The following is a 49682-nucleotide window of genomic DNA, read 5'->3' on the forward strand; positions in this document are numbered from 1 at the left end:
ACAGGACTGCAAGACCGCCATCCATGGCGAAATAACCGCGCGTCACCCTATCGCCGATACCAGAAAGCGGTCTTGAACGCTTTCTACACGTGCGATTGCCCTAGCAGGTGACGTTAACCCATAAAGGGCGATAGACTAAATGACTACTCTAGCTATTAAGCATAGTTAGATATTAAAGGCGCGAGTGGCACCCAGCTCGCGCTGTTCGATCGCCAGATAAAAGGACTGTCGTCATGACCTCGGAGTGTAGCCCACGTTTTTTAGCCAGTGATAACACCTCCGGTATCTGTCCGGAGGCGATGGAATACCTGCTTGAAGCCAATCGTTGCGATGATTTGGCCTACGGTAACGATACTTGGACGGCTCGCGCCGCAGACCGCTTCCGCGAGATGTTTGACTACGACTGCGACGTTTTCTTTGTTTTCAACGGCACCGCCGCTAACTCATTGGCGCTCTCCGCCATGGGCCGCAGCTACCACAGTGTGATTTGCCACGAGTTGGCGCATATCGAAACTGACGAGTGCGGCGGCCCTGAGTTCTTTTCTAACGGCGCCAAGCTGCTGACGTCACCTGGCGCTGATGGCAAGCTGACGCCGGAAGGCATAGAGGCGCTGGTAACCAAGCGCAGTGACATTCACTACCCCAAACCCAAAGTGGTATCGCTCACTCAAGCCACCGAAGTAGGTACGCTCTATTCTCGCGAAGAGCTCATGGCCATTCGCGCTATTGCCGATAAGCACGACTTGCGCCTGCACATGGACGGCGCTCGCTTTGCCAACGCCTGTGCCAGCCTGGATGCAACACCCGCCGAATTAACCTGGCAGGTGGGCGTCGACGCGCTGTGTTTTTCGGGGACCAAAAACGGCTTAGCCTTTGGCGAAGCAATTTTATTTTTTAATCGTGAACTAGCCGAAGATTTCTCCTACCGCTGCAAGCAGGCGGGTCAGCTCGCTTCCAAAATGCGCTTTGTGTCGGCACCTTGGTTAGGGTTATTAGAGAGTGGCGCCTGGTTGACGAATGCCCAGCATGCCAACGCGATGGCGCGCTATTTATCAGAAGGATTGCAGGCCCTACCCGGCGTATCGCTGATGTTTCCTACCCAAGCGAACAGCGTTTTCGTTGAATTACCCCTCCCAGCCATTGAAGCGTTGAAAGCGAAAGGCTGGACCTTCTATACTTTTATTGGCGCCGGTGGTGCCCGTTTCGTATGCGCTTGGAACACCACCGTTGAGCTGTTGGACGCACTGTTAGCTGATATTCGCTCGGTACTTGCGCGCTAGACGCGCCTATTGACCATCTCTTGCTGCTGTTTGACACTTTTCTACTCGGTCCTGCCGCTGTTCCCGGCGGTGGGTCTGCTTCAGTGCTTTGCGTGCTTGTCTGTTGAGCGGTTCAACGCAACTTATCTTGCGAATAATTCTCCTAATAATATCGCTGCTGCGTTGAAGGTTTAGCCATCACTTTTTGCTAATGCTGACTACGCTGAAAAAAGCGACACCTCGTTTGGCACACCGCTGCGACACATTTGGCTTGGCGGTGACTGCCTGGGGATGGGCCACAGGAGAGTTCCATGAGCATCTTTGATCACGTTCAAGACCGTTTTTCCCGCGTTCAGCAAGAAGACATGAGCCTGGAAGAGTATCTGGCGTTATGTCGCCGTGAGCCAAAAGTGTATGCCAGTGCCGCCGAGCGTATGCTGGAGGCCATTGGCGAGCCCGAGGTTATCGACACGGCAAAAGACCCACGGCTATCGCGTATTTTTTCCAATAAAGTGATCCGCCGTTATCCCGCCTTTGCCGAGTTCCACGGTATGGAAGAAGCCATTGAGCAAATCGTGTCTTACTTCCGTCACGCCTCTCAAGGACTCGAAGAGCGCAAGCAGATCCTTTATTTGCTGGGCCCCGTGGGGGGCGGTAAGTCGTCGCTAGCGGAGCGCCTTAAGCTGTTGATGGAGCGTATCCCGTTTTATGCCATTAAAGGCTCGCCGGTTTACGAGTCACCGCTGGGGCTGTTCTCGCCCGAAGAAGATGGTGAGCTGCTGGAAAAAGAGTACGGCATTCCCCAGCGCTACCTGAAAAGCGTGATGTCGCCCTGGGCCGCTAAACGGCTAAAAGAGTATGGCGGCGATATCTCTCAATTTCGGGTGGTGCGTCTGTATCCCTCTCGGCTCAACCAAATCGCTATCTCGAAAACCGAGCCGGGGGATGAGAATAACCAGGACATCTCGTCACTGGTGGGTAAAGTGGATATTCGCCAGTTAGAGCTTTACTCGCAAGACGACCCCGACGCTTATAGCTTTTCCGGTGGCTTGTGCCGCGCCAACCAGGGGCTAATGGAGTTTGTGGAGATGTTTAAAGCGCCGATTAAGGTGCTGCATCCGCTGCTTACTGCCACCCAGGAGGGCAACTACAACCCCACTGAAGGCATGGGGGCGATCCCCTTTGACGGCATTATCTTGGCCCACTCCAACGAGTCGGAGTGGCAGGCATTCCGTAATAACCGTAACAATGAAGCGTTTCTTGATCGGGTCTATATCGTCAAGGTGCCTTACTGCCTGCGCGTGTCAGAAGAGATAAAAATCTACCAGAAGCTGCTTGAGGAATCGTCCCTCAACGCAGCGCCTTGCGCACCCGACACGCTGCGCATGCTGGCTCAGTTCTCCGTGCTTTCCCGCTTGAAGGTGCCGGAAAACTCCAACGTCTACTCTAAAATGCGCGTTTATGACGGGGAGAATTTGAAAGATACCGACCCCCGCGCCAAGTCGATTCAAGAGTACCGCGACGCCGCAGGCGTAGACGAGGGGATGGAGGGGCTCTCGACGCGCTTTGCTTTTAAGATTCTCTCCAAGGTATTTAACTTTGATAACACGGAAGTCGCCGCCAACCCGGTGCATTTGCTTTACGTGTTGGAACAGGCGTTGGAGCGCGAGCAGCTACCGCCAGAAGTGTTCGAGCGCTACTTAGGCTTTATCAAGGAGTACATGGCCCCTCGCTACGTGGACTTTATTGGTAAAGAGATTCAAACCGCTTACCTAGAATCCTATAGCGAGTATGGGCAGAACATCTTCGACCGCTATGTTACCTACGCTGATTTCTGGATTCAGGATCAAGAGTACCGTGACCACGAAACCGGCGAGTTGCTGAACCGTCAAGCGCTCAACGAAGAACTGGAGAAAATCGAGAAACCGGCTGGGATTTCCAATCCTAAAGACTTCCGCCATGAAGTGGTTAACTTTGTGTTGCGGGCGCGGGCGCAGAATAACGGCATGAACCCGAGCTGGCAGTCCTACGAAAAGCTCAAAGGTGTTATCGAGCACAAGATGTTTGCCAATACCGAAGAGCTGCTGCCGGTGATTTCGTTTAATGCCAAGGCGTCTAAATCGGATCACAAAAAGCACCAAGACTTCGTTGCGCGGATGGTGGAGCGTGGCTACACCGAGAAACAGGTTCGGCTGCTTTCCGAGTGGTATTTGCGTGTGCGTAAGTCGCAGTAGCGCTCAGCTGAACGTAGCGCTCAAAAGAGTAGGGTTTGTGCGAAAAATCACCGAGTAATCGTTATTTTCGTTCAAAGCCGGGGTTTTTTACGGAGGTCGTATGACCTACTTCATCGATCGCAGGCCTAACGCTAAACACAAAAGCGCAGTGAATCGTCAGCGCTTTTTGGAGCGCTACCGAAAGCATATCAAGCGCTCGGTGGAAGAGGCTGTGAACCGTCGCTCGATTACCGATATGGAGCGAGGGGAAAAAGTCTCTATCCCCGTCAAGGATATTTCAGAGCCGGTATTTCAACACGGCCCAGGCGGCGCGCGTGACATTGTGGCACCCGGCAACAAGGAATTTATCGCCGGTGATAAAATTCGCCGCCCCAGCGGCCAAGGAGGCGGAGATGGGGCCGGAGAAGGGGGCGCTTCCAACCAGGGCGAAGGGGTGGATGAGTTTGCTTTCACTCTCAGCCGTGAGGAGTTTCTAGAGTTTGTTTTTGAAGGCCTGGAGCTGCCTCATTTGCAGCGCAAGTCGCTCAAGTCGTTGGAAGAAATCAAGATGGTGCGGGCCGGCCTTGCCCGCGAAGGGGTGCCCTCCCGGATTAGCATTACCCGGTCAATGCGTGAAGCCTACGCAAGGCGTATTGCCATGCGCGCGCCGATCAAGCGGGCGCTGAAAGAAGCCGTTGAGGCACTCGAAGTCGAAGAGCACAAAGACCCGGTTTTGCGTAACCCTAAGCGTATCAGCGAACTCAAAGCCGAGATTGAACGCCTGGAGAAACGTATTGCGGGCGTACCTTTTATCGATACCTACGACTTGCGCTACCACCAGCTCAGCCCGCAGCCGCAGCCATCCAATCAGGCAGTGATGTTTTGCGTGATGGATGTCTCCGGGTCGATGACCCAAAACCACAAAGACATCGCTAAGCGCTTTTTCCTTCTGCTGTATATGTTTTTGGAAAAGCACTACGAGAAGGTCGAGCTAGTGTTTGTGCGCCACCATACCGCGGCGCGTGAGGTGGGCGAAGAGGAATTCTTCTACTCGCGAGAAACCGGCGGCACGATTGTTTCCAGTGCGCTGAACCTGGTCAATAAGATCATCGAAAAGCGCTACCCTGTGGGCCAGTGGAATCTGTATGTGGCCCAGGCGTCGGATGGTGACAACTGGGATGATGACTCGAATATCTGCCGCGATTTGCTGGTCAAAGAGTTGATGCCGCAGTTGCAGTATTACGCCTATGTAGAGATTACACCTCACGACCATCAGTCGCTATGGCATGAATATGAAAGTGTAGTGAAGCAGTTTCCCGAACGCTTTGCGATGCAACAGATCGTCGAGGCGGGCGATATTTATCCGGTCTTTCGCGAATTGTTTAAGCGCCGCTTAAACCAGTCCTAACGACCGCGTACGGAGGAAGGGGCCATGAATGCGACCCGTAAGCCGATTGCGACCGGCTCTGATTGGAACTTTAACGTGCTGGAGCGTTTCGATGCCGAACTAGCCAGGCTCGCCGATATCTACCGCCTGGATACCTATCCCAACCAAATCGAAGTCATCACCACAGAACAGATGATGGATGCCTATGCGAGCGTTGGCATGCCGGTGGGCTACCATCACTGGTCGTTTGGCAAACAATTCTTAGCCGTTGAGCAGGCCTATAAGCGCGGCCAAATGGGCTTGGCCTATGAACTGGTGATTAATTCAGACCCCTGCATCGCCTACCTGATGGAGGAAAATACGCTGATGATGCAGGTGCTGGTGATGGCCCACGCCTGCTACGGGCACAACTCCTTTTTCAAAGGCAATTACCTGTTCCGCACCTGGACCGACGCTTCTTCCATCGTTGATTACCTGGTGTTTGCGCGACAGTATATCGCCAAGTGCGAAGAGCGCCACGGCGTGCAGGCTGTTGAGCAATTGCTAGATGCGTGCCACGCGTTGCAAAACTATGGTGTCGACCGTTACAAGCGGCCCTCGCCGATCTCAGCGGAGGAAGAGGCCAAGCGCCAGGATGAGCGTGAAACCTATTTGCAAGCCCAGGTTAATACGCTGTGGCGGACTATCCCCGAGGCGCCGACGGGGGAACCCCCGCTGCCGGGCAGCCTGCATAGTGGCGGTGATGATGACCCACTCGGCTTGCACAGCGGCGGTCGTTACCCCCCAGAGCCTCAGGAAAACCTGCTTTACTTTATTGAGAAAAACGCCCCGTTGCTGGCGCCGTGGCAGCGTGAGATCGTGCGCATTGTGCGCAAGCTGGCACAGTATTTTTATCCTCAGCGGCAAACCCAGGTGATGAATGAAGGCTGGGCGTGCTTCTGGCATTACACCTTGATGAACCGTCTCTATGACGACGGCAACGTCGATGAAGGGCTGATGCTGGAGTTTTTACAGTCGCATGCCGCGGTGATTAACCAGCCGCCGTTCGATAGCCCTCACTACAGCGGTATTAACCCCTATGCCTTGGGCTTCGCGATCTTTATGGACATTAAGCGCATCTGTGAAGCGCCTACCGACGAGGATCGCCAGTGGTTTCCGGATATGGCGGGCTCACCTTGGCGGGATACGCTTGAGTTTGCGATGCGTAACTTTAAGGATGAATCGTTTATTCAGCAGTTTCTATCCCCCAAGGTGATGCGTGATCATAAGCTGTTTTTAGTGGTGGACGACGATCAGGCTGAGAACCTAGAAGTGGCGGCGATTCATAACGAACAGGGCTACCGTCGGGTCCGCGAAGCGCTCGCTACCCAGTATGCGCTGTCTGTTCGTGAACCTAATATCCAGGTGGTGGAAGCGGCTATCCGCGGGGATCGTTCATTGACGCTCCACCACGTGCAGGATAGTCGCCGTCCGCTAGGGCGCAGCGTTTATCCGGTCATTCGCCACTTGCAACAACTCTGGGGGTTTCCCGTTCATTTGGTCTCGATGGAAGAAGGGCACGTCACTCGTCGCTTTCATTGGCCAATAGAGGACGAAAACACGACGGCGTAGAAACGCTTTTATAAAAGCAGCTTTTTTATAAACCAGCGTTTGATAAATATAACTGGCCTATATAACTCCCTCGCCCAATGGGCGGGGGAGTTTCGTAAGCGCTGGCACTTCTTTCAAGCACTTCTTTCAAGCACTTCTTTCAAGCGCTTAGCTTTGGGCGGTCCAGGATTGGCACCAGCCAGCAGGCGCTACGCTGTTTCCTGGAAACAGTTGGCAACCCTGATTATCTGCTTTGTAGAACATGCAGTTACTGCAGACTTCGCCCTCTTCATACGCCGGGTGATCACTGGCTTCACTGGCGTCTTCTACGTAGTTAAGTGCTTGGGCGTTGCTTGCGGAAGGATCAAGACGCGGTAGCTCTTGAGCGAAGGCAGTCTTGGACAGAATGCCCGCGCCAAGCGGTAGGGCAGCAAGCCCTAATAGGCTGTTGCGCATGAAGTCACGACGGCTTTTATTAGCCATGATTTCTCCTTATCGTCACGGTTTGACGTTTTTCACGGTTGTCGGGTGGTTATCCACCTCTTAAAACTCCGAATGAAGCTTGGACGGAGTTCCTCATTCCATGCTAGCGGATGTACAAAGGTTGTGCGAATAACCTGACGTGTATAGCGACAATTAGCCACGCTGACCCAGGGTGGTACGCCCGCCTCTCAGTCGCTGCTATACTCTGCGCGACTTGGGAACTACGTGTTGACCGTGAATTTTTTTAGGGAAGGATGGGCTATGCAAAACGCAGTCATTTTAATCAATACCGATAAAGGCCAAGTGAAGGCGGTCGCCGAGCGTTTGGCAGAACTAGAAGGCATTAGCGAAGTTTATTCTACCTGCGGTCGTTATGACTTGGTGGCAATTGCTCGTACCCGCGATTTTGAGGGCCTGGCCGAGCTGGTGACTGAACGCTTGAACGCCGTTGAAGGTATCAGCGATACAGAAACCCTCAATGCCATGCAGGTTCACTCCCGTCACGATTTAGAAACCATGTTTTCACTGGGTTGGTAACGCACTGACGGTTCGGCAACTTAAAATATTTACACTGAAATGCTACAAAAATCACAAGGCGCTTGAACGCGCTCATTAGGGAGCAAGTGTGTTGGGAACCTCATTTTTGCGCTGGCGCCGACAGGGGAAGCGTCTGGGCATTGCTTTGTTGTTTGTGGTGGTGGGTACCGGGCTGTGGGAATTTCAGGAGCGCCAGCATAAAGATGCCTACACCTGGATGGGCGTTCCTACCTGGGAAACGTTTCGTCCCACGACGATGCACCGAGTGCTGCGTAATGATGGCTATTTAGTCGGCTGGTCCGATGTGCGCGTGAATCCGCTGTGGGTCAGCTACCAGGTGGCAGTGGTTGACGATTCAAGCATTGGCGCGCGGCCTAATTTTCAAACCGATTGGCGCACCCTGTGGCCGGTGGGCACCAACAGTTACGCGGGCAGCGGCTACGATCGAGGTCATCTGGCGCCTAATTACGCCATCGCCGCCGTGCATGGGCGCAGCGCTCAAGTCGATACCTTCTTAATGAGCAACATGACCCCGCAGCGGCCTAACCTCAATCGGCAGCTCTGGCAGCGCTTGGAAGAAGCCGTCATGGATCACTTCGCGCCGCGGTTTGACCGCCTGCAGGTGATTACAGGGCCGGTGTTTCCTGAACACTTTATGGATAACGTGTTTAATCGCGTGGGTTTGGTCGAAGTGCCGGAGGCGTTTTATAAAATTATCGTCGTGCCCCATAGCGAAGGGCCTTTGGCGCTAGCGTTCATCATGCCGCAAGACGTGCGCGGTAATGAGCCGTTAGATGACTATTTAGTCACCATCGATGAAATCGAAGCGCGCACCGGGCTGAACTTCTTTCCAGACCTAACGCCCGCGATGGAAGCCGTACTAGAAGGCGAGCGGCGCACGCAAGGGTGGGCGCTTGAGGAAGTTGCAAAGAAGCCGGGGCGTTTTCAGTAAGGCAGGAACGTCAATAAAGCTACAGAATAGAACAATAACAAGAACGTCGATAAAATAATAAGAAGTGCAAACGAGGGGGGTAACAGTAACGATGCGGACTGGTCCATGTAACTCATGGTGCCCAGGAGAGGACTTGAACCTCCACGTCCATACGGACACTAGCACCTGAAGCTAGCGCGTCTACCAATTCCGCCACCTGGGCGCATCGTTTAAAGCGTAATCGTTTAAAGCTTGGATGAACTGCTTGTCATTTGTGTTCGTATGGTGCCCAGGAGAGGACTTGAACCTCCACGTCCATACAGACACTAGCACCTGAAGCTAGCGCGTCTACCAATTCCGCCACCTGGGCGAACACAAAGTTACTTAACACCACGCTATTTAACACCGCATTGTTATAACCAACATTGTGGCATAAACAACATCGTTACATAAAATAGTATGGTGCCCAGAAGAGGACTTGAACCTCCACGTCCATACGGACACTAGCACCTGAAGCTAGCGCGTCTACCAATTCCGCCATCTGGGCAAGTGGCGCGTATAATACCGGGGTGATGGTTAAATGCAAGGCCTGCGGCGCGGTTTTTATAACGCAAAATGGATAAACAACGGCTAAGACGGTTGGGTGAATGAACGTGCAGCGCTATACTGGGTGTATGACTAAACAAAACATTATTCATTTCAGTCTCTCAAGCGCTGAAATAGCCCGCCCGCAACGCACCGCGTTTGCGCCTTTTTTATGCCGCTCGCAAATGACGCCATCAAGGATGTTGATCGCATGAAGTATTGGACGTTAAGTGATGATCCGCACGCCGAGCGCGAGGCGCATAAATATGGTAATCCAGCGCCGAGCCGGGAGTATCTGCTTGCTGCCTTAGAAAGCTATGGCAAGCCGATCACTCACGAAAATATGAGCCGCATGCTGGGGCTCGAAGACGAAGAGCTTCTTGAGGCAGTCAGACGTCGTTTGGCAGCCATGGAGCGCGACGGTCAAGTGCTGCGCGACCGGCGTGGCGCCTACGCGCTGATCGACAAGCTCGACCTGATTAAAGGCAAAGTGCTGGGGCACCGTGACGGCTTTGGTTTTCTGCTCCGCGATGATGGCAAAAAGCCAGACCTGGTATTGCCGCCGCGCCAAATGCGGCGTGTTTTCCACGGTGACTATGTACTGGTGCGGATCAGCGGACGCGACCGTCGTGGCCGCGATGAAGCCACCATTGCCGATGTGATTGCGCGCAATACCCAGACGATGGTTGGCGTTTACCGCAGCAACACGCCTGAGTTTGGTATTCTGATACCGGAAAATCCACGCATTACGCAGGAAGTGATTATTCCTCACAGCGCCTGCGGTGGCGCAAAAGATGGCCAAGTCATCTCGGCCAAGATCGTCCAGCAGCCTGAGACGCGCGTGCAGCCGGTGGGTGAAGTGGTTGAGGTGCTGGGTGAGCGTATGGACCCCGGCATGGAAATTGATATTGCAATTCGCAGTTACGATATCCCCGCTGAATTCCCACCGGAAGTGCTCGATCAAATTGCCGGTATTTCAGCCGAGGTGCTGGAAGAGGATAAGCAGCACCGCGTCGACCTGCGTGACGTGCCGCTGGTTACCATCGATGACGAGTCAGCCAAGGATTTCGACGATGCGGTGTGCGCGTGGAAAACCAAATCGGGTAGCTGGAAGCTGTTAGTGGCAATTGCCGACGTTTCGCACTACGTTCGGCCTGGCACACCGTTGGACGCTGAAGCCCGGACCCGCGGTAACTCGGTCTATTTTCCTGGCCAAGTAGTGCCCATGCTGCCGGAGCTATTGTCGAACGGCCTTTGCTCGCTCAATCCGCAAGTGGATCGTTTGGTGTTGGTATGCGAGATGAATATCTCTCAAACCGGTGCCATTAGCCGCTACCGCTTCTATGAAGCCGTTATGAACTCCCACGCCCGCCTGACTTATAACAAGGTGGCGGCGATTCTTGATGAAGAGAGCGAAGAGGGCGAGGCGCTTCGAGCGGAGCACAGCGAGCTAGTGAAGCCGCTAAAAAACCTGGAAGAGCTTTACTACCTGCTGCGCGAAGCGCGTGCGGAGCGCGGCGCGATCGATTTTGATACCACCGAAACGGCGATCATTTTTAACGATGAACGCAAAATCGAAAAAATCGTCCCGCGCAGCCGGAACAATGCCCATAAGCTGATTGAGGAGTGCATGCTGGCGGCCAACGTGGCGACCGCGCGCTTCTTGGATAAGCACGACCTGCCGGCGCTATACCGTATCCATGAACGGCCCACGCCGGAGCGGCTGGATAAGCTGCGCCTGTTCTTGAATGAGCTGGGGCTTTCCTTGGGGGGTGGCGATATGCCGACGCCGCAGGATTACCAGGCGCTGCGCGAGACGATTGCCGACCGCCCCGACTTTGATATTATTCAAACGGTGATGCTGCGCTCGATGAACCAAGCGGTCTATTCGCCACAAAATGAAGGCCACTTTGGCCTGGCGTATCAGGCCTACGCCCACTTTACCTCGCCGATACGTCGCTATCCCGACCTGCTGGTGCACCGCGCGATTCGTTCGGTGATTCGCGGCCCGCGCCAGACCAATACGGTGCTGCGCGTAGAGGATGCGCCGGTTGAGCCGCCGAGCAAGTGGTGCCCGTATACCTTCGAGCAGATGCTTGAGCTGGGCGAACACTGTTCCATGACCGAGCGGCGCGCTGACGAAGCCACCCGCGATGTGGAAAGTTGGCTGAAATGCGAATTTATGTCCGACAAGCTCGGTGAGACGTTCGAAGGCACCATTGCGTCGGTCACCCAGTTCGGCCTGTTTGTGCGCCTGGATGAGTTCTATGTGGAAGGTTTGGTGCATGTGACGTCGCTGCCCTCGGACTACTACCATTACGAGGCCGAAAAGCACCGTCTCAAAGGCGAGCGTACCGGCACGACGTATCGTTTGGGCGATGGTCTGACCGTTCAGGTGGCCCGCGTCGATATGGACGACCGTAAGATCGACTTTGGCCTGGGGGATGAAAAGCCCCGCCCGCGTCGCCAGCCGCGTAAGAGTCGCGGTGGGGCAGACGGCGCTGGTGCTAAAACCGGTGGCTCTAAAGCTAAAAGCTCTAAAGCTGATAGTTCTAAAGCTAAAAGCGCTAAAGCTGATAGTTCTCAAGCAAATGGTTCTCAAGCAGATAGTTCTCAAGCAGATAGTTCTAAAGCAGATAGTTCTAAAGCAGATAGCTCTAAAGCAGATAGCTCTAAAGCGACGAGTGACACATCCAGTAGCGAGAAGCCCACTACACGGCGCGGCCCACGGCGGACTCGGAACGGTCCGCGCAAACCATCATCGGATAAAGGGTGAGCATGAAATCGGCGTCTTCCCGGCGTGGCCCCAAGGCGCCTGACGGCTTGGATCAGGTATATGGTATCCATGCGCTGCAGAGCCTGCTCGACAGAGGCGAGTCCCCCCGCGAGCTGTGGATGCAGCAGGGGGCGGGCAGCCGCTTGAAAGAGGTGGTTGCCCAGGCCCAGTCGCGGGGCGCTAAGGTTAAAGAGCAGCCTCGCGATCTGCTGGACCAATTGACCCAAGGCGCTGCCCATCAGGGCGTGGTGGCGTTTTGCCCACCGTTGACGCCGGAGGGCGAAGAGTCACTATGGCTTAAACTGCGGGCTTGGCCGTCGTCTACACCGCCGCTGCTGCTTATTTTGGATGGTGTTACCGATGTGCATAACTTCGGTGCCTGCCTGCGCAGTGCCGATGCCGCCGGCGCCCATGGCGTGATAGTGGCCAAAGATAAAGCCGCGCCGCTCAATGCCACAGTGCGTAAAGTCGCCTGCGGCGCCGCCGAGGTGGTGCCGGTTTATCAAGTCACTAACCTGGCGCGCACCCTGGCCAAGCTAAAAGATGCCGGTGTGTGGATCACCGGAACGGCGGGCGAGGCCGAGGCCAGTGTCTTTGACATTGATATGACTGGGCCCACGGCGTTGATAATGGGCGCAGAGGGTAAGGGCATGCGTCGCTTGACCCGCGAAGCATGCGACAACCTTGCCAAGCTGCCCATGGCCGGGGAGGTGTCTAGTCTGAACGTGTCGGTGGCCACCGGCATTTGCCTGTTTGAGGCTGTTCGTCAACGCCAGCTTGCAAGTTAACCGCTGCGCTACTAAGATACATGCGCCCGTTTGTCTGCAAGCGGGCGTTAGCTGTCGTTAAATAAAATGAAAGTTCTGTTTGATGTTTCAGTGGCCGCCTAACGCGGTGGCTGAGCGCTTCAGTTAACTCCTTGCTTCCCTGTCGTCGTTGGCTGCGTCTCGCATCAACACACAAAGGAAGCTGTCAAACCGCAAGGAGATCCCATGCGTCATTACGAAATCGTGTTTATGGTCCACCCGGACCAAAGCGAGCAGGTGCCAGCGATGGTTGAGCGCTACACCAGCATCGTTACCGAAAACAGCGGCACCGTGCACCGTCTCGAAGATTGGGGCCGTCGTCATTTGGCTTACCCGATCAACAAGATCCACAAAGCCCACTACGTGCTGATGAACGTTGAATGCAGCGGCGAGACGCTCGATGAAATCGAGAACATCTTCCGTTACAACGACGCCATCATCCGCAGCCTGGTTGTACGCTGCAAAGAAGCCGTTACCGAGGCTTCCCCGATGATGAAACCGGCAGAAGAAAAACGTCCGCGTCGCGAAGAAAAACCGCGCGCGGAAGAAGAAGAAACTGCCTGATTTTATTCACTGCACGTTTTAAGGAGCTAGTCCATGGCACGTTTTTTCCGTCGCCGTAAGTTTTGCCGCTTCACCGCTGAAGGCGTCAAGCAGATCGACTACAAAGATCTGGACACGCTAAAAGCCTACGTTACCGAAACCGGCAAGATCGTTCCAAGCCGTATTACCGGCACCAAAGCACGCTATCAGCGTCAGTTGGCGACCGCTATTAAGCGTTCGCGTTACTTGGCACTGTTACCCTACTCCGATAGCCACCAGTAAGCGTTTAACGTGATGCTGGCACTAGCCCGATGGCTGATGCGGGGCACGCCTTACGCAGCTGGCGGGGCGGCCCTGGCAAGCCTAGTGCCTTGGCTGTTCTGGTTAGGGGCTGCCATCGCAGCGTTGATGACGCTACGCAAGGGCTTCGTGCCTGCGCTGCCGGTGATCATTGCTGCCGCAATGCCGGCTGGCTGGTGGTGGGTGCAGGGTGATGTGATTCCGCTTGCTAGCATTCTGCTGGTAACGCTGATGGCCGTTATTCTGCGCGAGAGGATGCGCTGGGGTGAATCGCTAATAGTGGGGACGCTTGTCGCCGCCGTTATGGTCCAGCTGGGCATTTTCAGTCCGCCAGGTGGTACGGAGTTAATGCTTGAGCAGTTGCGGGAAGGTTCGCAAGAAGTTGACCGCATGCTCACGGAATTTGCCAACCAGGGCTACGATACCCAAACCCTTGCCACCCTAGTGGTGGGTGGGGTGACCGGCTTTGTGGTGCTGTTGGCAGCGATCTTGTGTTTGGCGCTCGCGCGTAGCTGGCAAGCTGGGTTGTACAACCCAGGTGGTTTTCGCGAAGAGTTCCACGCACTGCGCTTGACCCCTAAAGAACTGGCCGTATTGGCCGCTATTGGGGTGATCGGCATGCTGCTGGGCGCTCACGCGCTGGCCATGCTCGGCTGGATTCCGCTGTTAGTAGCTGGCGTTGCGTTAGTGCACGGGTTTATTGGAATAAAGGGGATGAACGGGCTGTGGCTGGTAGCATTTTATGTGCTACTGATCACGACCTGGCCCACGATTCTCATTGTGCTGCTGTTGGGGCTGATTGATACATTCGCGAACGTTCGCGCACGCCTTGCCCGCAGCAACTGACAAGAGGTTTACGAGATGGAAGTCATTCTGCTCGACAACATTGGTAAGCTGGGCGGCCTGGGTGACAAGGTCACTGTAAAGCCCGGTTATGGTCGTAACTACTTGGTGCCTTACGGTTTAGCCGTACCGGCCACCAAAGACAACGTTGAAGCATTTGAAGCCCAGCGTGCCGAGCTCGAAGCGCAAGCCGCTGAGCGTAAGGCCGAAGCCAAAGCGCGCGCTGAGCAGCTTAACGATATCGAGCTGTCTTTGGTTTCCAAAGCAGGCGACGAAGGCAAGCTGTTTGGTTCTATTGGTCCGCGTGACCTGGCCGACGCGATTTCCTCTGCTGGCATCGATATTGCCAAGAGCGAAGTACGTATGCCAAATGGTCCGATTCGCCAGACAGGCGAATACGACATCGCTATCCACTTGCATGCTGAAGTGAATGCCGCTGTACGCGTAGTGGTAGTAGCCGAGTAATTGAGAAGGTACTTAAGAAAGTACTTGAGAAGGTAATTAAGTTAGTCACTACGAAAGTGGTCACTAGCTGCAGCTAATACAGCTGCTTCAAAAGGCGCGGGTTCTCTCCCGCGCCTTTTGTTTTTTTCTGGGCATTGCCTAAAGTCACCCCTGCGCCAGCGCAGAGTGTTTTTGGACAACGCCTATATCGTCACTCTTCATGATGCATGAGCGGGCCAGTGGTCGCGCTCTATTGCCCCGGCTAAGATAAGCCTTTTCACTGGCGTCGTGTTTAAAGGAGCTCGCTATGCAGGACCAGCCTACTGCTGATAAAGAAACGGCAGCGCTAAAACTGCCGCCGCATTCGCTGGAAGCGGAGCAGTCGGTATTAGGCGGGCTCATGCTGGACAACCAAGCCTGGGATAATGTCTCAGAGCGCTTAGTCGCTGATGATTTCTATCGCTACGAGCACCGCTTAGTGTTCAACGTGATGATTCATCTAGCCGAATCCGGGCAACCGTTAGATGTGGTCACGATTTCTGAGGCGCTGGAAGCGCGCGACCACTTGGATACCGTAGGCGGACTGGCGTTTCTGGCCGAGCTTGCGCGTAACACGCCCTCTGCCAGCAATATTCGCGCCTACGCCGATATCGTGCGCGAACGCGCGACGCTGCGTAAGCTGATTCGTGCCGCTAACCAAATTGCCGATAGTGCTTTTACCCCCCAGGGCCGCCCGGCGGATGAATTGCTCAACGAAGCCGAGCGGTTAGTGTTCCAGATTGCCGAGGAACGCCCCAAAACCGGTGGCCCTATCGGCATGAGCGATCTGTTGACCAAAGCGGTCGATCGTATTGACGAGCTGTTTAACCTCAAAGGCGAGATGACCGGGCTTTCTACCGGTTTCCGTGACCTGGATGAAATGACCACCGGTTTGCAGCCCTCGGACATGGTGGTGATTGCCGGGCGCCCCTCAATGGGTAAAACCACCTTTGCCATGAACCTGGTCGAGCACGCGGTAATCGCCAGTGACAAACCGGTCATGGTGTTTTCCATGGAGATGCCCGCCGAGTCGCTGATGCTGAGGATGCTGTCGTCGTTGGGCCGGATTGACCAAACCCGCGTACGTACCGGTCAGTTGGAAGATGAGGATTGGCCGCGGCTAACCTCTGCCGTCAATCTGCTTAAAGACAAGCAGCTGTTTATCGACGATACCGCCGCCTTATCGCCGAATGAAATGCGCTCAAGGCTGCGCCGCGTGGTGCGCGAGCACGGCAATATGGCGCTAATCATGATCGACTATCTTCAGCTGATGCAGATCCCTGGCTTTAGCGAAAACCGCACCGGTGAGATTTCCGAGATTTCGCGCTCCTTAAAGGGCTTGGCGAAAGAGTTTAATTGCCCTGTCGTCGCGCTTTCGCAGTTGAACCGCTCGTTGGAGCAGCGCCCTAACAAGCGGCCAGTGATGTCGGATCTGAGGGAATCCGGAGCGATTGAGCAGGATGCGGATGTGATCGCCTTTGTTTATCGCGATGAGGTCTATAATCCGGATAACCCGGATAACCAAGGTATTGCTGAGTTAATTATCGGCAAGCAGCGTAACGGGCCGATTGGCACGGTGCATATGGCGTTTATCGGTAAATATACCCGCTTTGAGGATTTGGCCCCGGATAGTTACGGTCAAGCCTTCGGCGACTAGGTGTGTGATGGCTGGTTTTTAATGACTGGTTTGTGATGAGTCGCTTGAGGATGGGGAGCGGACTCGTATAATGCCCCACCCAGATATGTAAAAACGGGAGAAGCAAATGGCAGGTGGATTTCGGCGCGGTAATCGACCGCGTCTTCCTAAGCTCGAAGGTCGCGGTGAACTAGAGGCGCTTGAGCGTGAAGGGCCTTTCAAAGAGTGGCTAGGGATGCCAGACCTTTATCGTTATCACTTGGTCGTGGAAGGCGAGAAATATAGCTACCAGACCGAAGATGGTGAGCTGCCGGTCAAGGTCGGAGATAAGGTGGTTTTTCGCTATAAAGAAACCAAGGGCGGCAACTGGATTGACCGCAACTCGCTGGGCAAGGCCATTGACCCTTCCGAGTACCAATGAGGCACGCTATTGCTTGATGTTTGGCCAGAAGCAATGGGCTTCGGCCACACGCGCTTTTGTCAGAAGCTTTTTTGATAAGGGCTCTCTAGGTAGGAACTCTCTTGTAATGTTGCCGTCATAATAGCAATTATAAGTTATTGAAGGTTGTCATGGGACTGCAATAACAAGGCAACATAAATGACATAGGGTCCAGTCATGCTGTTCCCTATGGTCTGATTTTTATAACAGGAGGGAACCATGGAGCTGAAAAACCTTAAACAATTTGTCGCCAACCACGACAACTTTGAAATTCGTGTCATCACTCACTCGGGCAGCCGTTTTTATCAAATCGAGCTAGAAGACGTTGAAAGTGAACGCCATATGCTGACGCAGCGCGCTAAGCCGATGCTGTTTCGTTCGCTTGATGACGTTTACATTGAGCTTAAACGTGCCGGTATCCATCGTGCTTATCTGGTGCAGCACGTACCCCACGATGAAGTGATTGGCCGCGATGCGCACTACAGTGAACCGCTCACATCGCGTATGCCGTTAGTCTTCTGATTAACTCATTCACTAATGTTCATCTACTGCGTTTAGCCTGACGTTTTTCCCACCACTGGCCCAGCCGGATCCGGCGACGGGCAAAAAATCGGTAACCGGCGTTCATCAAGCCGCGTACGCCCGGTAAGCAAGACAGCCACATCAGCCGCCGGTAGCCCAACACAGCATAGAGGGCACGGCTGGCATCCATGCCGACATACCATGCCTGCTGACTATCGCGTAAGTGTAACTGACCCATCATGGCAGCAAAGTCCTGATCATACGCTTGGGCATCAAAACGCTCGTCTTGAATATCTACCAGCTGGATATGTTCCCGGTGGCGATGCTTTTCTAGCCAAGCGACTTCTTGACGGCAGAACGGGCAGTGGCCGTCGTGAAATAAAATCACGGGCGGGGCGGCATGTAGCGGTGAAAAGCGGTTCATTATGGCTCCTGTTGGGTGTAGCCAGCGGTATGGCACGCTTGACCATAGCCAGGCGACGTTTCAAGTTGTTGTAAAAACTGTTCAGCCTGCTGGTGCATGGCCTCGCGCTTTTCATCGGACATACGCTTTAGCGAACCGTAAATCAGCTTCATGCGTGGGTTCTTGCTAAGCTGCTCAGCGTTTGTTTCGAGAAAGTGCCAGTAAAGGCTATTGAACGGGCAGGCGTTAGGTCCGGTGACTTGTTTGGGCGAGTAACGGCAGTGCTGGCAGTGATCGGACATTTTGTCGATATACTTGCCTGAAGCGCAGTAGGGCTTGGACCCCATTAAGCCGCCGTCACCGTGAAGCACCATGCCCAGGGTGTTGGGCAGTTCCACCCATTCACTTGCATCGGCATAAACCGCTAAATACCAGTCGCATAGCGCTTCAGGTTTAACCCCGCACAGCAGGGCAAAATTGCCGGTGACCATCAGGCGTTGAATATGGTGGGCATAGCTATTGTCGATGGTCATTTGGATGGCGCGCTGAAGGCAGCGCATATCAGTATCGGCATTCCAATAAAAGGCCGGCAGATCACGTTTAAAGTCGAGCTGGTTGGCACGCTTATAGTCGGGCATCTGGGTCCAGTAAAGCCCGCGCACGTACTCCCGCCAGCCGAGAATTTGGCGGATAAACCCTTCCACAGCGTTAATCGGCGCGTCGCCTGCGTAGTAGCGCTGTTCGGCGGCGGCGCAGACTTCTCGCGGCGATAGCAAGCCGATGTTCATCGCCGCTGAGAGCCGCGAGTGATACAGATAGGGAGCCGAATCGCTGATCGCATCCTGGTAGCGGCCAAAGTGGGGCAGGCCGTGGCGCGTAAAATGCTCGAGATCCACCAACGCCTGACGGCGGGTAACCGGCAGATTAAAGTGTTCCAGGTTACCCATGTGGTCGCTAAAATGGCGCTCGGCATCGGCCAGTGCTGCCTGGGTGAGCGCATCGTGGCGATGCTGAGGCAGCGCCGGGAAGTCGAGCGTCGGATCGATAGAGTGGCGGTTATCATGATCGAAGTTCCATTGCCCACCGGCCGGTTCGTCCCCTTCCATCAAGAAGCCGGTTTGCTTGCGCTGCTGGCGATAAAAGTATTCAAGCCGTAGCTGTTTACGGCCCCTGGCCCATTGGGCAAAGTCATCAGGCGTGGTGAAAAAGCGCTCATCCTCTAAGAGTCGCCAGGGCAGTGAGGCCTTGACGCGCTGGTGCATCGCATTCCATAGCCGCCACTCGCCGGGGCGTGTCACGCGTATCTCATCGCAGTTGTATTGACGGGCGAGCCGTTCGGCTTCGTCGATCAGTGAGTGGGTGTTATCGGCGTCATCCAACGCGCTGTAGTGTACTTGAAAGCCTTTCTCACGCAGCGCCTGGGCAAAGTGACGCATGGCCGCTAAAAAGAGGCCAATTTTGTGTATATGATGAGGCACATAGCGCGCTTCCTCGGCGACTTCGCACAGCACGACCACCGCATTGGCGGGCGCCTCTTGTAGCGTGGCTAGCGAAAAGGATAGCTGATCGCCGAGCACCAAAAGCAAAGGCTTGGACATGAGTTGGCCTGTAGTTATACAAATAGTGCTGATAGTATAACTTTATGCCGACCTTTGGCTAAAAAGTGGTAAGATTTATTCAGTTATTTACGTTTTGAGTGGCTGAAATCTGTGTGATTGATGTGCTGAGTAACTGGATTTCCGAGCAGCTTAGGATTTTTATCAGGAGCAAGAGTAATGACCGAGAATGTCGTCAAGGATCAGCCGGGCGCAGGACGCTTGGCGCATGCACCCAGCGATCATCCGCCGGTGCCACGCGCTAAAGTAGGCGTTGTGCTAGCTAATTTGGGTACCCCGGATGCTACCGACTATTGGTCAATGCGGCGTTACTTAAGCGAATTTCTGTCGGATAAGCGGGTAGTCGACTATGCCGGTTGGAAGTGGCAGCCACTGCTACAGCTGATTATCTTGACCAAGCGGCCGTTCTCATCGGGCAAAGCGTACCGCAGCATTTGGAATAACGAGAAAAACGAAAGCCCGCTATTGACGACCACCCGCGCTCAGACTGAAAAAATGACCGCGCGGCTAAAAGCGCTTTACGGTGATGATGTTGAAGTTGATTTCTGTATGCGCTATGGCAACCCATCGACGAAAAGCGTGCTGACGCGCTTGAAGGCGAAGGGCTGCGAGCGAATCGTGTTTTTTCCGCTGTATCCGCAATACGGTTCGCCGACCACCGCGACGGCGAACGACGAAGCCTTTCGCACCTTGATGAAAATGAAATGGCAGCCCTATATCCGTACGGTGCCGGCTTATTTTGAGCACCCTGCTTACATTCAGGCGCTGGCCAATTCGGTGCAAGAGGCTTACGACGGCCTGTCGACACGGCCCTCCAAGCTGGTCGCTAGTTACCATGGCGTGCCCGAGCGCTATTTGCTTGAAGGCGACCCTTACCACTGCCAATGCCAGAAAACCACGCGATTACTGCGTGAGAAATTGGGCTTTAGCAAAGAAGAAGTGGATACCGCGTTTCAATCGCAGTTCGGCCCTGAGAAGTGGGTGGGCCCGCAAACGGTCAAACACGTCGCTGAGCTGGCTGAGCAGGGGCACAAGCATATCGCGATTATGTCGCCCGCTTTCTCATCCGACTGCGTGGAAACCCTGGAAGAAATCGAAGAGGAAATTCACGATAGCTTTATGGAAGCAGGGGGGGAAACGTTTAGCTATATCCCTTGCCTGAACGATCGTGATGACCACATTGAGGCATTGCTTGCGGTTATTAATAACGAATTAGCCGGGTGGCTAACAACGCCTTAATTTTTAATCCCCCCTGATAGCAGCCACAACGCGATGTTAATCGCTTGTGGCTGCTTGCGTTTAAGCGTTTGACTGGTCAGGCAAAACCGCCTGTTATAAGGTGTAAAGCAAGAAAATCACTACTCTTCAACGCTGGGATGCCAGTGGCAAGGCATGATGCCAATGGCCTTCGCCTTTGATTTAAAGGCACTGTCTTTCGTTTTTAGGAGATTTCGCCAGATGCAACTTGCCGTGTTAATGGGTTTTTTGCTGGCGGCGTCGTCGCCGTTGCTGCACCGTTGGTTCGGCCAGCGCACGAGCCTTGTTCTGGCGCTATTTCCAGCGGGATTGGCGGCGTGGTTGGCACTTCAGGCCCCTGAAGTCATCGAAAACGGCAGCCTGCTGTTAGCGTGGCAGTGGGTGCCCTCGCTGGGTATCAGTCTTACCTTTCTGTTGGATGGTTTATCGCTGCTCTTCGGGCTGTTGATTACCGTCATTGGCGCCTGCGTGCTGGTTTATGCCGGTGGTTATCTGAAAGATCATCCCGATCTTGCCCGCTTTCATATTGCCTTAGTCGCTTTTATGGTCTCGATGCTGGGGCTGGTATTAGCTGATGGGCTGTTTACGCTGTTTATTTTTTGGGAACTGACCAGCATTACCTCCTATCTGCTGATCGGTTTTAATCATAGCGATATTGAGGCGCGCAAGTCAGCGCGGCAGGGCTTATTTGTAACTGTCGCCGGTGGGTTAGCGTTAATGGCGGGACTGGTGCTATTGGGGATTGCTAGCGGCAGCTGGTCGCTGGCTGAAATTCTGAGCGCCGACGCGGATCTACGCGAACACGCGCTCTACACGCCAATGCTTATTTGTTTGCTATTAGCGGCATTTACCAAATCGGCACAGTTCCCGTTTCATTTTTGGTTGCCCAATGCCATGGCGGCGCCCACGCCGGTCTCCGCCTACCTGCACTCTGCCACCATGGTAAAGGCGGGCATTTACCTACTCGCACGCCTGCACCCGGAGCTTGGCGGCACTGCCTTGTGGGTGGGCATTCTTTCCGTGGTCGGTGCGACCACGATGCTGGTCGGGGCTTTTTTAGCGATTCATCATACCAATATCAAAAAGCTGCTCGCCTATTCGACCATTATGACGCTGGGCACGCTGACCATGCTATTGGGCATCGGTAGCGAGTACGCGATGACCGCCTTTGTTACTTTTCTTTTGGCGCACTCGCTATATAAAGGGGCGCTGTTTATGGTGGCTGGGATACTGGATCACGAAACCGGTACCAAAGATGTCACCCAAATGGGCGGGCTAAGACCGGTAATGCCTATCACCGCGACCATCGCTTTGGTTGCGGCACTCTCGTTTGCCGGGGTCCCGCCGCTACTCGGTTTTATCGGTAAAGAGCTGATGCTCGAATCGGTACTAGGCGCTGATCGCTTCCAGATGCTACTGGTGCTGTTTGCCTTTGTCGCCGCTATCTTGACCATTGCGGTCGCCTTTATTGTGGCGCTACGGCCCTTTTATGGTAAGCGCTATCAAACACCGCTTGAGCCTCATGAAGCACCGCTAAGCATGTTAGTGGGCCCGGCGCTGCTCGCCTTGGGGTCGCTCTTGCTAGGCCTAGTGCCTGCCATGCTGGGAGGCGATGCCCTATTAACGTCAGCCGCGACCGCCGTTGCGGGCCACACTACTGAAGTGACGCTGTCACTGTGGTACGGCGTCAACATCGCGCTGATCATGTCGATGGTGAGTCTTGGCTTGGGCTTTTGGCTGTTTAAACGCTGGGATAGCGTCCGCGGCAGGCTGTCTATTTTAAACCCGGTCATGCGTCGTGGCCCCGAGGCGGGCTATGAAAGCATGATGAATGGCATTGTGCATTTATCCGAGTGGCAGACGCGCTTATTGCAAAATGGCTATATGCGTAACTACATCCTGGTGATGTTAATTACCCTTATCGCGCTAATTGGTAATTCAATTCTACTGCGCCACTCGCCGCAATTTGCCTTTGATCTGGATGTCCGCTTCCATGAGGCGGCGGTAGTCGGCTGCATGGCAATGGGGGCGCTGTTTGCGACTATCTCTCGGTCCCGGCTCGGCGCCGTTGTGTCCGTCGGCGTCATGGGCTTCTCCATCGCGCTGATCTTTATTCTCTTTAGTGCGCCAGACCTGGCGATTACCCAACTGCTGGTAGAAACCTTGACGGTGATTTTACTGGTGCTGGTACTGTTCCGCCTGCCGCGCTTTTCTAACCTCTCGACCAGTTTTGAGCGCATACGTGACGGCATCGTGGCCGCCACGATGGGGATTTTAATTTGTATGTTGATCATGACATCGTGGAGTATTCAGCAGTTTGAACCGATCTCGACCTATATGATTGAGAACAGTGTACCGTTGGCTCACGGGCTCAATATCGTCAATGTCATCTTGGTGGACTATCGTGCCCTGGATACGTTGGGGGAGATGTTTGTGCTGGCGCTTGCCGCGATCGGCGTCATCGCCATGCTAAAGCTACGCCATGGAGAAGGGCTCCCTAGCGAGAACGGCGATGGCAAAAATGGCGAGAAACGCAACGCTGCTATTACCAAGGAGCCTTACGATGGTTAAGTCAGGCACGATTATTCTTAATACTGCTGCTCGCTTACTCATGCCTCTGCAACTGCTGTTTTCAGTTTTTTTGCTGCTAAGGGGACACGACGAGCCGGGCGGCGGCTTTATCGCTGGCCTGGTGGCCGCGGGGGCGTTTACGCTTTATCTGTTTGCCTTTGGGGTCAGCGCTACCAAAGAGGTGCTGCGCATGGTCGACCCTCGCGACTTGATTGGGGTTGGTTTACTGCTGGGAATGATCTCGGTATTGCCCGCATGGTTTATGGGCCAACCGTTTTTGACCGCTCAGTGGTGGACGATTCCAATCATCGACTTTAAAGCCTCCACACCGCTGATTTTTGATGTTGGGGTGTATTTTGCGGTGCTGGGTTCCGTCACTGGCATGGTGATGTCGTTAATGGAGGTCGACAAGGATGAACCTTGAGTTACCAGGAGGCCCCACATGGAACCGTTAATGGCGCTAGCGATCGGCCTACTCTACGCGACGGCTATTTTCATGATGCTGCGTCGCTCTATCGTCAAGCTAGTGATTGGTTTGATGCTGCTGTCTAACGCCGCCAATTTACTGATTTTTACCACCGCCGGTATGACACGCGGGGCGCCGCCGTTGATCCCGGAGGGCATGACCCAGCCCTTAGGCGAGGTCGCCGATCCCTTGCCGCAAGCGGTGGTACTGACCGCTATCGTGATTGCCTTTGGGGTGCTCGCGTTCGCGGTGGTGTTGATTCGCCGCGCCTATGAAGTCGTCAAGGCCGATGATCTCGATAAGATGAAGGATACCGATACGTGAGGCCTGAAGTCGCTCTTCCCGTCCTCTTGCCATTGCTCTCAGGGGCTATCTCGTTGCTGTTCTGGCGCTCGCGTGCCATGCAGCGCTTTCTGGTAGTGGCAGGCACTATCGCGCTGTTTATTGTCAGCCTGTGGCTGTTTATATCAACGTTGTCGGAAGGCTACGTCACCATGCAAATGGGCAGTTGGCCAGCGCCCTTCGGGATTACTTTGATTGCCGACTTGCTAAGTGCCGTGATGGTGCTGATGACCGCCATTATCGGCCTAGCCATGGGTATTTACTCGCTGGCGACAACGGGCCGTGGCCATGAGAAGTTTGGTTATTACCCATTGATGCACTTGCTGCTCGCCGGGGTAATGGGGGCATTTTTAACCGGCGATATTTTCAACCTTTATGTATGGTTTGAGGTGATGCTGGTAGCCTCCTTTGCGCTGCTGATTCTGGGGGGCGAGCGTGCCCAGATGGAAGGGGCAATCAAATACGTCACCTTGAACCTGCTGGCCTCGGTTATTTTTCTGACGGCGGTGGGGTTGCTCTACGGCATGGTGGGCACGCTCAATATGGCCGATATCGCGCTGCGGATGGAAGCAGCGGAGCATACGGGCATGGTCGAAGTGCTGGCGATCATGTTTATGGTCGCGTTTGGTATCAAGGCGGCGGCTTTTCCGCTGTTCTTCTGGCTGCCGGCCTCTTATCACACCCCGCCGGTGGCTGTTTCGGCGTTGTTTGCAGGGCTGCTGACCAAGGTGGGCGTTTATGCGCTGTTCCGTGTTTTTACGTTGATGTTTGATCAGACCATGGGCTATCTGCAGGATATTATGCTTTGGGGAGCTGCCTTGACCATGGTCACAGGGGTGCTTGGTGCGGCCGCCCAGTACGAATTCAGGCGTATTTTGTCGTTCCACATCGTCAGCCAAATTGGCTATATGATACTAGGCTTAGCGCTGTATACCCCCTTGGCGATTGCCGGCGGTGTGTTTGCCATCGTGCATAACATGGTGGTGAAGACCAACCTGTTCTTAATTAGCGGTATTACCCACCGTTTGCAGGGCACTTACCAGCTTAAAAAGATGGGCGGACTGTACCGAGAGCGTCCCTGGTTAGCGGTTGGCTTCTTTTTTTCGGCCTTCTCTTTGGCGGGAGTTCCTCCGCTGTCCGGCTTTTTTGCCAAGTTGGTTATTGTGCGGGCGGGCCTGGAGGCCGAAGCCTATGTCGTTACCGGAATAGCGCTAGCCGTGGGGTTTATGACCCTCTACTCCATGGTGAAAATCTGGAATGAGGTGTTTTGGAAGTCGTTACCCGAAGATAACCACGTGCCTGAAACCGCCACGCCGAGCGGTGATGATGGTCGCCTGATCAGGCCCAGCCTGTGGATGATGTATTTGCCGGTTATGTTGCTAGCCATGGGGTCGCTGCTGATTGGGGTCTTTGCAGAACCCATGATGTGGGTAATGACGACCATTAGTGACCAGCTTCTTTCGCCAGCGGGCTACATTGAAGCGGTGCTGGGTGCGTCGGCCAGTATTGAAGGCGCCTTGCTTGAACCATTGCCGACAGGGGCTGAAGAAGCCGTTAGGGAGAAAACACCATGACGGGAGCCATTTGGAACCTACTGTTAGGGCTGGCGTGGGTATTGTTAAGCGGTGACTTCAGCGGCCTGAATCTTCTGGTCGGAATGGTATTTGGCTATATCACACTGATATTGATTGAACCCCAGCTCGATGCCTTGAAAGGCTATCCGGCTCGCGTGCCGCGTTTTATAGGCTTTATTGCCTTTTTTCTTAAAGAGTTGATTCAAGCCAACTTGCGCGTCGCTTTCGATATTATTACGCCGCCTTGGCACATGAAGCCGGGGGTGATTGCGATGCCACTGTCGGCGCGCACGGAAATGGAAATCACCATGGTGGCCAATATGATTTCGTTGACCCCCGGCACGCTAAGCCTGGATGTGTCTGATGACCGTAAGGTGCTGTATATCCATGCGATGTTTTTAGATAACGAAGAAGAGCTACGGCGCAATTTAAAAGAGATGGAGCACCGGGCCTTGGAGCTGTTTCGCTAATGGATACCGTTATACTGATTGGCCAAGTGATTATGAGCGTGGCGTTGATACTCGCTTTTGTGCGTGTCGTTCGCGGCCCTAGCTTGCCTGATCGCGTAGTGGCGTTAGAGCTTTTTTCTACCACCGTGGTCGGGCTGGTCGGGGTGTATGCGATTAAGACAGGCGTTGCCAGTTTTTTAGACGCTGCCATCGTGATTGCGTTGATGGGCTTTTTGGCGGCCATTGGCTTTGCCCGCTTTTTGGAACGAGGAGGCCCGCGGGATGATTGATTTTATAAAGGGCACGTTAATTATTAGTGGCGCGCTGTTTATGCTGCTCGCATCGGTTGGCTTGCTGCGTTTGCCCGATCTGCTAACCCGCATGCACGCCACCACCAAAGCCGCGACCTTGGGGGTTATTTTAGTGATGCTGGCAGCGGCCATGCATTTCGCTGAAGTAGGCATCGTGGCCCGTTCGTTTGCCATCATTGTGTTTATCCTGATGACGGCCCCCGTGGCGGCCCATGTGATGGGAAGAGCGGGCTACTTTGTCGGCTCTAAGCTATGGAGCGGTACCGTCAAAGACGAGTTGCGCCCTAATTACGACCCCTTAACCCATGAACTGAAAAGTGGCTTGGAAACCCAGCAAAACGCCAAGCGACAACCTCGCGAGACTGACCCGGATTAAATTGAACTGCACGATCCAGTGACAATACCCAGCCAGTCATATCGCCTAGCCGGCGGTACCGCCTGATGGTAAAAACACTTAGTTAACCAGCGGGTAACCGCAATTGAGCCACCTCAGGGTGGCTTTTTTGCGTCTGTTGATAGGAAGTCGGTAGACGATGGCGTTTATTTTAACGCAGGCAATATATGTACAATAAAATAATGTACAATAATTGTACTGTATAAGACAATGTGTCCACATTTTAGTCTCTCCCGCATACACGCTGTGACGATGCATCGAAAACAAAACCTGCCGCAAAAAATATGTGCTCAATGCCAGCGCCCATTTACTTGGCGGAAAAAATGGGCGCGCTGCTGGGACGAGGTGCGCTACTGCAGCGAGCGCTGCCGACGTCATGCCAAGTAGCTAAAGCGCTTGGCATCAAATTCTGGGCATCAAAGCACTCCTAGGAGGCACGAGCATGAACAGCACCATTGATATTGTCTGGCTGCAAGACGACCTGCGTATAGCTGATAACCCCCTGTTCCACTCTAGTTCTCCTCCCAGCTACATGCTGTGCCTTTACGTGTTGGATACGCAGTGGTGCGCGCCGTTAATAGAGGGCGAGGCAGCGTCGCGTATAGGCCCTGCGCGGTTACGTTTTCTGTGGCAAAGCCTGATGGAATTGCGTGGCGAGCTGCTAAAGCGCGGCAGTGATCTGCTGGTGCGCATTGGTAGCCCCAGCGACGTGGTGATTGAATTGGCGACATCGCTTAAGGCGCGCCAAGTGCGCGTTGCCGAACACGCCGGGGTTGAGGAAGCAGAGCATATTCAAGCGGTGGCAGATGGGCTGCCTAGCCACACGACGCTCCATTGTTTAGAGAGCGGGCGCTTATTTGACCGTCAAGCGCTGCCTTTTGAGCCCGAGGCGCTACCGGAGAGTTTTTCGGCATTTAGACGCTGTGTAGAAAAAGCATGCACTATCCTCCCTAGCCGACCTGCGCCAGTAACGCTGCCACCTTGGCCTGAAGCGCCGCGCGGTTTTCCACCGCTCAAATCCATATGTGAACAAAGCGCTGCGTGGCAGCCCGACACCCGCCAAGGCTATGCTTATATGGGCGGTGAGTCAGCGGCACACGCGCGGCTGCATGATTATTTATGGCGTCAAAATGGCGCTGAAACCTACAAGAAAACCCGCAACGGTCTGCTGGGGGCTAATTTTTCAACGCGGGTTTCAGCCTGGCTGGCGCGTGGTTGCCTCTCTGCCCGCCAAGTTAATGACGCCGTCAAGGCATGGGAGGCTGAGCATGGCAGCAGCGAGTCAAGTTACTGGATTACCTTTGAGCTACTTTGGCGGGAATACTATATACATGCCGCTCAGCTAGAAGGCGCGAACATGTTTGGCGCGCGCCAGCTGCCCAAGCCAAACGACGCCTTTAACGCATGGCGCAACGCTGAAACCGGCCTGCCGTTTGTGGATGCGGCCATGCTGGAACTAAGCCAAACCGGCTGGATATCCAATCGCGCCCGGCAGAACGTGGCGAGCTTTTTAGTCAAAGACTTACAGGTGGATTGGCGCCTGGGGGCTTTATGGTTTGAACATTGTTTAATTGATTATGACGTTGCCAGTAACTGGGGCAATTGGCGCTACATTGCGGGGGTTGGGCGAGACCCGCGTCAAGACCGTTACTTTAACGTGCTCAAGCAGGCGGGCCACTATGACCCTAAAGGGCTCTATGTCGCTCACTGGTTGCCTCCACTTGAGCAGCTGCCCTATGGTTTGGAGCGTCACCAGCCGTGGCGCGCAGCTCCCACTGTCTTTACAGCGCCCTACGTCGAGCCCGAGCAGTGGCAGCGATGGTTGATTGCCAGTACCGAGTTTCGAGCGATCAACGAATAGCCCGAAACTCGCGGGGTGAACAATGCGTGAGCTCGCTTTAGGGAAGGAGGCGTTATGACGTTGTTGAACAGTGATCGCCGGGTTGCCTGGCTACTTGGGATTGCTGGCCTACTGCCTTTTATTGGCGCCAGTGTGCTGGCATGGTGGGCGCCCGCTGTCTGGCAGGTAACGGCGATTTACGGGTTCACTTACTACAGTGCGGTTATTTTGTCATTCTTGGGTGGGGTGCACTGGGGGAGTGCTCTTCAAGTGCCCCGGCCTGGCAACACACGGCGCTTGCTGTTAGCCATGGTACCGAGTTTAATTGCCTGGCCTGCGCTACTGTTTGACATTGTGACAGGGTTATGGGTGCTGTTGGCTGGGTTTATGCTGATCGGAGGGTATGACCTTAGCCGTGAAGGCCGAGAAGGTTTTCCTAGCTGGTATTTCAAACTGCGGGGGTTGCTTAGCGTGGTGGTGGTGCTGTTGCACTGCGTCGTTTTGCTTCGCTTAAGCGGGTAAGGCTGGTATCCGTCGCGTTTCTGAGCCATCATCGGGTTCATGCCAAGGATTGCCGAGAGATTGATGTTATGTTATTGAAAATTAATGGGTCTTTGAAAGTTAATGGGTCTTTAAAAACAAATAGCTCTTTGAAAGCGAATCGCTCTGTGCAAACGAATAAAGCTTTGCGCATTAATCGATCAGTCGCTGTGCGACCGCTTCTGTCGCTTATAGCTTTAGTGGCAGCGGGGGCGATCGCGCTGAACGCTGAAAGAGTACAGGCAAGCCAGCAGCTGATGACCGAAGTGGATGCGCGTACCGCCACACAAGTGAGCTACGCTAACTTTCAGCAATGGCTTGATGAGTTCCGTCGCTATGCCGCGAGCCAGGGAATTAGCGAAGCAACCCTCAGTGAAGCCTTTGATGGCCTACGCTACCGTGAGCGCGTGATTGAACTCGATAGTTACCAGCCTGAGTTTGTCCGGCCTATTTGGGAGTACCTGGATACCGCCGTTTCCTCCACGCGTATCAATAATGGCCGAGAAAAGTTAGCTGAACATCTCGATACAGCGCTGGAGATGGAACAGCGCTTTGGCGTGCCCGCCGAAATTATTGTCGCCATCTGGGGAATCGAGAGCAACTACGGCAGTAATTTTGGTGACTTTTCGACCTTGGAGTCCCTGGCCACGCTGGCTTACGATGGTCGTCGTCGCGATTTCGCCCGCGGTGAACTGCTCGCAGCGCTGCGTATTATTGACAAAGGCGACATTGACGCCGAGCAAATGAAAGGCTCTTGGGCCGGCGCGATGGGGCATACCCAATTTATCCCTAGCAGCTTTGAAGCCTACGCGGTGGACGGCGATGGCGATGGCCGCCGTGATATTTGGGGGAGTATCCCCGATGTAATGGCATCGACGGCTAACTATCTTGACCAAGCCGGTTGGCAAACGGGTCAACCCTGGGGCGCAGAGGTACGCCTGCCCGAAGGCTTCGATTACGCCCAAACCGAGCGGCGTAGCAGTGCCGAGTGGCGCCGCCAGGGTGTCCAGGCGCTAGCGGGCGAGCTACCTGATTTTGATAGCGCGGCACTGGTTATCCCCGCGGGGGCTGACGGCCCCGCTTTTCTGGTAGGGGCCAATTTTCGCGCGATTCTACGTTACAACAACGCCACCAGCTACGCGCTGGCAGTGGCTAAGCTGGGCGATGCGATCGCCGGGCGCGAAGGCATCCAGCGCGGCTGGCCCCGGGAACAAGCGCCACTAACACGCGATGATGTCCAGGAACTCCAACGGGGGCTTAATCGTGCCGGTTACGCTGTGGGCGGCGCTGATGGCGTGATGGGCCCCAACACACGCCAAGGTGTGCGCAACTTCCAGCGCGATTTAGACCTAATACCCGATGGGTTTGCGACCCAGGAACTGCTTGAACAGTTGCGTCAGCGTTTCGACTAACCAGCGTTCAGTGTCTGTTTTGAATTGCCAAGGATGATGTGATGCAGTTGATGGGAAAACTATTTTTTAACGCGATGCTATTAGGTGTCTTGCTGTCTCCTTTCACGGCAACTGCGGATGATAAGCAGGTATTTGGATGGGTGGAAAAAGCCACCCTGCAACCCTGGGGTATCGAGGTGAAAGCCAAACTCGATAGCGGTGCCTTAACCTCTTCGTTGGATGCCCGTCATATTGAGATGTTCGAGAAGGGTGATGAAGAGTGGGTTCGTTTTCGTTTAAAGCTTGAAGACCAGGCGAGTGGCGAGGACTTCAGTGACCAAATTGAGCGCCCGCTGTATCGCGAGCTAGCTGTGCGGGGTGCAGGCGGCCGTGACGAGCGCCCCGTGGTGCTGCTGGAAGTCTGCATGGGGGGCACTATTTATGAAGAGCAGTTCAGCCTGCGCGATCGCGAAGAGATGAATTACCCGCTGCTGCTGGGCCGTCGTACCATTAGCCACCTTGGCTTGCTGGATGTGCGTGAAACCTTCCTGCAAGAACCCGACTGCGGAGACGATGCAGAACTAGTACCCCATGACTCGGAAGATGAGCAGTCCTGATTTGGCTATTCGTCACCTAATGTGGATTTAAGATTGGTTGGCTATTTTGTATTTCACGGTTCAGATCGCAACCACTAAGCCAGCTATCTGTTGTGGGAGGCCGCTTCAGCGTGGTCCGACACTTCGGTGGTCCGACACTTCGGCGAAGGGTGCCGCACAGGCACCCCTTTGGTTTCATCATGCTAATAGCCCAAACATTCGCGAGCTGAAGCTCCCTCCCACGGGAGCTACCCTCATGCTGGCAGAGTTAATTCCACACTGAGCGACGAAAAGCCCCTGATTTACGCAAAATCAGCTTATTAATACTTATATGGACATTTAGAACAGCCGTGACAGTAGGGCGGTCACGGCTGTTTCAACGCGTAGAATACGCAAGCCGAGATGCATTCCCTCGCAGCCTGCTGTCAACAGTTGCTCTACTTCCCAGTCAATAAACCCACCTTCGGGCCCTACCAAAAGTAAGGTGGGCGTTTTGATATCCCTCGGGCAGGCATTGGGCATGCCGGGATGGGCCACCAGCCCGCGGCGGTCATTCAGTAAGTGAGGTAGTTGCTGCTCCAGAAAAGGGCGAAAGCCTTTACTTAGGGTGACGTTAGGCAACTGGGTATCGCGCGCCTGTTCTAATCCCAAAACTAAGTGCTGGTGAATTTTATCGGCGCGCAACTCTGGCGATTGCCAATAGCTCTTCTCAACTCGTTTAGTATGCAGCAGCGTTATTTCCTTTACCCCCAGGGCAGTGACATGCTCCAGAGTGCGGGCCAACATCCGCGGGCGGGGCAACGCCAACACGAGGTGCACGGGCAGTGGCGGCGGGGGAGGCTGGTCAAGGGTGTCCAGCTTGAATAAAGCGCGCTCAGCGGAGAGCTCTGTTAATAGTGCTTTCCCCATCGGGCCGCCTTGAATGCCGACCGTCAGTAAGTCCCCGGGGGTGGCGCGGTGAACCTCGCGGAGATGTGCCAAGCGGCGCGGGTCGGTGACACAGACGTGGCCATCGTCGGTGAGGTCGTGGGGGCTGAGCAAAATCAAATTCATAATGAGGGTCTATTGGTGACAAAATAAAGGTGCGTCGGCTAGCTAATATACGCAGGTGGCTTGCATGGGCGCGTGGTGCAGGCACAATACCAGTATCGGGGGCAAAAGCCCCTATCGCGTTTAAGGAGATACGCTGTGCGCGTGATTCGTAAATATGCTAACCGCAGGCTGTATGACACACAGCAAAGCCGTTATGTAACCTTGGAAGACCTGCGTTGTTTGATCATTGCAGAAGAGCCGTTTCGGGTTGAAGATGCCAAAAGTGGCGAAGACTTGACGCGCACTATTTTGCTTTCGATCATCATCGAGCAAGAGCAGGCCGACAGCGAAGCCGAAGTGTTCTCTAACGACCTGCTGGCGCAGCTGATTCGTGTCTATGACATGACCTCGCCGCTGCCGCTGTCGCGCTATCTTGAGCAGGGTACTAAGCTGATGTTGGAGCAGCAGAAACGCCTGCAAAGCCAGTGGAAGCAGGCGATACGCAACACGCCGCTGGAGTTTATGCGTGAGCTGACCGAAGAAAATATGCGGTTCTGGCAAAACACCCTGAATCAGTCCGCGCAAAGTGATGAGTCGAGCGATGCCGATCAGCAAGACGTCGATAGCCACGCTGATAATGAAAGCGCTGACGAAACCGCTACGAAACCTAATAAACAGGACAAAACCTCCTAACGCCACTCGGTGCTGCGCTGTGGCATAATGCCGCCTATAAACGCTCTCCCGTTTGAGAAGGAAGAAAATGAAGGTTTTAATGATAGGCGGCGGCGGTCGTGAACATGCCCTGGCTTGGAAATTGGCTCAATCAAACCAGGTTGAGCAAGTCTTTGTTGCCCCCGGTAACGCCGGTACCGCAACGGAAGCCAAGCTAACCAACGTAGCGATTGCCGCAACGGATCTAGACGGTTTGGTGGCGTTTGCCCGTGATGAGCAGGTTGGTTTGACCGTAGTGGGGCCGGAAGCGCCCTTGGTAGAAGGCGTCGTTGACCGTTTTCAAGCGGCTGGCCTAAGCATCTTTGGTCCGACTCAAGCGGCGGCTCAACTTGAGGGCTCTAAGTCTTTCACTAAAGATTTTCTGGCCCGCCATGATATCCCCTCGGCTGACTATCAAACGTTTACCGAGGTAGACCCTGCGCTTGCCTACCTGAGCAAAATGGGCGCGCCGATTGTTATCAAGGCCGATGGCCTTGCGGCGGGCAAAGGCGTCATTGTGGCGTTTAGCGAAGTCGAAGCCGAAGCCGCTATTCGTGACATGCTGGAAGCCAACGCGTTTGGCGGCGCGGGTGCGCGCGTGGTGATTGAAGAGTTTTTGCAAGGCGAAGAGGCGAGCTTTATTGTCATGGTCGATGGTGACAACGTTGTGCCCATGGCCACCAGCCAAGACCATAAACGCGCTTACGATGGCGATACGGGCCCTAATACCGGTGGTATGGGGGCCTACTCCCCGGCCCCGGTGGTCACGCCCGAGGTTGATGCGCGCATTATGCAGCAGGTCATTTTACCCACCGTGCGGGGGATGGCTGCAGAGGGCAATGCTTATACAGGCTTTTTGTACGCAGGTTTGATGATCGATGCGGCGGGTAACCCCAAGGTGATTGAGTACAACTGCCGCTTTGGCGATCCGGAAACTCAGCCGATTATGCTGCGCTTAAGCTCTGACTTGGCTGAACTCTGTTTAGCCGGTGCCGAGGGCAGGCTGGCAGGACACCGCTGTGAATGGGATTCGCGCGCGGCGGTGGGTGTCGTGATGGCCGCAGGTGGTTACCCTGGTGACTATCGCAAGGGGGATGTGATTCACGGCTTGACGGCGGCGGAGCAAGCGGGCTGCAAAGTCTTTCATGCGGGCACCGCCCAGAATGCCGAAGGCGACATTACCACTGCCGGTGGTCGCGTACTCTGCGTTACGGCGCTAGGCACCACGGTTTCAGCGGCGCAGCGGCAAGCCTATCAAGGCGTTAAGGCCATTCAGTGGCAAGGTGTCGAGTATCGGCGCGATATCGCTTTCCGAGCGATTGCGCGCGAAGGCTGAGTACGCGCATCCTCATTTAACATCGACGCCAACACCGACGAGGAAGCAGGCATGGAACGGGTCAAGCTGGATTTTCCCGCTGAAGCGATCATTCATCGTCATCCGTTGACGGTACGCGTCACCGATATGAATTACGGTCGGCACTTGGGCCATGATGCGCTGGTATCGCTGCTACACGAAGCGCGTATACAGGCATTCGCGGCGCTCGACCTGCCTGAATGGGACATGCATGGCTATCCCAGCGTGGTGGCCGACTTAGCGGTGCAGTATTTAAACGAAGCGCGCTGGCCCGAGGCGTTGGTCATAGAAACAGCGGTGCCTGCGCCGCAGGGCAAGGCCTTGACCATTTACCAGCGTATTTACAAAAGTGAATCGCAGCAGTGGGTGGCGACGGCACGCGTCAATCAACTGTTGATCGACCTTGCCACCGGGCGGCCTGTTGACGTGCCGGAACGGGTTAAACAAGTGCTTGCCGAAGCGAGGAGTGACTGATGTCGCGGGAATACCCGATAATTGCCGTCACTGGTTCATCCGGCGCTGGAACCACGACCGTGCGGCGCAGTTTTGAGCGCATGTTCTTACGCGAAGACGTGCACGCGGCGGTGGTCGATGGCGATGCGTTTCACCGCTATACCCGTGATGACCTGCACCGTATCTTCCGTGAAGAGCCAGAGCGCAAAAACGAGCTCTCCCACTTTGCCGTCGAGGCCAATTTGCTGGATCGGCTAGAAGGCCTGTTCAGTGAGTATGGCGAGCATGGCTCTGGCACCTTTCGGCACTATATTCACGCCGAAGATAAGCAGAAAATTGAAGCTGGCTGTCGGGTCGGCACGTTTACCGAGTGGCAGTCGCTCCCCTGCGGTACTGATTTGCTCTTTTACGAAGGCTTGCACGGCGGGCTGGTGACCGAAGAGTATGATATTGCCCGGCATGTGGACCTGCTGGTGGGGGTAGCGCCCACCATGAACCTTGAGTGGATTCAAAAGATTGACCGTGACACTAAGCTGCGCGGCTATTCCCAGGAAGCGGTGATTGACACCATCCTGGGCCGTATGGATGACTACGTGCGCTATATTCAGCCGCAGTTTTCGCGTACGCATATCAATTTTCAGCGTGTACCCACCGTGGATACCTCCAACCCTTTTGAAGTGCAGGATATCCCCACTGACGCCGAGTCATTTGTGGTTATCCGCTTTAGGGACCCCTCCACCGTGGACTTTCCCTGGCTGCTGGCGATGATTAAAGATTCGTTTATGACCCGTCCGCATACCCTGGTGGTTCCCGGTGCGCGTATGTCACTGGCGATGGAGCTGATTCTGGCCCCCTTGGTTAGGCACTTATTATCCCAGCGGCGCTTTCGCTAAAGGGTCGCGAGCTAACGCTTGCTTCCACCGCTGGCATTCTCAGGCTGATAGAGATAGCGCCACCCTTGCGCGATAAGGCACCAATAAAGGAGAGCTATATGGATTGTCTGTTTTGCAAAATCATCAAGCGCGAAATTCCCGCTGATATCGTCTATGAAGATGACCACGTGCTGGCGTTTAATGACGTCAATCCCAAGGCGCCCGTGCATCAGCTGGTTATTCCTAAAAAGCATATCGCCACGCTCAATGATATTGAGGAAACCGATCTTGCCTTGGTGGGGCGGCTTCAATTAACCGCCGCCAAACTTGCCCATGAGCAGGGCTTTGCCGAAGACGGCTACCGAGTGGTGATGAACTGCAACGAAATGGGCGGGCAAACGGTCTATCATATCCATATGCATTTGATGGGCGGGCGTGCATTCACTTGGCCTGCCGGTTAAAGCCATCAAGCGATATCACACCGCGAGGACCGCGAGAGAGGAAACGCTGCCATGGATCGTCAACACAGCTGTTCAGACCGCATGATTCATCAGTTTGATACCATTTTACGTACGCTTGTCCCCCATGCGGCGTCTGCTCAGCGTAGCAATCCCGCCGAAAAAGTCGCCGATGGGCCGTTAGACGGCCAAGAACGTCGGCTTTCATCGGGCGCAATGCGGATTAGCCACACCGGCGAAGTGTGCGTTCAAGCGCTGTATCAGGGCCAGAGTGTCACGGGCTCGCATGGCCAAGCCGGCAAGCAAATGGCGCAGTCGGCGCTCGAGAAGATCGATCATCTAGCATGGTGCGACGAGCGTCTGGCGCAGTTGCAAAGCCGCACTAGCTACTTAAATCCGCTGTTTTATGTTGCTTCGTTTGGCATTGGCGCGGCGACGGGCGCGGTAAGCGATCGCATCAGTTTGGGGGCTATTGCAGCCACCCAAGAGGAGGTAGGCAAACAGCTGGAAACGCAGCAAACAGCATTACCGGCTGGCGATCACCGCTCCCGCGCCATACTACGGAAAATCGCCGTGGATGATGCCCATCATGCTCAGCTTGCTCTAGAAGCCGGTGGCATACGTTTTCCTACACCGGTGAAGTGGGGAATGCGCCTTGCTGCAAAAGTAATGTCCAAAAGTGTCTATAACCTTTAAAACTAAGCCAGCTTTGAAGCTAAGGGCACGCGTTGGCAGCGATCAGTGAGTGAATCCTGGAACCAAAAGGCCCCGCACAGCGGGGCCTTTGACAGTGGAAACGTTGCCTGCTGTTAGGCGTCAATCCGCCTGTACTTCATGCGCTTAGGTGTGTCGTTACCGACCCGCTTTTTATGATCCTCTTCATACTCTGTATAGTTGCCTTCAAATAAGACCACTTCAGAATTGCCCTCAAAGGCCATAATATGCGTGGCGATACGGTCAAGGAACCAGCGGTCGTGAGAAATCACCATGGCGCAACCTGGGAAGGCCAACAGTGCGTCTTCCAGCGCCCGTAGGGTTTCGATGTCCAGGTCGTTTGACGGCTCATCGAGCAGCAATACGTTAGCGCCTTGCTTGAGCGTTTGGGCGAGCTGCAAGCGGCCACGCTCACCGCCGGAAAGCTCCGATAAGCGCTTCTGCTGGTCGTTGCCCTTGAAGTTGAAGCGACCCACATAGGCGCGAGAAGAGGCTTCATAACCGTTAATGTTGAGAATATCCTGCCCGTCAGAAACGGCTTCCCAAACGGTTTGCTTATCGTCTAACGCGTCGCGGAGCTGTTCAACGTAGGCGATATCGACCGTTTCGCCGACCACGACTTCACCAGCGTCCGGCTGTTCTTTACCGGTTATCAATTTAAACAGGGTCGATTTGCCGGCGCCGTTACCGCCGATAATCCCGACAATTGCCCCCGGGGGAATCGTAAAAGACAGGTCTTGATAAAGCAGTTTGTCATCGAAGCGCTTGGCCACATTATGAAATTCGATGACTTTGTCCCCCAGGCGTGGTCCCGGCGGAATGTAAATTTCATTGGTTTCGTTGCGCTTTTGGAAATCGCCTGACTGCATTTCTTCAAAGCGGTTAAGGCGGGCTTTGCTTTTAGCCTGGCGACCTTTAGCGTTACTACGCACCCACTCAAGCTCTTGCCTGATCGCTTTCTGACGCGAGGCTTCTTGCTTGGACTCCTGGTTCAGGCGCTGTTCTTTCTGTTCTAGCCACTGGGAGTAGTTACCCTCAAACGGAATGCCTTGGCCGCGGTCCAGCTCAAGAATCCAGCCTGCTACGTTATCTAGGAAGTAACGATCGTGAGTAATCGCCACCACCGTGCCGCTGTAATCGTGTAAGAAGCGTTCGAGCCAAGCCACTGACTCGGCGTCAAGGTGGTTGGTGGGCTCATCGAGCAGCAGCATGTCGGGGCTAGAAAGCAGCAGGCGACAAAGCGCTACGCGGCGCCGTTCACCACCTGAAAGATTGCCCACTTTGGCATCCCAGGGAGGCAGGCGTAGCGCCTCGGCGGCGACTTCAAGCTTACGCTCAAGGTTATGAGCGTCCGCTGCTTCAATAATATTTTCAAGCCGCGCCTGCTCGCTGGCCAACGCATCAAAGTCGGCGTCGGGCTCAGCGTATGCGGCATAGACGCCATCCAGCTTCTCTTGCGCTTCTTTGATTGCCCCTAGCGCCTCTTCAACAGTGTCGCGGACGTTTTTTTCGTCATCTAGCTGCGGTTCTTGGGGAAGGTAGCCAATATTGATGCCGGGCATCGCACGAGCCTCACCTTCAAACTCTTTATCGACACCGGCCATAATGCGCAGCAGTGTGGATTTACCCGAGCCGTTAAGCCCGAGCACGCCAATTTTGGCGCCTGGGAAAAACGACAGCGAAATATCTTTGAGAATTTGCTTTTTGGGCGGCACTACTTTGCCAACCCGGTTCATGGTGAAAACGTATTGCGCCATGGAAATCCGTTAGGTTGATGGAAAAAACATGCTATTGGCTAGGCTCAGATGATAGTGGTCTGCGCCAGGAAAGGCCAGACAGCAAGGTGTCGACGTTAACCAAGCCTTCTCAGAGGCTGAGAAGGCCGAGCGAAAGGCTGGCGCTTATTCTTCTTCGTCCCAGTCATCCTTAATCACACGCTGCAAACGGCGCTCTTCAAGCCAAGCTTCTACTTGACGCCGTGCGCGCAGGCTGTCCGCCTTACTGGGTTTGCTTTTAGCGTAGGCGTCGTCATTAACGGCGTCCAGGCTTTCAAACTCGTCAGCGTCGAGTGTATCGGTAGTATAAGTTTCACGACTTAAGGGGTCACGGCTCATGGTATGCCCTCCAACCCAGCCGGCGTACCGGCATCTTAACGGCTTTACTTGTTTACTCAATCGGCCTACAAATTCAGTCTACAAGGTAAAGCGCCTGGCGCAGTTTAAACGCCTTGCCGCTGTATACCGCCCGTTGGGATGAAGTTCAAGCCCTGGTCACCTTTTTTTGTGAGAAAGTCAATGTTCAGCTGTTTTTTTGCTGCTTTTGCAATTCCGCCAGTGCCAGCTGCGCCTCTACTCGTTCGGTGACGTCTTTTTGTACCCCGATGTAATACATCAGCTTATCGGCTTCGTCATAGACCGGCGTAATGGACAGTTCATTCCAGAACATGGTGCCGTCTTTGCGATAGTTGCGCAGTACTTCACGCGACGGTCGGCCGTCTTTAAGTGCCACTCTAATGGCGTCTAGGCCATCCTGGTCGCGGTCTTCATTCTGTAAAAAGCGACAATCGCGGTACAGAATTTCGTCCGCACTGTAGCCCGTTAAGCGTTCAAAGCCTTTATTGACGTAGATGAGGATATTTTCATCCCCTTCTTGTTCGGCAACGACAATGCCGTCTTCCGATGCGTCAACAATGCGTTCGAGCAGCTCAGGGCTGATCAAAGGAGATCGTTTCATCAATGGGTTCCTGTTGCAGCTCCAGTCCTTTCCGTAGACCACGCCATGCGCTAGCTCTGTGGTCAAGCGGGATGTCCAATTGCTTATTATAGGCAGCATAGCAAATGCTCCAACCCACAACGGCTATTCTGCTCCATCATGGCGAGCGTTGCTCCGCATTGCAATCTTGACCACTATCTTAATATTAGCTGTCTTGCGTTTCATTCACGATATGCGTGGGGAACTTATTCAACTTCGGGCAACTGTTGCGCACATAGCATCGCGCCTAGGGCGGTGCCCGCCAGGAATAACAGCAATATGGCGCTGCCAAACCACTGGGCAAGGGCACCGATAAAGCCACCGACAAGGAGCATTAAAAGCCCGGTCAGCGTATTAGAAAGGGCAACGTAAAGCGCGCGATTATCTTGGCTCGCCATATCGACCAGGTAAGTTTTGCGGCCTAGGCGAACGCCGTGGTGCACAATAACCAATAGTGCATAAACCCCTGCATACGGCCAGATGCTTTGTGTCCATGCCCCCGGTAGCCATACCAAGCTGGCACCTAGCGAGCAGCAAATGGCCGTTCCCATGGCTGCATCACGCATTGTGCCGCGGCTGGAGTGGTCGGCGCGCTTCCCCCACAGTGGGCTTGCCAGCATGGCGGCGATGCCGGATACCACGATCAAAATACCTAGGCCGCCGAGGTCAGTACCGCTTTGGTTTTGTCCCAATAGGGCTAAGTAGGGCAGGGCGAGTGCACTGGATAGCAGCAGCGCCCGGGCAAGATTGAAGTGCAAAAACGTGCGGTCGTCCTTCAGTAAGGATAGGCCAAGCTTAATGCTATCCCAGCCGTTTTCTCCGCCTTTTATAGCGCCGGGCTCTTCTTCTATACGCGCCGCTGCCATACCATTTAGCAGCCAGCCGGCCGCAGCAATGCTCAGCAGCCCTGCCACCACTAAGTTACCAGGGCGGTCGCCAAGCAGCATTAAAATGGCGCCTGCCACAAGCGTGGCACCGCCAGCGATGCTGCCGCTCCAGCCCATTAACGTTCCGCGGCGTCCTTTCGCAATCGTTTTGCCCAGCACATCCTTGGTGGCGATAGAGGACAAACCACGTGCCAGCGAGAGTAGCACCAGCGTGGCCAATACCAAGGCGCCGCCCAGGCTGCCCCCCGCGACGAGAGCCAGTACAGCAAGCACCAGTGCCGAAAGTGCCTGTATGAGCGCACCGGCCACCCATATCCATTTCCGCTGGGGTTTTACGCGAATGAAACCGGCGACAAAAATTTGCGGTAATAGCGCACCTGATTCTCGAATCGGCACTAGCAAACCCACCATCCATACCGGCGCGCCGATCAGCCCCATCAACCAGGGCAAGACCAGACGTGCGCTAGAAAGCTCGTCAGCCAGCTTATTGCCTAAAGCAGCCAATAAGTGCCGGCTGAAGTTGCGTGGTTCGTGGTGGCAGGCGTCTTCAGGTATGTCGTCGCACATGCGACTATCGTCATCGCCTGTCAGCCACTCATATAATCGCGATTGAGAAACGTCTTGTTCGGCCATGGGCGCTCCTTGGCGGTTATGATTTATCTCGAGTGGCGATGTCCTGTCCTATTGCTTGCCCCGTCTTGGGCTATCTATCCCAATCTATTTCAAGGTGACAGAATGTCCACTTAGGATGCCATATTAACTTGCCAAGGAGATCAACGGTGTCACGTATTCAAATTCGTTATTGCACACAGTGTCAGTGGCTGCTGCGCAGCGCCTGGTACGCCCAAGAACTGCTTTCCACTTTTGGTGAAGGCCTGAGCGAAGTATCGCTAGCCCCTTCCCATGGGGGGACGTTCGAGATTTGGTACGACGACGTGCTGTTATGGGAACGCAAACGCGATGGTGGCTTTCCCGATATCAAGCTTGTTAAGCAACGCGTACGCGATCAGCTAGAGCCTGGTCGGGATTTAGGGCATATCGATCGATGAGCCGGGATCGTCAGGCGATCCTTTATGGGTTAGGGGCCGTGGCGCTATGGTCAACCGTGGCGACTGCTTTCAAAGTGGCCCTTGCTTGGATGAGCCCGCTGGAGCTGATGTGGCTTGCCGCGCTAGTTTCCTGGGCGTTGATGGGGGCGCTGGTCATCAAGCGGGGCGAGATGCTCACGGCACTGAGTGCTGGCTGGAAAACAGCCGCTTGGGCGGGGTTAATGAACCCTGTGGCCTACTACCTGGTGCTGTTTGCCGCCTATGACCGCCTGCCTGGGCAAGAGGCGATGGCGCTGAATTACACCTGGGCGTTAGCTATGGCATTGCTTGCCGTGCCGCTATTGGGGCATCGGCTAACGCGCGCGGATGTGGCCGCTGGGCTGGTCGCCTATGCGGGCGTGTGGGTGATTGCGACCCGCGGCGATGTGTTGAATGTCAACTTTGCCGACCCTTTGGGAGTGGTCTTTGCGCTAGCCTCCACGCTGTTATGGGCGCTTTATTGGCTGCTTAATGCGCGGGACAAACGCCCCCTGTTGGTCGGGCAATGGCAAAATTTTAGCGTTGGCCTCCCCGTGTTGACCCTTCTATTACTGTTTGGCCCCGGTTTTCAGTGGCACGGATGGCCTGCCTTTGGCGCTGGGGTGTATGTAGGGCTGTTTGAAATGGGCGTGGCGTTTATTTTGTGGCAGCTAGCGGTGCACACGGTGTCACGTACGGCCAAAGTCTCTAACCTAATTTTTCTTTCGCCACCGGTGTCACTGTTGCTGCTTTTTGTTGTCGTCGGTGAGTCAGTTTATCCTTCGACGCTTGTTGGTTTGGCGTTGATTTTAACTGGGCTAGGCTGGCAGCAAAGGTGCCAAGCCTAGCGTGAGATAGGTTGGATGATGCAGATTGAAACCTTTTGTTACTATTGCTTACATTAGTTATTCTGATGTAGTATCTAAGCATTAGTCTACATTTAGGTAAAACATAGTTAAGGCATAACTAGTCAAAACGTAAGTAGTCAAAAAATAAGTAGTCAAGACATAGCAGTGGGCTTGAGTTCCTGTAATAAACAACGTTCATACGTCGGGTACTAGAGCTAATCGATACTAAGGTCAATTGCGGTATGGAAGCCGGGAATGGATGCGCCACCTGAACATCGTGAGTGTTAGGTGAGTCCCGCGACAAAAAATAACGTATCAATTGCTATCGGTGATTGCAGTGGTTTTGCTGCATTTGCTGTCTCATATTCCATGAGGGGACCACAGATGAAAAAAATCAGTTGCACCAAAGGGCTTTACCAACAGTTTGACTTGACGCGTACTATGCAGGCAGCCGCTATCGGCACCAGTCTGATACTCCTTCCGCTCAGCCAGGTGGTGGCGCAACCACTACCGTCAGATATGGCCATACCGGGTTCATCCAACCTGCAAGAGACAGTCCAGCAGGCGATCACCCAGAACCCGGAAGTCAATTCGGCATTCCGCGCCTTCAATGCGGCAGGGTATGATAGAGACGAAGCCTGGGGCGGTTATCTGCCAAGCGTGGATGCCACTGCTGGCGTAGGGCGAGAGTCTGTCGGAGGGGATGGTCGGGGTAGCTATGACACCGACTACGTGCAGCTCGAACTAACCCAAATGGTTTACGACGGTTTTGCAACTGCCGGTCGAGTAGAGCAGTTGGACCGGGCAGAACTAGTACGTTACTACGAACTATTAGGTGCCAGTGAAACAGTCGCCCTGGAGGCGACCACGGCCTACGCGGATGTGCTTCGCTATCGTGAACTGATTCGCCTGGCACAGGATAACTACCGCCAGCACATGCGGGTCTACGACCAGATTGAAGAGCGCGCGCTTTCCGGTGCAGGCCGCGGTGTTGATCTGGAGCAGATTACCGGCCGTGTTGCATTAGCCGAATCCAATCTGTTGACAGAAGCCTCCAATCTGCACGATGTCTCTGCCCGCTATAACCGTATTGTTGGTGATCTGCCGGTTGAAAACCTGGCGCCAGCGCCGGAGCTGTCTGAGGAATTACCTAGTTCGGTGCAAGAAGCGGTTAATCTGGCTTTTGAAGGTAACCCGGATTTCCATGCCGCTATTGAAGACATCGCCGCCTCTCGCGCAGAGCAAGACATCGCGCAGGCAGGTTTTCATCCGCGTGTTGATATCGTTGGACGTACCGGCAGTAATAATGATGACTCGGCGGCAGTAGGACGCCGTGACCAGAGCAGCATTGAGCTTGTCGCCAGCATGAACCTATACCGGGGTGGCTCAGACTTGGCCTCATTTCGTGCGGCGAGCGAGCGCATTGAGGAAGCCGTTGATAATCGCGAGCTGGCCTGTCGCAACGTTCGTCAAACCACCCAAATCGCGTACGCGGATACCCATCGGTTGCGTGAGCAGATGCGGTATTTGAATCAGCACCGCCAATCCATTGACCGCGTGCGCGGCGCCTACCAGCAGCAGTTCGACATTGGCGAGCGCACCTTGCTTGACGTGCTGGACAGCGAAAACGAGTTCTTTGAAGCCAGCCGAGCCTACGTTAATGCTCAGTACGACGTGGCCATTGCGGATGCCGAGACGCTAGCGTCAATGGGTCATCTAATGCGTACTCTGAACGTATCGCGCGCTGACATGCCTAACTTATCAGAACTGGACAGCGATGGTGTTGAGCTGGATGCCGACGCTATCTGCCCGACTCAAGCACCTGCCAACTATACTCTTGATGACTTGATTGGCAGTCGATTTACTGGCGATAACGACCTGAATCGTTCTTAGTCCAGCGAACCAATGAGGCTAAATCATCCAGTGGCGAATACTGCCACTGGATGACTGAGCATGTGATGATGTCCTGAAGTGTCCACTATCTTCTAGCCGTAAGAGGCGTATGTGACGCAAGAAAATGACAACTTTGTAACCGAGCCCCGGCAAGAAACGGGCTTGGATGAGCTACTGGAATGCTTGGTCGCTGTTGCATCTATTCATCATCACGATGCCACACGGGAAGCACTAATTGCAGGTCTTCCACTTGAGGACGGAAAGCTAACTCCCGGCGTTCTGGGGCGAGCGGCAGCACGTGCTGACCTAACCGCCAGAATAATTAGATCTCCTCTTTCGCAGCTAAACCCGGCCTTATTTCCGGCTATTGTGTTGCTTGAAGCTGGGCGTGCCTGTGTGCTGCTCAATTTGGATATTAAAAACGGTCAGGCGGAAGTTATTTTCCCTGAACTTGGCGAAGCCAGCTCTATTGTCAGTCTGGCTGGCTTGCAAGACGCCTATAGCGGGCAAGCGGCCTATGTAAGGCCTAAGTTTCGCTTCGATGCGCGTGGGCCCGAGGTTAAAAAGCAGCGCTCCAGGCACTGGTTTTGGGGCGTTATCCGCGAAAACCGCAAGCTATACCGTGATGTGTTGATTGGCTCGGCGGTGATTAACCTGTTTGCCGTTGCGATGCCACTGTTCGTGATGAACGTTTATGACCGGGTGGTTCCCAATGCGGCTACTGAAACCCTCTGGGTGCTTGCGGTGGGCATCTTTATCGTGCTGTGTTTCGATTTGGCGCTGCGCCTGATGCGTAACGCCTTTGTGGACTTGGCGGCCAGCCGTGCCGATGTCAAGTTAACCTCCAGCATCATGTCACGTGTGCTGGGCATGCGTATGGAAGCAAAGCCAGCCTCGACCGGCTCTTTCACAGCCACCCTGCAATCGTTCGAATCCGTGCGGGCCTTTATTGGCTCGGCCACGATTGTGGCGCTCGTCGACCTGCCCTTTGTGGTTCTGTTTGCTGCGATTATTGCGTTGATCGGGGTGCCTCTGGTTATCCCGATTGTCATCGGCGCGGTATTTGTTTTTCTTTATGCACTGGCCGCGCAGAGCAAACTGCACGAACTCTCTGAGACCACCTGGCGCATCGGCGCCCAACGCAATGCCACGCTGGTGGAAGCCGTCGGCAATTTGGAAACCGTCAAGGCGCTGCGCAGTGAAAGCCGGTTGCAAGGCATGTGGGAGCGTGCGTCTGCGTTTCTGTCGCGCACTTCAGCACAGCTGCGTCTGGTCAGCTCCTCTGTCACTAGTGTGGCGCTTTGGACACAGCACACGGTGGCGGTGGCGATTATCATTGTCGGGGTGTATATGATAATCGAAGGCGATTTAACCCAAGGGGGCCTGATCGCCGCTTACTTGCTATCTTCTCGAGCGATGGCGCCGATTAGCCAAGCGGCTGGGCTGATGGCGCAATACCACCAGTCATCCACGGCGCTTCAGTCGCTTAACGACGTCATGGATAAACCCACCGAGCGCATTGAGGGTAAAGCCTATATCAATCGACCGGTAGTCCACGGCGATGTCAAATTTGACAGCGTCAGCCTAAGCTATCCGGAGGCGGAGCGCAGTGCGCTTAACGACGTCAGCTTCCGGCTCAAGCCGGGTGAAAAGGTAGCGCTGATCGGGCGTATCGGTTCGGGTAAATCAACCCTCAGCAAGCTGTTGCTGGCGCTTTACCAGCCCACTGGCGGTGCCATTTTCCTGGATGACGTCGATATACGTCAGTTCGACCCCATGCAACTGCGGCGGCATATCGGCTATGTGCCGCAAGATATTGCGTTATTTTTCGGCACCCTACGCGAGAACATCGTTGCCGGGGCGGGTAGCGAAGGCGTTGATGACGAAGCGCTGCTTGAAGCCGTCAGGCTGAGCGGCCTTGAGTCATTGGTGAAATCACATCCTCACGGGCTTGATCTGCCGGTCGGTGAGGGCGGCAGCATGCTCTCGGGCGGTCAGCGTCAATCGGTGGCTATCGCCCGCGCACTGGTGAATAACCCTAGCGTACTCCTGCTTGACGAACCCACCAGCGCGATGGACCACGCCAGCGAAGAAGTGCTGAAGAAAAACCTTACCCGCTTCAGCCAAGAAAAAACCATGGTGATCGTCACTCACCGTACGTCGCTGCTCTCGCTTGTCGATCGCATCATTGTGATGGACGCAGGCAAAGTCGTTGCAGACGGCCCGCGCGAGCAAGTCGTCGAAGCCTTGCGTAAAGGCCAGGTCGGGAGGGCGAGCTAATGGCAAAACAGCGTAAGCCCGCCGAACAGCAAGGTTTTGAAGCACTGGGCCGGTTCAGCGAGAAAGGCGGCAAACCCTTTCGTCCGTTCATGGACCGGTTGTTCTCCAAGCGCGTCACTTCCGCCCATTTAAATAGAGATTGGGCGAGCGATGCCGATTGGGCTCGCATGCAGCAGGATCCGCTACGCGCACGTGGCTTTCTCTATGGCATCGTACTTGCCATCATCGCGCTGATTGTTTGGGCTTCCTTTGCAGAAATTGACGAAGTCACCCGTGGCCAGGGCCGCGTCATTCCCGCTCAACAGCTGCAACGGGTTCAGTCATTCGACGGTGGCGTGGTTCAAGAAATTCTCGTCCAGGAAGGTCAGATGGTCGAGGCGGGCGAGGTCATCATGCGCATCGACCCTACCCGCTTTGTCTCCGATTTTCGTGAAAACCGGGTGCAGGCCGAGGCGCTAAAAGCCCGCGCTGAGCGGCTGCGTGCCCTGGTGACGGACACTGACTTCTCGCCCAGTGACGAGTTGCTGGCAGAAGCGCCACTCGTCGTTTCGCAAGAGCGCGAAGCTTATCAAAGCAGCCTGTACGAGTTACGCCAGCAGGAAGCTGTTATTCGCGACCGTATCCGGCAACGTGAAGCCGAGTTGCTTGAAGCAAAACTACGGCGTGACACTGCCAATCGTGAGTTGCAGATGGCCCGTGAAGAGCTTCAGCTCACACGGCCCTTGCTGTCCTCCGGTGCCGTATCGGAAGTCGAAGTACTGCGTCTGGAGCGCGAAGTTTCCCGCAACCGTGGGGAGCGCGACCAGGCCAATGCGGCGATCGAGCGGCTCGAAGCCGCCGTTGAGGAAAGTGAATCGCAGTTGCGCGAATTGGGCGCTGAACGGCGTAGCCAATGGCGCAACGACCTGTCCGATACGCTAAGTGAAATAGCGGCGCTGGATGAAGGCAGTTCAGGCTTGCAGAATCGCGTGCAGCTCGCCGATATTCGTTCGCCGGTGAAAGGGGTTGTGCAAACGCTGCACATCACGACCATCGGTGGCGTTGCCCAAGCCGGGCAGGAAGTGGTCGATATTATTCCTACTGATGATCGGCTCTTGGTAGAGGCACGTATCGCCCCCCAGGACATTGCCTTCCTGAGCCCAGGGCAGGATGCAACTGTCAAACTAACGGCATACGACTATTCCCAGTATGGCGGTTTAAAAGCCGAACTTGAAAACATCAGTGCCGACACAATTACCGATGACGATGACAACACCTTTTATCGCGTAAAGGTACGTACCGAACAGGGTGAGATCAATAACGAAGACATGGACATCATTCCCGGCATGACGGCTCAGGTCGATATCATGACCGGCAAGCGCACCGTGATGGAGTTTCTCCTGAAGCCCGTCCTGCGCGCATGGAATAATTCATTAGGGGAACGCTGATGAACCACCTTTTTGTCACTCAGGAACAGGTGTTAATGCCCCGCTGGCAAGCTGCATTTCCTAAGGCTTCTTGTGTGACTTTCGAACAGGCCGAAGCATGGGCGGATGCCGACACCTTGGTGTGGGTGGCAAAGGAAGAGCGTGCCGCTGATGGGCCTTCTTTTGTAGCCCGCTTGGCGCAGCGCGCCACCGTTGTAGTGCTCTCGATGATGCCGGAGAAAAGCGCGGCGATGGACGCGCTTCAGCAAGGTGCAAGAGGTTATGCCCACGCGCTGAGCCCCGCCGATACGTTAAAACAAATCGCTACCGTGGTGATGAACCAAGGCATTTGGGTGCCGCCTGACTTGATGGCGCAAGTTATGGGTAGTACCTGGAGACTTCTCAATGGTGATCAGCAGGTTCAATCATCGGTACTGGAAGTGCTGACCCAACGCGAGCGCGAAGTGGCGCTTACCGTCGCCAAGGGAGCCAGCAACAAAGTGGTGGCCCGAGAACTCGACATCACCGAAAGAACGGTAAAAGCCCACTTGACCGCCATTTTCAGCAAGCTGGACATTCATGACCGACTTCAGTTGATCATTAAGCTAACAGGAAAAGGTTCATCGGCAGAGGTCAGTGACGTCCCCAGTCTATCCTCTTCCAAGTAGTCAGTATCAGGCGGTGACATCGTCATTTTTGATAGCGATATGTCAGTTCCGGCGCTTACCCATTTGTTCTTTATTTGCCCTTGGGTGCGTGCTTAATATCACCTCAGCATGTATGAAGTGCTTACCAAAATAGTTCCCTCTCCTGTACCACGGTCCAATACTAAGCTTCCTCAGTCTGGCCTAATCTGGCTATCAATATAAAACCTTATTTCTGTTGTTAGAGGACGCCTCCTATGAGCATTGCAACTGTCGTTACCATTACTGGTCAGGCCTGGGCGCGGGATCCTGATGGCAGCTTGCGTGAGCTTGCTGTCGGCGACGCTCTTCAGGAAGGCGAAACACTCGTTACCTCTACTAATGGCAGTGTTCAGCTAGATTTTGACGACGGTTTACCCGCAACGCTTATCGGCAGCAATGAAGAAGTTGCCATTACCAATGATGTGGACGCCGAAAACGCTCCCACCGAAGAAGAAACCGTCGCCCAAGACAGCGAGATAGAAGCGCTCCTTTCTGCACTGGAAGAAGAAGACGGCGACCTGCTAGATCTGCTTGAAGCAACTGCTGCAGGCGGTGGTGCTGCCGGTGGCGGCGGCGGTGGCTCCGACTTTGTCCAGCTTGCGCGCATCGAAGAGTCGGTTCTGGGGCTTCAGTATGAGTACTCCGTTGGCGCTGATGAAGGGCCTGAGACGGTTGAGTTTGCGGCATTTGATGCAGAAGATGATTCAGGTGATACCCCAAGCGTTGAGTTAAATGATGTCGATCTTGGCGAAGTTAACTTCGAGACACAGGACGGCCAGACTATCAATGGCATCTCAGTGTCCACCGGCAATGTGGCTGCGGCATTCAGCGATGCCGTAACCGCCCAGTATGGTGGAGATGGCGCAGGCAGTATCACGATTAGCGAATATGCCCTAACCCTGGGTGACATCGACCACGGCTTGGAAAGCGGCGGTGAGCCCGTGGTCTTCACCGAAGCGGAGGGCGCGATCACCGGCACTACGAATTCTGGTGAAGTACTACGGATTGAAATCGGTAGTGACGGTGCAATCACCGTGACTCAGTCCGGAGCTTTCGACCATGCCGACCAGGGTGCCGACATCCTTACGTTGCCGGCTGGACTGGTAGGCGCTCAGGCTACTATTACCGTCACCGACGGTGACGGCGATACTGTTACCGAGACGCTGAGTGCCGACCTGAGCAGTAGC

At 54.6% G+C, this 49682-nt stretch carries 49 protein-coding genes and 3 tRNA genes; 41 read left to right on the forward strand and 11 right to left on the reverse strand.

The annotated features are described in order from the left end of the window. The first annotated feature begins 233 nt into the window (after positions 1-233). From HVA01_RS15870 to HVA01_RS15885, 4 genes are all read left to right on the forward strand, one after another. Positions 234-1280 carry a threonine aldolase family protein gene (locus HVA01_RS15870; RefSeq protein ID WP_146876387.1) on the forward strand — a complete coding sequence of 349 codons (1047 nt, stop codon included), beginning with the start codon at positions 234-236 and terminating at the stop codon, positions 1278-1280. A 290-nt stretch (positions 1281-1570) separates the two neighbouring features. Beyond that, entirely contained in the window at positions 1571-3493 is a 1923-nt protein-coding gene (locus HVA01_RS15875) for a PrkA family serine protein kinase (RefSeq protein ID WP_146876388.1), read from the forward strand. 100 nt (positions 3494-3593) lie between these two features. Continuing rightward, complete coding sequence (locus HVA01_RS15880) at positions 3594-4880, forward strand: YeaH/YhbH family protein (RefSeq protein ID WP_146876389.1); 1287 nt, start codon at positions 3594-3596, stop codon at positions 4878-4880. A 24-nt stretch (positions 4881-4904) separates the two neighbouring features. Continuing rightward, positions 4905-6470 carry a SpoVR family protein gene (locus tag HVA01_RS15885; protein ID WP_146876390.1) on the forward strand — a complete coding sequence of 522 codons (1566 nt, stop codon included), beginning with the start codon at positions 4905-4907 and terminating at the stop codon, positions 6468-6470. A gap of 147 nt (positions 6471-6617) precedes the next feature. Here the strand turns inward: HVA01_RS15885 and HVA01_RS15890 are convergent, their stop codons facing one another. Next, the gene (locus HVA01_RS15890) at positions 6618-6932 is read right to left on the reverse strand and encodes a high-potential iron-sulfur protein (protein ID WP_146876391.1); all 315 of its coding nucleotides are present in this window, start codon (positions 6930-6932) and stop codon (positions 6618-6620) included. 261 nt (positions 6933-7193) lie between these two features. Between HVA01_RS15890 and HVA01_RS15895 the strand changes: the two genes are divergently transcribed. Both HVA01_RS15895 and HVA01_RS15900 read left to right on the forward strand, forming a co-directional pair. Continuing rightward, entirely contained in the window at positions 7194-7469 is a 276-nt protein-coding gene (locus HVA01_RS15895; RefSeq protein ID WP_146876392.1) for an Lrp/AsnC family transcriptional regulator, read from the forward strand. A 91-nt stretch (positions 7470-7560) separates the two neighbouring features. Next, the gene (locus tag HVA01_RS15900) at positions 7561-8421 is read left to right on the forward strand and encodes a DNA/RNA non-specific endonuclease (protein WP_174787792.1); all 861 of its coding nucleotides are present in this window, start codon (positions 7561-7563) and stop codon (positions 8419-8421) included. Between the two features lie 115 nt (positions 8422-8536). On the opposite strand, the gene HVA01_RS15905 is transcribed toward HVA01_RS15900, so the two are convergent. The 3 genes from HVA01_RS15905 to HVA01_RS15915 all read right to left on the reverse strand — a co-directional run bounded on the left by HVA01_RS15905 (position 8537) and on the right by HVA01_RS15915 (position 8947). Further along, positions 8537-8623 (reverse strand) — tRNA-Leu (locus HVA01_RS15905). A gap of 60 nt (positions 8624-8683) precedes the next feature. Continuing rightward, positions 8684-8770, reverse strand: a tRNA-Leu gene (locus tag HVA01_RS15910). 90 nt (positions 8771-8860) lie between these two features. Then, positions 8861-8947, reverse strand: a tRNA-Leu gene (locus HVA01_RS15915). Positions 8948-9196: 249 nt separating this feature from the next. Between HVA01_RS15915 and rnr the strand changes: the two genes are divergently transcribed. From rnr to HVA01_RS15960, 9 genes are all read left to right on the forward strand, one after another. Continuing rightward, entirely contained in the window at positions 9197-11761 is a 2565-nt protein-coding gene (gene rnr / locus HVA01_RS15920; protein ID WP_146876393.1) for a ribonuclease R, read from the forward strand. A 2-nt stretch (positions 11762-11763) separates the two neighbouring features. After that, the gene (gene rlmB, locus HVA01_RS15925) at positions 11764-12549 is read left to right on the forward strand and encodes a 23S rRNA (guanosine(2251)-2'-O)-methyltransferase RlmB (protein ID WP_146876394.1); all 786 of its coding nucleotides are present in this window, start codon (positions 11764-11766) and stop codon (positions 12547-12549) included. 204 nt (positions 12550-12753) lie between these two features. Continuing rightward, entirely contained in the window at positions 12754-13131 is a 378-nt protein-coding gene (rpsF, locus tag HVA01_RS15930; RefSeq protein WP_007113338.1) for a 30S ribosomal protein S6, read from the forward strand. A gap of 33 nt (positions 13132-13164) precedes the next feature. Continuing rightward, positions 13165-13392 carry a 30S ribosomal protein S18 gene (rpsR, locus tag HVA01_RS15935; RefSeq protein ID WP_085919816.1) on the forward strand — a complete coding sequence of 76 codons (228 nt, stop codon included), beginning with the start codon at positions 13165-13167 and terminating at the stop codon, positions 13390-13392. A 12-nt stretch (positions 13393-13404) separates the two neighbouring features. Next, on the forward strand, positions 13405-14256 hold the full coding sequence (locus tag HVA01_RS15940; protein ID WP_146876395.1) for a hypothetical protein: 852 nt from the start codon (positions 13405-13407) through the stop codon (positions 14254-14256). A gap of 15 nt (positions 14257-14271) precedes the next feature. After that, entirely contained in the window at positions 14272-14718 is a 447-nt protein-coding gene (gene rplI, locus HVA01_RS15945; RefSeq protein ID WP_146876396.1) for a 50S ribosomal protein L9, read from the forward strand. 286 nt (positions 14719-15004) lie between these two features. Then, positions 15005-16393, forward strand: coding sequence for a replicative DNA helicase (dnaB, locus tag HVA01_RS15950; RefSeq protein WP_146876397.1), 1389 nt, complete (start codon positions 15005-15007; stop codon positions 16391-16393). 106 nt (positions 16394-16499) lie between these two features. After that, a complete protein-coding gene (locus tag HVA01_RS15955; protein WP_146876398.1) occupies positions 16500-16793 on the forward strand; it encodes a hypothetical protein in 294 nt (97 codons plus the stop codon). A 237-nt stretch (positions 16794-17030) separates the two neighbouring features. Next, on the forward strand, positions 17031-17333 hold the full coding sequence (locus HVA01_RS15960) for a DUF6482 family protein (RefSeq protein ID WP_146876399.1): 303 nt from the start codon (positions 17031-17033) through the stop codon (positions 17331-17333). 19 nt (positions 17334-17352) lie between these two features. On the opposite strand, the gene HVA01_RS15965 is transcribed toward HVA01_RS15960, so the two are convergent. Together HVA01_RS15965 and HVA01_RS15970 are read right to left on the reverse strand one after the other, a co-directional pair. Continuing rightward, positions 17353-17757 (reverse strand): thiol-disulfide oxidoreductase DCC family protein, encoded by a 405-nt coding sequence (locus tag HVA01_RS15965; RefSeq protein ID WP_146876400.1) that lies wholly within the window; start codon positions 17755-17757, stop codon positions 17353-17355. Further along, positions 17757-19334 (reverse strand): cryptochrome/photolyase family protein, encoded by a 1578-nt coding sequence (locus HVA01_RS15970; protein WP_146876401.1) that lies wholly within the window; start codon positions 19332-19334, stop codon positions 17757-17759. Before HVA01_RS15970 ends, HVA01_RS15965 begins: the two co-directional genes overlap by 1 nt. A gap of 177 nt (positions 19335-19511) precedes the next feature. Here HVA01_RS15970 and hemH point away from each other — a divergent pair, with 177 nt between their 5' ends. The 13 genes from hemH to rloA3 all read left to right on the forward strand — a co-directional run bounded on the left by hemH (position 19512) and on the right by rloA3 (position 31104). After that, on the forward strand, positions 19512-20591 hold the full coding sequence (gene hemH / locus HVA01_RS15975) for a ferrochelatase (RefSeq protein WP_146876402.1): 1080 nt from the start codon (positions 19512-19514) through the stop codon (positions 20589-20591). Positions 20592-20810: 219 nt separating this feature from the next. After that, the gene (locus tag HVA01_RS15980) at positions 20811-23180 is read left to right on the forward strand and encodes a putative monovalent cation/H+ antiporter subunit A (protein WP_146876403.1); all 2370 of its coding nucleotides are present in this window, start codon (positions 20811-20813) and stop codon (positions 23178-23180) included. Next, entirely contained in the window at positions 23173-23604 is a 432-nt protein-coding gene (locus tag HVA01_RS15985; RefSeq protein WP_146876404.1) for a Na+/H+ antiporter subunit B, read from the forward strand. Before HVA01_RS15980 ends, HVA01_RS15985 begins: the two co-directional genes overlap by 8 nt. 18 nt (positions 23605-23622) lie before the next feature. Next, positions 23623-23970 (forward strand): Na+/H+ antiporter subunit C, encoded by a 348-nt coding sequence (locus HVA01_RS15990; RefSeq protein WP_146876405.1) that lies wholly within the window; start codon positions 23623-23625, stop codon positions 23968-23970. After that, the gene (locus tag HVA01_RS15995) at positions 23967-25562 is read left to right on the forward strand and encodes a Na+/H+ antiporter subunit D (protein ID WP_146876406.1); all 1596 of its coding nucleotides are present in this window, start codon (positions 23967-23969) and stop codon (positions 25560-25562) included. The genes HVA01_RS15990 and HVA01_RS15995 overlap by 4 nt, the downstream gene beginning before the upstream one ends. Beyond that, on the forward strand, positions 25559-26032 hold the full coding sequence (locus HVA01_RS16000; RefSeq protein ID WP_146876407.1) for a Na+/H+ antiporter subunit E: 474 nt from the start codon (positions 25559-25561) through the stop codon (positions 26030-26032). Before HVA01_RS15995 ends, HVA01_RS16000 begins: the two co-directional genes overlap by 4 nt. Then, on the forward strand, positions 26032-26301 hold the full coding sequence (locus HVA01_RS16005) for an MrpF/PhaF family protein (RefSeq protein WP_146876408.1): 270 nt from the start codon (positions 26032-26034) through the stop codon (positions 26299-26301). Before HVA01_RS16000 ends, HVA01_RS16005 begins: the two co-directional genes overlap by 1 nt. Next, complete coding sequence (mnhG, locus tag HVA01_RS16010; RefSeq protein ID WP_146876409.1) at positions 26294-26698, forward strand: monovalent cation/H(+) antiporter subunit G; 405 nt, start codon at positions 26294-26296, stop codon at positions 26696-26698. The genes HVA01_RS16005 and mnhG overlap by 8 nt, the downstream gene beginning before the upstream one ends. 270 nt (positions 26699-26968) lie before the next feature. Then, positions 26969-27103: a DUF2256 domain-containing protein gene (locus HVA01_RS16015; protein ID WP_170243533.1), complete on the forward strand. Its 135-nt coding sequence runs from the start codon at positions 26969-26971 to the stop codon at positions 27101-27103. Positions 27104-27158: 55 nt separating this feature from the next. Further along, a complete protein-coding gene (locus HVA01_RS16020) occupies positions 27159-28577 on the forward strand; it encodes a DASH family cryptochrome (RefSeq protein ID WP_146876411.1) in 1419 nt (472 codons plus the stop codon). Between the two features lie 54 nt (positions 28578-28631). After that, positions 28632-29078 carry a DUF3429 domain-containing protein gene (locus HVA01_RS16025; RefSeq protein ID WP_146876412.1) on the forward strand — a complete coding sequence of 149 codons (447 nt, stop codon included), beginning with the start codon at positions 28632-28634 and terminating at the stop codon, positions 29076-29078. 188 nt (positions 29079-29266) lie between these two features. Then, positions 29267-30508: a lytic murein transglycosylase gene (locus HVA01_RS16030; RefSeq protein ID WP_246129685.1), complete on the forward strand. Its 1242-nt coding sequence runs from the start codon at positions 29267-29269 to the stop codon at positions 30506-30508. A gap of 41 nt (positions 30509-30549) precedes the next feature. Beyond that, positions 30550-31104 carry a retropepsin-like aspartic peptidase RloA3 gene (rloA3, locus tag HVA01_RS16035; protein ID WP_146876414.1) on the forward strand — a complete coding sequence of 185 codons (555 nt, stop codon included), beginning with the start codon at positions 30550-30552 and terminating at the stop codon, positions 31102-31104. A gap of 318 nt (positions 31105-31422) precedes the next feature. Here rloA3 and HVA01_RS16040 read toward each other — a convergent pair whose 3' ends face one another. Then, a complete protein-coding gene (locus HVA01_RS16040) occupies positions 31423-32136 on the reverse strand; it encodes a 16S rRNA (uracil(1498)-N(3))-methyltransferase (protein WP_146876415.1) in 714 nt (237 codons plus the stop codon). Between the two features lie 135 nt (positions 32137-32271). On the opposite strand from HVA01_RS16040, the gene phaR reads away from it, so the two are divergent. The 6 genes from phaR (at position 32272) to coq7 (ending at position 36659) form a co-directional block, all read left to right on the forward strand. Next, positions 32272-32808, forward strand: coding sequence for a polyhydroxyalkanoate synthesis repressor PhaR (phaR, locus tag HVA01_RS16045; RefSeq protein ID WP_146876416.1), 537 nt, complete (start codon positions 32272-32274; stop codon positions 32806-32808). Positions 32809-32875: 67 nt separating this feature from the next. Further along, entirely contained in the window at positions 32876-34162 is a 1287-nt protein-coding gene (gene purD / locus HVA01_RS16050) for a phosphoribosylamine--glycine ligase (protein WP_146876417.1), read from the forward strand. 51 nt (positions 34163-34213) lie between these two features. Beyond that, positions 34214-34654, forward strand: a complete 441-nt coding sequence (locus HVA01_RS16055) for an acyl-CoA thioesterase (RefSeq protein WP_146876418.1) — start codon at positions 34214-34216, stop codon at positions 34652-34654. Then, complete coding sequence (locus tag HVA01_RS16060) at positions 34654-35526, forward strand: phosphoribulokinase (protein ID WP_146876419.1); 873 nt, start codon at positions 34654-34656, stop codon at positions 35524-35526. Before HVA01_RS16055 ends, HVA01_RS16060 begins: the two co-directional genes overlap by 1 nt. A gap of 98 nt (positions 35527-35624) precedes the next feature. Continuing rightward, complete coding sequence (locus tag HVA01_RS16065) at positions 35625-35966, forward strand: histidine triad nucleotide-binding protein (protein WP_146876420.1); 342 nt, start codon at positions 35625-35627, stop codon at positions 35964-35966. Between the two features lie 51 nt (positions 35967-36017). Next, positions 36018-36659 (forward strand): 2-polyprenyl-3-methyl-6-methoxy-1,4-benzoquinone monooxygenase, encoded by a 642-nt coding sequence (gene coq7, locus HVA01_RS16070; protein WP_146876421.1) that lies wholly within the window; start codon positions 36018-36020, stop codon positions 36657-36659. A 113-nt stretch (positions 36660-36772) separates the two neighbouring features. Here the strand turns inward: coq7 and ettA are convergent, their stop codons facing one another. The 4 genes from ettA to HVA01_RS16090 all read right to left on the reverse strand — a co-directional run bounded on the left by ettA (position 36773) and on the right by HVA01_RS16090 (position 40948). Beyond that, a complete protein-coding gene (ettA, locus tag HVA01_RS16075; RefSeq protein WP_146876422.1) occupies positions 36773-38434 on the reverse strand; it encodes an energy-dependent translational throttle protein EttA in 1662 nt (553 codons plus the stop codon). A 144-nt stretch (positions 38435-38578) separates the two neighbouring features. Further along, positions 38579-38791, reverse strand: coding sequence for a PA3496 family putative envelope integrity protein (locus tag HVA01_RS16080; protein ID WP_146876423.1), 213 nt, complete (start codon positions 38789-38791; stop codon positions 38579-38581). Between the two features lie 184 nt (positions 38792-38975). Next, positions 38976-39410, reverse strand: a complete 435-nt coding sequence (locus tag HVA01_RS16085) for a PAS domain S-box protein (RefSeq protein ID WP_146876424.1) — start codon at positions 39408-39410, stop codon at positions 38976-38978. A 224-nt stretch (positions 39411-39634) separates the two neighbouring features. Next, a complete protein-coding gene (locus tag HVA01_RS16090) occupies positions 39635-40948 on the reverse strand; it encodes an MFS transporter (protein ID WP_146876425.1) in 1314 nt (437 codons plus the stop codon). A 146-nt stretch (positions 40949-41094) separates the two neighbouring features. Here HVA01_RS16090 and HVA01_RS16095 point away from each other — a divergent pair, with 146 nt between their 5' ends. From HVA01_RS16095 to HVA01_RS16125, 7 genes are all read left to right on the forward strand, one after another. Beyond that, complete coding sequence (locus HVA01_RS16095; RefSeq protein ID WP_146876426.1) at positions 41095-41364, forward strand: Rdx family protein; 270 nt, start codon at positions 41095-41097, stop codon at positions 41362-41364. Next, complete coding sequence (locus tag HVA01_RS16100) at positions 41361-42230, forward strand: DMT family transporter (RefSeq protein WP_146876427.1); 870 nt, start codon at positions 41361-41363, stop codon at positions 42228-42230. The genes HVA01_RS16095 and HVA01_RS16100 overlap by 4 nt, the downstream gene beginning before the upstream one ends. Positions 42231-42614: 384 nt before the next feature. Then, complete coding sequence (locus tag HVA01_RS16105; RefSeq protein WP_146876428.1) at positions 42615-44123, forward strand: TolC family outer membrane protein; 1509 nt, start codon at positions 42615-42617, stop codon at positions 44121-44123. A gap of 111 nt (positions 44124-44234) precedes the next feature. Next, on the forward strand, positions 44235-46403 hold the full coding sequence (locus tag HVA01_RS16110; RefSeq protein ID WP_146876429.1) for a type I secretion system permease/ATPase: 2169 nt from the start codon (positions 44235-44237) through the stop codon (positions 46401-46403). Then, positions 46403-47830 carry an HlyD family type I secretion periplasmic adaptor subunit gene (locus HVA01_RS16115; RefSeq protein ID WP_146876430.1) on the forward strand — a complete coding sequence of 476 codons (1428 nt, stop codon included), beginning with the start codon at positions 46403-46405 and terminating at the stop codon, positions 47828-47830. Before HVA01_RS16110 ends, HVA01_RS16115 begins: the two co-directional genes overlap by 1 nt. Continuing rightward, positions 47830-48477 (forward strand): response regulator transcription factor, encoded by a 648-nt coding sequence (locus HVA01_RS16120; RefSeq protein WP_146876431.1) that lies wholly within the window; start codon positions 47830-47832, stop codon positions 48475-48477. Before HVA01_RS16115 ends, HVA01_RS16120 begins: the two co-directional genes overlap by 1 nt. Positions 48478-48710: 233 nt before the next feature. Next, the coding region (locus HVA01_RS16125; RefSeq protein ID WP_146876432.1) for a retention module-containing protein at positions 48711-49682 on the forward strand (972 nt) is incomplete at its 3' end.

This window comes from Halovibrio variabilis (assembly GCF_007991175.1).
Taxonomy (GTDB): domain Bacteria; phylum Pseudomonadota; class Gammaproteobacteria; order Pseudomonadales; family Halomonadaceae; genus Vreelandella; species Vreelandella variabilis.

Coding starts and splice junctions, on each gene's coding strand:
- HVA01_RS15870 (WP_146876387.1), top strand. CDS start 234: ATGACCTCGGAGTGTAGCCCACGTTTTTTAGCCAGTGATAACACCTCC.
- HVA01_RS15875 (WP_146876388.1), top strand. CDS start 1,571: ATGAGCATCTTTGATCACGTTCAAGACCGTTTTTCCCGCGTTCAGCAA.
- HVA01_RS15880 (WP_146876389.1), top strand. CDS start 3,594: ATGACCTACTTCATCGATCGCAGGCCTAACGCTAAACACAAAAGCGCA.
- HVA01_RS15885 (WP_146876390.1), top strand. CDS start 4,905: ATGAATGCGACCCGTAAGCCGATTGCGACCGGCTCTGATTGGAACTTT.
- HVA01_RS15890 (WP_146876391.1), bottom strand. CDS start 6,932: ATGGCTAATAAAAGCCGTCGTGACTTCATGCGCAACAGCCTATTAGGG.
- HVA01_RS15895 (WP_146876392.1), top strand. CDS start 7,194: ATGCAAAACGCAGTCATTTTAATCAATACCGATAAAGGCCAAGTGAAG.
- rnr (WP_146876393.1), top strand. CDS start 9,197: ATGAAGTATTGGACGTTAAGTGATGATCCGCACGCCGAGCGCGAGGCG.
- rlmB (WP_146876394.1), top strand. CDS start 11,764: ATGAAATCGGCGTCTTCCCGGCGTGGCCCCAAGGCGCCTGACGGCTTG.
- rpsF (WP_007113338.1), top strand. CDS start 12,754: ATGCGTCATTACGAAATCGTGTTTATGGTCCACCCGGACCAAAGCGAG.
- rpsR (WP_085919816.1), top strand. CDS start 13,165: ATGGCACGTTTTTTCCGTCGCCGTAAGTTTTGCCGCTTCACCGCTGAA.
- HVA01_RS15940 (WP_146876395.1), top strand. CDS start 13,405: ATGCTGGCACTAGCCCGATGGCTGATGCGGGGCACGCCTTACGCAGCT.
- rplI (WP_146876396.1), top strand. CDS start 14,272: ATGGAAGTCATTCTGCTCGACAACATTGGTAAGCTGGGCGGCCTGGGT.
- dnaB (WP_146876397.1), top strand. CDS start 15,005: ATGCAGGACCAGCCTACTGCTGATAAAGAAACGGCAGCGCTAAAACTG.
- HVA01_RS15955 (WP_146876398.1), top strand. CDS start 16,500: ATGGCAGGTGGATTTCGGCGCGGTAATCGACCGCGTCTTCCTAAGCTC.
- HVA01_RS15960 (WP_146876399.1), top strand. CDS start 17,031: ATGGAGCTGAAAAACCTTAAACAATTTGTCGCCAACCACGACAACTTT.
- HVA01_RS15965 (WP_146876400.1), bottom strand. CDS start 17,757: ATGAACCGCTTTTCACCGCTACATGCCGCCCCGCCCGTGATTTTATTT.
- HVA01_RS15970 (WP_146876401.1), bottom strand. CDS start 19,334: ATGTCCAAGCCTTTGCTTTTGGTGCTCGGCGATCAGCTATCCTTTTCG.
- hemH (WP_146876402.1), top strand. CDS start 19,512: ATGACCGAGAATGTCGTCAAGGATCAGCCGGGCGCAGGACGCTTGGCG.
- HVA01_RS15980 (WP_146876403.1), top strand. CDS start 20,811: ATGCAACTTGCCGTGTTAATGGGTTTTTTGCTGGCGGCGTCGTCGCCG.
- HVA01_RS15985 (WP_146876404.1), top strand. CDS start 23,173: ATGGTTAAGTCAGGCACGATTATTCTTAATACTGCTGCTCGCTTACTC.
- HVA01_RS15990 (WP_146876405.1), top strand. CDS start 23,623: ATGGAACCGTTAATGGCGCTAGCGATCGGCCTACTCTACGCGACGGCT.
- HVA01_RS16000 (WP_146876407.1), top strand. CDS start 25,559: ATGACGGGAGCCATTTGGAACCTACTGTTAGGGCTGGCGTGGGTATTG.
- HVA01_RS16005 (WP_146876408.1), top strand. CDS start 26,032: ATGGATACCGTTATACTGATTGGCCAAGTGATTATGAGCGTGGCGTTG.
- mnhG (WP_146876409.1), top strand. CDS start 26,294: ATGATTGATTTTATAAAGGGCACGTTAATTATTAGTGGCGCGCTGTTT.
- HVA01_RS16015 (WP_170243533.1), top strand. CDS start 26,969: ATGCATCGAAAACAAAACCTGCCGCAAAAAATATGTGCTCAATGCCAG.
- HVA01_RS16020 (WP_146876411.1), top strand. CDS start 27,159: ATGAACAGCACCATTGATATTGTCTGGCTGCAAGACGACCTGCGTATA.
- HVA01_RS16025 (WP_146876412.1), top strand. CDS start 28,632: ATGACGTTGTTGAACAGTGATCGCCGGGTTGCCTGGCTACTTGGGATT.
- rloA3 (WP_146876414.1), top strand. CDS start 30,550: ATGCAGTTGATGGGAAAACTATTTTTTAACGCGATGCTATTAGGTGTC.
- HVA01_RS16040 (WP_146876415.1), bottom strand. CDS start 32,136: ATGAATTTGATTTTGCTCAGCCCCCACGACCTCACCGACGATGGCCAC.
- purD (WP_146876417.1), top strand. CDS start 32,876: ATGAAGGTTTTAATGATAGGCGGCGGCGGTCGTGAACATGCCCTGGCT.
- HVA01_RS16055 (WP_146876418.1), top strand. CDS start 34,214: ATGGAACGGGTCAAGCTGGATTTTCCCGCTGAAGCGATCATTCATCGT.
- HVA01_RS16060 (WP_146876419.1), top strand. CDS start 34,654: ATGTCGCGGGAATACCCGATAATTGCCGTCACTGGTTCATCCGGCGCT.
- HVA01_RS16065 (WP_146876420.1), top strand. CDS start 35,625: ATGGATTGTCTGTTTTGCAAAATCATCAAGCGCGAAATTCCCGCTGAT.
- coq7 (WP_146876421.1), top strand. CDS start 36,018: ATGGATCGTCAACACAGCTGTTCAGACCGCATGATTCATCAGTTTGAT.
- ettA (WP_146876422.1), bottom strand. CDS start 38,434: ATGGCGCAATACGTTTTCACCATGAACCGGGTTGGCAAAGTAGTGCCG.
- HVA01_RS16080 (WP_146876423.1), bottom strand. CDS start 38,791: ATGAGCCGTGACCCCTTAAGTCGTGAAACTTATACTACCGATACACTC.
- HVA01_RS16085 (WP_146876424.1), bottom strand. CDS start 39,410: ATGAAACGATCTCCTTTGATCAGCCCTGAGCTGCTCGAACGCATTGTT.
- HVA01_RS16090 (WP_146876425.1), bottom strand. CDS start 40,948: ATGGCCGAACAAGACGTTTCTCAATCGCGATTATATGAGTGGCTGACA.
- HVA01_RS16100 (WP_146876427.1), top strand. CDS start 41,361: ATGAGCCGGGATCGTCAGGCGATCCTTTATGGGTTAGGGGCCGTGGCG.
- HVA01_RS16105 (WP_146876428.1), top strand. CDS start 42,615: ATGAAAAAAATCAGTTGCACCAAAGGGCTTTACCAACAGTTTGACTTG.
- HVA01_RS16115 (WP_146876430.1), top strand. CDS start 46,403: ATGGCAAAACAGCGTAAGCCCGCCGAACAGCAAGGTTTTGAAGCACTG.
- HVA01_RS16120 (WP_146876431.1), top strand. CDS start 47,830: ATGAACCACCTTTTTGTCACTCAGGAACAGGTGTTAATGCCCCGCTGG.